The sequence below is a fragment of the Streptomyces diversicolor genome (genome assembly GCF_057537855.1).
In genome coordinates, this window is sequence record NZ_BAAJXA010000035.1 from 1 (window position 1) to 56272 (window position 56272).

Annotated in this window: 53 protein-coding genes, 2 tRNA genes, 1 pseudogene and 1 riboswitch (1 of these 57 cut by a window edge); of the genes and pseudogenes, 15 read left to right on the plus strand and 41 right to left on the minus strand. The window is 72.1% G+C overall.

The window, feature by feature from the left end; all coding sequences use genetic code 11:
• Positions 1–389 precede the first annotated feature (389 nt).
• A complete protein-coding gene (locus AC27LF_RS32855) occupies positions 390–956 on the minus strand; it encodes a MarR family winged helix-turn-helix transcriptional regulator (protein ID WP_479660124.1) in 567 nt (188 codons plus the stop codon).
• A gap of 142 nt (positions 957–1098) precedes the next feature.
• On the opposite strand from AC27LF_RS32855, the gene AC27LF_RS32860 reads away from it, so the two are divergent.
• Complete coding sequence (locus tag AC27LF_RS32860) at positions 1099–2397, plus strand: MFS transporter (RefSeq protein WP_479660125.1); 1299 nt, start codon at positions 1099–1101, stop codon at positions 2395–2397.
• A 54-nt stretch (positions 2398–2451) separates the two neighbouring features.
• Here AC27LF_RS32860 and AC27LF_RS32865 read toward each other — a convergent pair whose 3' ends face one another.
• The gene (locus AC27LF_RS32865) at positions 2452–4095 is read right to left on the minus strand and encodes an ATP-binding SpoIIE family protein phosphatase (protein WP_479660123.1); all 1644 of its coding nucleotides are present in this window, start codon (positions 4093–4095) and stop codon (positions 2452–2454) included.
• Between the two features lie 133 nt (positions 4096–4228).
• Positions 4229–5608: an NAD(P)/FAD-dependent oxidoreductase gene (locus AC27LF_RS32870; protein ID WP_479660122.1), complete on the minus strand. Its 1380-nt coding sequence runs from the start codon at positions 5606–5608 to the stop codon at positions 4229–4231.
• Positions 5609–5985: 377 nt separating this feature from the next.
• On the opposite strand from AC27LF_RS32870, the gene AC27LF_RS32875 reads away from it, so the two are divergent.
• The gene (locus tag AC27LF_RS32875; RefSeq protein ID WP_479660121.1) at positions 5986–6741 is read left to right on the plus strand and encodes a TetR/AcrR family transcriptional regulator; all 756 of its coding nucleotides are present in this window, start codon (positions 5986–5988) and stop codon (positions 6739–6741) included.
• Between the two features lie 238 nt (positions 6742–6979).
• Complete coding sequence (locus AC27LF_RS32880) at positions 6980–9100, plus strand: sigma-70 family RNA polymerase sigma factor (RefSeq protein ID WP_479660120.1); 2121 nt, start codon at positions 6980–6982, stop codon at positions 9098–9100.
• Here the strand turns inward: AC27LF_RS32880 and AC27LF_RS32885 are convergent.
• Positions 9087–12404, minus strand: a complete 3318-nt coding sequence (locus AC27LF_RS32885) for an AfsR/SARP family transcriptional regulator (protein ID WP_479660119.1) — start codon at positions 12402–12404, stop codon at positions 9087–9089. The two genes, AC27LF_RS32880 and AC27LF_RS32885, sit on opposite strands and share 14 nt — an antisense overlap.
• A gap of 697 nt (positions 12405–13101) precedes the next feature.
• On the minus strand, positions 13102–15183 hold the full coding sequence (locus AC27LF_RS32890; protein ID WP_479660118.1) for an asparagine synthase-related protein: 2082 nt from the start codon (positions 15181–15183) through the stop codon (positions 13102–13104).
• Positions 15184–15888: 705 nt separating this feature from the next.
• Here AC27LF_RS32890 and AC27LF_RS32895 point away from each other — a divergent pair.
• From AC27LF_RS32895 to AC27LF_RS32910, 4 genes are all read left to right on the plus strand, one after another.
• On the plus strand, positions 15889–17313 hold the full coding sequence (locus AC27LF_RS32895) for an NsdA family TPR-like regulatory protein (RefSeq protein ID WP_479660117.1): 1425 nt from the start codon (positions 15889–15891) through the stop codon (positions 17311–17313).
• A 118-nt stretch (positions 17314–17431) separates the two neighbouring features.
• The gene (gene lhgO, locus AC27LF_RS32900) at positions 17432–18673 is read left to right on the plus strand and encodes an L-2-hydroxyglutarate oxidase (protein WP_479660116.1); all 1242 of its coding nucleotides are present in this window, start codon (positions 17432–17434) and stop codon (positions 18671–18673) included.
• Positions 18674–18907: 234 nt separating this feature from the next.
• Positions 18908–19774: a tRNA (guanosine(46)-N7)-methyltransferase TrmB gene (trmB, locus tag AC27LF_RS32905; protein WP_479660115.1), complete on the plus strand. Its 867-nt coding sequence runs from the start codon at positions 18908–18910 to the stop codon at positions 19772–19774.
• Between the two features lie 51 nt (positions 19775–19825).
• Positions 19826–21145, plus strand: coding sequence for a PrsW family intramembrane metalloprotease (locus AC27LF_RS32910; protein ID WP_479660114.1), 1320 nt, complete (start codon positions 19826–19828; stop codon positions 21143–21145).
• A 367-nt stretch (positions 21146–21512) separates the two neighbouring features.
• On the opposite strand, the gene AC27LF_RS32915 is transcribed toward AC27LF_RS32910, so the two are convergent.
• The 5 genes from AC27LF_RS32915 to AC27LF_RS32935 all read right to left on the minus strand — a co-directional run bounded on the left by AC27LF_RS32915 (position 21513) and on the right by AC27LF_RS32935 (position 25868).
• A complete protein-coding gene (locus AC27LF_RS32915; RefSeq protein WP_479660113.1) occupies positions 21513–22457 on the minus strand; it encodes an aldo/keto reductase in 945 nt (314 codons plus the stop codon).
• 171 nt (positions 22458–22628) lie between these two features.
• Positions 22629–23672 carry a M23 family metallopeptidase gene (locus AC27LF_RS32920; protein ID WP_479660112.1) on the minus strand — a complete coding sequence of 348 codons (1044 nt, stop codon included), beginning with the start codon at positions 23670–23672 and terminating at the stop codon, positions 22629–22631.
• 9 nt (positions 23673–23681) lie between these two features.
• Positions 23682–23839: riboswitch (cyclic di-AMP (ydaO/yuaA leader) on the minus strand.
• 392 nt (positions 23840–24231) lie between these two features.
• Positions 24232–24305: transfer RNA gene (locus tag AC27LF_RS32925), tRNA-Met, on the minus strand.
• Between the two features lie 305 nt (positions 24306–24610).
• Complete coding sequence (locus AC27LF_RS32930; protein ID WP_479660111.1) at positions 24611–25423, minus strand: alpha/beta fold hydrolase; 813 nt, start codon at positions 25421–25423, stop codon at positions 24611–24613.
• An 82-nt stretch (positions 25424–25505) separates the two neighbouring features.
• Positions 25506–25868, minus strand: coding sequence for a MerR family transcriptional regulator (locus tag AC27LF_RS32935; RefSeq protein WP_479660110.1), 363 nt, complete (start codon positions 25866–25868; stop codon positions 25506–25508).
• A 76-nt stretch (positions 25869–25944) separates the two neighbouring features.
• Here AC27LF_RS32935 and AC27LF_RS32940 point away from each other — a divergent pair, with 76 nt between their 5' ends.
• A complete protein-coding gene (locus AC27LF_RS32940; protein WP_479660109.1) occupies positions 25945–27177 on the plus strand; it encodes an MFS transporter in 1233 nt (410 codons plus the stop codon).
• 103 nt (positions 27178–27280) lie between these two features.
• The gene (locus AC27LF_RS32945) at positions 27281–28075 is read left to right on the plus strand and encodes an MBL fold metallo-hydrolase (protein WP_479664608.1); all 795 of its coding nucleotides are present in this window, start codon (positions 27281–27283) and stop codon (positions 28073–28075) included.
• Positions 28076–28545: 470 nt separating this feature from the next.
• On the opposite strand, the gene AC27LF_RS32950 is transcribed toward AC27LF_RS32945, so the two are convergent.
• Positions 28546–29676 carry a dihydrofolate reductase family protein gene (locus AC27LF_RS32950; RefSeq protein ID WP_479660107.1) on the minus strand — a complete coding sequence of 377 codons (1131 nt, stop codon included), beginning with the start codon at positions 29674–29676 and terminating at the stop codon, positions 28546–28548.
• A 183-nt stretch (positions 29677–29859) separates the two neighbouring features.
• On the opposite strand from AC27LF_RS32950, the gene AC27LF_RS32955 reads away from it, so the two are divergent.
• Entirely contained in the window at positions 29860–30375 is a 516-nt protein-coding gene (locus AC27LF_RS32955; protein ID WP_479660106.1) for a MarR family winged helix-turn-helix transcriptional regulator, read from the plus strand.
• Between the two features lie 172 nt (positions 30376–30547).
• Positions 30548–31183: a GTP cyclohydrolase II gene (locus AC27LF_RS32960; protein ID WP_479660105.1), complete on the plus strand. Its 636-nt coding sequence runs from the start codon at positions 30548–30550 to the stop codon at positions 31181–31183.
• A gap of 232 nt (positions 31184–31415) precedes the next feature.
• Here the strand turns inward: AC27LF_RS32960 and AC27LF_RS32965 are convergent, their stop codons facing one another.
• Both AC27LF_RS32965 and AC27LF_RS32970 read right to left on the minus strand, forming a co-directional pair.
• Positions 31416–32843: a DHA2 family efflux MFS transporter permease subunit gene (locus AC27LF_RS32965; RefSeq protein ID WP_479660104.1), complete on the minus strand. Its 1428-nt coding sequence runs from the start codon at positions 32841–32843 to the stop codon at positions 31416–31418.
• A gap of 12 nt (positions 32844–32855) precedes the next feature.
• A complete protein-coding gene (locus tag AC27LF_RS32970; RefSeq protein ID WP_479660103.1) occupies positions 32856–33497 on the minus strand; it encodes an NADPH-dependent FMN reductase in 642 nt (213 codons plus the stop codon).
• 170 nt (positions 33498–33667) lie between these two features.
• On the opposite strand from AC27LF_RS32970, the gene AC27LF_RS32975 reads away from it, so the two are divergent.
• Entirely contained in the window at positions 33668–34354 is a 687-nt protein-coding gene (locus tag AC27LF_RS32975) for a TetR/AcrR family transcriptional regulator (RefSeq protein WP_479660102.1), read from the plus strand.
• 78 nt (positions 34355–34432) lie between these two features.
• Here the strand turns inward: AC27LF_RS32975 and AC27LF_RS32980 are convergent, their stop codons facing one another.
• On the minus strand, positions 34433–34798 hold the full coding sequence (locus AC27LF_RS32980) for a hypothetical protein (protein WP_479660101.1): 366 nt from the start codon (positions 34796–34798) through the stop codon (positions 34433–34435).
• 463 nt (positions 34799–35261) lie between these two features.
• On the opposite strand from AC27LF_RS32980, the gene AC27LF_RS32985 reads away from it, so the two are divergent.
• Both AC27LF_RS32985 and AC27LF_RS32990 read left to right on the plus strand, forming a co-directional pair.
• Positions 35262–35435 carry a hypothetical protein gene (locus AC27LF_RS32985; RefSeq protein WP_479660100.1) on the plus strand — a complete coding sequence of 58 codons (174 nt, stop codon included), beginning with the start codon at positions 35262–35264 and terminating at the stop codon, positions 35433–35435.
• A gap of 195 nt (positions 35436–35630) precedes the next feature.
• Positions 35631–36285: pseudogene (locus AC27LF_RS32990) on the plus strand (class I SAM-dependent methyltransferase).
• A gap of 160 nt (positions 36286–36445) precedes the next feature.
• On the opposite strand, the gene AC27LF_RS32995 reads toward AC27LF_RS32990, so the two are convergent.
• From AC27LF_RS32995 to AC27LF_RS33030, 8 genes are all read right to left on the minus strand, one after another.
• A tRNA-Lys gene (locus AC27LF_RS32995) sits at positions 36446–36510 on the minus strand.
• Positions 36511–36775: 265 nt separating this feature from the next.
• On the minus strand, positions 36776–37108 hold the full coding sequence (locus tag AC27LF_RS33000; RefSeq protein ID WP_479660099.1) for a DUF6087 family protein: 333 nt from the start codon (positions 37106–37108) through the stop codon (positions 36776–36778).
• A 48-nt stretch (positions 37109–37156) separates the two neighbouring features.
• On the minus strand, positions 37157–38287 hold the full coding sequence (locus AC27LF_RS33005; protein ID WP_479660098.1) for a methyltransferase domain-containing protein: 1131 nt from the start codon (positions 38285–38287) through the stop codon (positions 37157–37159).
• Positions 38287–39252 carry an ATP-grasp ribosomal peptide maturase gene (gene tgmB / locus AC27LF_RS33010; RefSeq protein WP_479660097.1) on the minus strand — a complete coding sequence of 322 codons (966 nt, stop codon included), beginning with the start codon at positions 39250–39252 and terminating at the stop codon, positions 38287–38289. The genes AC27LF_RS33005 and tgmB overlap by 1 nt, the downstream gene beginning before the upstream one ends.
• On the minus strand, positions 39252–39548 hold the full coding sequence (gene tgmA, locus AC27LF_RS33015) for a putative ATP-grasp-modified RiPP (RefSeq protein ID WP_479660096.1): 297 nt from the start codon (positions 39546–39548) through the stop codon (positions 39252–39254). Before tgmA ends, tgmB begins: the two co-directional genes overlap by 1 nt.
• A 204-nt stretch (positions 39549–39752) precedes the next feature.
• A complete protein-coding gene (locus AC27LF_RS33020) occupies positions 39753–39911 on the minus strand; it encodes a hypothetical protein (RefSeq protein WP_479660095.1) in 159 nt (52 codons plus the stop codon).
• On the minus strand, positions 39908–40138 hold the full coding sequence (locus AC27LF_RS33025) for a hypothetical protein (RefSeq protein ID WP_479660094.1): 231 nt from the start codon (positions 40136–40138) through the stop codon (positions 39908–39910). Before AC27LF_RS33025 ends, AC27LF_RS33020 begins: the two co-directional genes overlap by 4 nt.
• Positions 40138–40476 (minus strand): hypothetical protein, encoded by a 339-nt coding sequence (locus AC27LF_RS33030; protein ID WP_479660093.1) that lies wholly within the window; start codon positions 40474–40476, stop codon positions 40138–40140. The genes AC27LF_RS33025 and AC27LF_RS33030 overlap by 1 nt, the downstream gene beginning before the upstream one ends.
• Positions 40477–40620: 144 nt before the next feature.
• Between AC27LF_RS33030 and AC27LF_RS33035 the strand changes: the two genes are divergently transcribed.
• The gene (locus AC27LF_RS33035; protein WP_479660092.1) at positions 40621–41379 is read left to right on the plus strand and encodes a GntR family transcriptional regulator; all 759 of its coding nucleotides are present in this window, start codon (positions 40621–40623) and stop codon (positions 41377–41379) included.
• Positions 41380–41470: 91 nt separating this feature from the next.
• Here the strand turns inward: AC27LF_RS33035 and AC27LF_RS33040 are convergent, their stop codons facing one another.
• From AC27LF_RS33040 to AC27LF_RS33130, 19 genes are all read right to left on the minus strand, one after another.
• On the minus strand, positions 41471–41809 hold the full coding sequence (locus AC27LF_RS33040; protein ID WP_479660091.1) for a hypothetical protein: 339 nt from the start codon (positions 41807–41809) through the stop codon (positions 41471–41473).
• Positions 41806–42021, minus strand: a complete 216-nt coding sequence (locus AC27LF_RS33045) for a hypothetical protein (protein WP_479660090.1) — start codon at positions 42019–42021, stop codon at positions 41806–41808. The genes AC27LF_RS33040 and AC27LF_RS33045 overlap by 4 nt, the downstream gene beginning before the upstream one ends.
• Before the next feature lie 21 nt (positions 42022–42042).
• A complete protein-coding gene (locus AC27LF_RS33050; protein ID WP_479660089.1) occupies positions 42043–42945 on the minus strand; it encodes an N-acetylmuramoyl-L-alanine amidase in 903 nt (300 codons plus the stop codon).
• Between the two features lies 1 nt (position 42946).
• Positions 42947–43180, minus strand: coding sequence for a hypothetical protein (locus AC27LF_RS33055; RefSeq protein WP_479660088.1), 234 nt, complete (start codon positions 43178–43180; stop codon positions 42947–42949).
• Between the two features lie 65 nt (positions 43181–43245).
• On the minus strand, positions 43246–43755 hold the full coding sequence (locus AC27LF_RS33060; RefSeq protein ID WP_479660087.1) for a hypothetical protein: 510 nt from the start codon (positions 43753–43755) through the stop codon (positions 43246–43248).
• A 4-nt stretch (positions 43756–43759) separates the two neighbouring features.
• Complete coding sequence (locus tag AC27LF_RS33065; RefSeq protein ID WP_479660086.1) at positions 43760–44197, minus strand: hypothetical protein; 438 nt, start codon at positions 44195–44197, stop codon at positions 43760–43762.
• An 11-nt stretch (positions 44198–44208) separates the two neighbouring features.
• Positions 44209–46962 (minus strand): carbohydrate binding domain-containing protein, encoded by a 2754-nt coding sequence (locus tag AC27LF_RS33070; RefSeq protein ID WP_479660085.1) that lies wholly within the window; start codon positions 46960–46962, stop codon positions 44209–44211.
• 16 nt (positions 46963–46978) lie between these two features.
• A complete protein-coding gene (locus AC27LF_RS33075) occupies positions 46979–50119 on the minus strand; it encodes a hypothetical protein (RefSeq protein ID WP_479660084.1) in 3141 nt (1046 codons plus the stop codon).
• Positions 50119–50364 carry a hypothetical protein gene (locus tag AC27LF_RS33080; RefSeq protein ID WP_487231283.1) on the minus strand — a complete coding sequence of 82 codons (246 nt, stop codon included), beginning with the start codon at positions 50362–50364 and terminating at the stop codon, positions 50119–50121. The genes AC27LF_RS33075 and AC27LF_RS33080 overlap by 1 nt, the downstream gene beginning before the upstream one ends.
• Positions 50262–50726, minus strand: coding sequence for a hypothetical protein (locus AC27LF_RS33085; RefSeq protein WP_479660083.1), 465 nt, complete (start codon positions 50724–50726; stop codon positions 50262–50264). Before AC27LF_RS33085 ends, AC27LF_RS33080 begins: the two co-directional genes overlap by 103 nt.
• 10 nt (positions 50727–50736) lie before the next feature.
• On the minus strand, positions 50737–51243 hold the full coding sequence (locus AC27LF_RS33090; RefSeq protein ID WP_479660082.1) for a hypothetical protein: 507 nt from the start codon (positions 51241–51243) through the stop codon (positions 50737–50739).
• A 5-nt stretch (positions 51244–51248) separates the two neighbouring features.
• Positions 51249–52235 (minus strand): phage tail tube protein, encoded by a 987-nt coding sequence (locus tag AC27LF_RS33095; protein WP_479660081.1) that lies wholly within the window; start codon positions 52233–52235, stop codon positions 51249–51251.
• A 3-nt stretch (positions 52236–52238) separates the two neighbouring features.
• Positions 52239–52442 carry a hypothetical protein gene (locus AC27LF_RS33100; RefSeq protein WP_479660080.1) on the minus strand — a complete coding sequence of 68 codons (204 nt, stop codon included), beginning with the start codon at positions 52440–52442 and terminating at the stop codon, positions 52239–52241.
• A 29-nt stretch (positions 52443–52471) separates the two neighbouring features.
• Positions 52472–52936 carry a hypothetical protein gene (locus AC27LF_RS33105; RefSeq protein WP_479660079.1) on the minus strand — a complete coding sequence of 155 codons (465 nt, stop codon included), beginning with the start codon at positions 52934–52936 and terminating at the stop codon, positions 52472–52474.
• Entirely contained in the window at positions 52937–53497 is a 561-nt protein-coding gene (locus tag AC27LF_RS33110) for a head-tail connector protein (protein WP_479660078.1), read from the minus strand.
• 12 nt (positions 53498–53509) lie between these two features.
• A complete protein-coding gene (locus AC27LF_RS33115) occupies positions 53510–53728 on the minus strand; it encodes a hypothetical protein (RefSeq protein WP_479660077.1) in 219 nt (72 codons plus the stop codon).
• A 65-nt stretch (positions 53729–53793) separates the two neighbouring features.
• Complete coding sequence (locus AC27LF_RS33120; protein ID WP_479660076.1) at positions 53794–55035, minus strand: phage major capsid protein; 1242 nt, start codon at positions 55033–55035, stop codon at positions 53794–53796.
• Between the two features lie 69 nt (positions 55036–55104).
• Positions 55105–55872, minus strand: coding sequence for an HK97 family phage prohead protease (locus AC27LF_RS33125; protein WP_479660075.1), 768 nt, complete (start codon positions 55870–55872; stop codon positions 55105–55107).
• On the minus strand, positions 55850–56272 hold the end of the coding sequence (locus AC27LF_RS33130) for a phage portal protein (RefSeq protein ID WP_479660074.1). 897 nt of this gene lie beyond the right edge of the window; the window shows 423 of its 1320 coding nt (coding positions 898–1320); its start codon lies off the right edge, out of view; the stop codon is at positions 55850–55852. The genes AC27LF_RS33125 and AC27LF_RS33130 overlap by 23 nt, the downstream gene beginning before the upstream one ends.

Sequence of the window (56272 nt, forward strand, 5' to 3'; positions counted from 1 at the left end):
CGCTTCCTTCGTACTCACCCTCTCGGGCTTTCCTCTGGGCGCTTCCCTTCGGTGTTTCCGACTCTATCAGACCCTTTCGGAGCCTGATTCCCCGTCAGAGGGGGTTGTCTTCCCGGCCGTTGGGCCGTTCCGACGTCCCAAACCTTAGCGGATCCTCTCGGCGATTCCCAATCGGGCCTTCGGTCCGAGCGGTACCGCCGAGTCCCGGGAAACGAGTCGATAAGGAATTCGGGCACGCCGAAATCCACCCGTTCGGGAGATCGTGCTTGTGGTTTGGGTGCCGCTGCTGCGGCGGGAGGTGTCGTCGCAGGACCATGACGTCCCCGCGGCAACCCGAAGAACTTTACGGGGCGGGCAGGGGGCTGTCAACACCCCCCTGTCAAGATCTTTTAGTCCAGATCGCTGAGACGTCCGCCGGCGTCCGGCTGGGCGTGCTCCACCCTGCGCAGGAGCCGGGTCAGCACCTCGCCCAGCACCCCGCGTTCCTCCGTCGTCAGGTCCTGGAGCAGGTCCTCCTCGAAGACCGAGGCGAGGCGCATGGCCTCCAGCCACTTCCCGCGGCCCTCGGGGGTCAGCTCCACGATCACCCGGACGCGGTTCTGCTCGTCCCGCTCCCGGGTGACAAGGCCCTCCGTCACCATGCGGTCGATGCGGTGGGTCATCGCGGCCGGCGTCAGGCCGAGTCGCTTCGCGAGGTCGCTGGGACCCATCCGGTAGGGGGCGCCGGACAGGACGAGGGCCTTGAGGACTTCCCACTCGGCGTTGCTGATGCCGAGGGCGGCGGTCTGGCGGCCGTAGGCGACGTTCATCCGGCGGTTGAGGCGGGACAGGGCCGAGACGACCTTCTCGACCTGGGGGTCGAGGTCCTGGAACTCGCGCTGGTAGGCGGCGATCTGCTCTTCGAGGCTCGGCTCGCTGCCGATGGCCGCGCCGGTGGTGTCGGAGGTGTCGCCCATGGCCGCAGTATCGCACGACGGCGCTTGGGTCTGAAGTCCTTCAAGGTGTAGCCTTTAGCTTCGAAATTTATCTTCGAAGTCTTCAGTTGTAACGGCTGGGTGCTTCGGCTGATCGGCTCCTTACGACTTGAGAGAGGTGAACGTGACCAGGGCGATGGGCGCAGCGATGCGCCGGATCCACGTGGGCAACGCGCTCAGCGCGTTCGGACTCGGCTTCACCGTCCCCTATCTGTACGTCTATGTGGCGCAGGTCCGGGGGCTCGGTGCCGTGACGGCGGGGATGGTCCTCGCCGTCTTCGCCGTGGCCGCGCTGCTGGTGCTGCCGTTCGCCGGCCGGGCGATCGTGCGGCGCGGCCCGCTGCCGGTTCTGCTCGCCGCCCTGGTCACGGCCGCTTCGGGGGCGCTTGGCCTGGGGCTCGCGGCGAACGCGGCGGCCGTGCTGGTCGCGGCCACCGCGCTCGGGGCCGGGCAGGCCGTGATGCAGCCGTCGCTGGCGACGATGATCGTGGACTGCTCGACGTCCGAGACGCGGTCGCGGGCGTTCGCGACACAGTTCTTCCTGCAGAACCTGGGGCTCGGCGTCGGCGGTCTCATCGGAGGTCATCTCGTCGACACCACGCGCGTGTCTTCCTTCACGCTGCTGTTCGCGATCGAGGCGGCGATGTTCCTGCTGCTGGTCGTGGTGCTGTCGACGGTGCGGATGCCGCAGGCGCCTGAAGTCGGCGAGGCGCCTGAGGTGTCGGCGCGGGGCAGCTGGAAGCAGCTGCTGGGGAACCGGGCGATGGTGCAGTTGTGCGTGCTGGGCTTCGTCATGTTCTTCGCCTGCTACGGGCAGTTCGAGTCGGGGCTGAGCGCCTTCGGGGTGGAGGCCGCCGGGATCTCGACGTCCGCGCTGGGCACGGCGCTGGCCGCGAACACGGCGGTGATCGTGGTGGCGCAGTTCGCCGTGCTGCGGTTCGTGGAGCGGCGCAGGCGGTCCCGGGTGATCGCCGCGGTCGGGCTGATCTGGGCCGTGGCGTGGGTCGCGGCGGGGTACGCGGGACTGGGTCACGGCAGCCAGGAGATGGCCACGGCCGCCTTCGTGTCGACGTACGCCCTGTTCGGGCTGGGTGAGGCGATGCTGTCGCCGACCGTCGCGCCGCTGGTGGCCGATCTCGCCCCGGAGGGCATGGCCGGGCAGTACAACTCGGCCTTCGCCCTGGTGAAGCAGCTCGCGCTGGCGGTCGGGCCGGCGGTGGGCGGGCCGATGGGGGCCGCGCTGCACGCGCCGTACGTGGTGACTTTCCTGCTGTTCTCGCTGGGGGTCACGGTGCTCGCGGTGCGGCTCGGGCGGGGGCTCACGCAGGCGCAGGACCGGCCGTGGCTCGCCGCGCGGAGCCGGGTGGTGGCCCGGGGTGCCGGTCCGCGCGAATCGGCGTCCTCCAGCCCGTCCGGCGTCTGAGCACCGTGGCCGCCGCGGGACGGCGGTCACGGCGGTTCAAGGGCGCGGGCGGGTTCAGGGGCGGGGCAGTACGAACTCGCACCAGACCGCTTTTCCGCCGCCCGGGGTTCTGCGCGACCCCCAGGTGGAGGCGATCGTCGCCACGATGGCGATGCCCCGGCCCGACTCGTCCCCGGGTTCCGCGCGGCGGCGCCTGGGGAGGTGGTCGTCGCCGTCCGTGACCTCCACGATGAGGCGGCGGTCGGTGCGGCGCAGCCGCAGCCGCATGGGCGGGGTGCCGTGCTGGAGGGAGTTGGCGACCAGTTCGCTGGCCGCGAGGACGCCCAGGTCGTGCAGGTCGGCCGGGAAACGCCAGCTGGTGAGGACGCCGGAGGCGAAGGCACGCGCGCGTGGTGCCGCTTCCACGCCGCCGAGCAGTTCCAGGGCGGCGTTGCGGAAGAGTTCGCCGTCGGCGCCGGTGCGCGCGGGGTGCTGGAGGACCAGGACGGCGACGTCGTCGTCGTGGTCGGCGGTGAGGCCGGCCGAGCGGACCAGGCGGTCGCAGATCACCTGGGGGGTGCCGGTGGCGCCGGCCAGCGCGTGTTCGAGGGCCGCGATCCCTTCGTCCAGGTCCTCGTCCCGGCGCTCGACCAGCCCGTCCGTGTAGAGGACCGCCGTGGAGCCGGGGCCCAGCGGGACCGAGCCGGAGGCGTGGATCCAGCCGCCGGTGCCGAGCGGGGGGCCGGTCGGTTCGTCGGTGCGCAGGACCGTGCCGCTCTCGTCGCGGACCAGGATGGGCAGGTGTCCGGCCGAGGCGTACACCAGCCGGCCCTCGTTCGGGTCGTGGACGGCGTAGACGCATGTGGCGATCTGGTTGGCGTCGATCTCGGTGGCGAGGCCGTCGAGGAGTTGCAGGACCTCGTGCGGGGGCAGATCGAGGCGGGCGTAGGCGCGGACCGCCGTGCGCAGCTGGCCCATCACCGCCGCGGCCCGTACCCCTCGGCCCATCACGTCGCCGATCACCAGGGCGGTGCGGCCGCCGCCCAGGGTGATCACGTCGTACCAGTCGCCGCCGACGGCGGCCTCCGTGCCGCCGGGCTGGTAGGTGGCCGCGATGCGCAGGTCGTCGGGTTGCTCCAGTTCCTGCGGGAGCAGTGAGCGCTGCAGGGTCACCGCGGTCTCGCGCTGGCGGCGTTCGCTGGCGCGGAGGCGTTCGGCGGCCTCGGCGTGGTCGGTGACGTCGGTGGCGAACACGAGCACGCCCGCGCCGTCGCCGTGCTCGGCGGCGGGGGTGCAGGTGAAGGTGTAGGAGCGGCCGTCGACGGCCTTGCGGGACTTGAGGGTGCGGGGCTTGCCGCTGCGCAGGACCTGGTCGAGCAGGGGCAGCAGGCCCAGTTCGGCCAGTTCCGGGAGGGCTTCGCGGGCCGGTTCGCCCGGGGACCGTACCCCGAAGGCCGCTACGTAGGCGTCGTTGACGTAGGCGATGCGGTGGTCGCTGCCGTGCACCAGGGCGACGAGGGCCGGGACGCGGTCCAGGACCTCGCGTGCGACGAGTTCGTCGACGGCGGGCACGGGGATCGCACCGTCGGTCATCTGTTCGGCGCGGGCCGCGGGCACGGAGCCTTCCCCCCGCCGGTCCGGGGGGACCGCGTGCTCGGTCCGCGCTGCCGCGCGGCGCTGCGTTCCGGGGAGCCGGGCGCTCCAGCGCGTGAAGTTCACTTGGGAAGAAGCCTCGTGGGTGCTGAAGGACGGGCGGGTGCCCGTCCGAGGTCGTGGGGCAGTCTGGCAGTGTCTGCGGACCGCGGCGACATCCGTCAGACGCCGGGGCGGGCCGTGGAGTTCCTCGGTCCGGTCAGTTCGACCCCTTCGGGTCGTCCGCGGGGTCGGAATGAGGCTTTCCACCGGCCGCGAGTTCGAACTCCGCTCGGGGATGTTCGAGCGATCCGAGGGAGACGATCTCCCGTTTGAAGAGCCCGGAGAGGGTCCATTCGGCGAGCACCCGGGCCTTTCGGTTGACGGTGGGCACCCTGCTGAGGTGGTAGACGCGGTGCATGAACCAGGCAGGGTAGCCCTTCAGCCTGCGCCCGTAGATCTGGGCGACGCCCTTGTGCAGGCCGAGGGAGGCGACGGATCCGACGTATGTGTGGGCATACGTCTCCAGGGGTTCGCCGCGCAGGGTGTGGACGATGTTGTCGCCGATGAGCCTGGCCTGGCGGACCGCGTGCTGGGCGTTGGGGGCCGTCTCCGCGCCCGGGGCGGACGCGGTGACGTCGGGCACGGACGCCGCGTCGCCGGCGGCCCACGCGTGGTCGGCGCCGTCGATGCTCAGCTGGGCGGTGCACTTCAGCCGGCCGCGCCCGGTGAGCGGGAGATCGGTGGAGACGAGGAGCGGGTGGGGTTTGACGCCCGCGGTCCACACGACCGTGCGGGTCGTCAGGCGCTGGCCGTCACTCAGTGCGGCGACGCGGCCGGCGCAGGATTCGAGGCGGGTCTCCAGGAGCACCTGGATGTTGCGGCGGCGCAGTTCGGCGACGGTGTAGCGGCCCATCTCGGGGCCGACCTCGGGGAGGATGCGGTCGGATGCCTCCACGAGGATCCACTTCAGGTCCTCGGGCCGGAGGTTGTGGTAGTAACGCGCGGCGTAGCGGGCCATGTCCTCCAGTTCGGCGATGGCCTCCACGCCTGCGTAGCCGCCGCCTACGAAGACGAAGGTGAGGGCGGCGTCGCGGATGGCCGGATCGCGGGTGGAGGAGGCGATGTCCATCTGCTCGATGACGTGGTTGCGCAGGCCGATGGCCTCCTCGACGGTCTTGAAGCCGATGCCGTGCTCGGCGAGACCGGGGATGGGCAGGGTGCGGGAGACCGAGCCGGGGGCGAGGACGAGTTCGTCGTAGTCGAGGTGGCCGGGGCCGCCGCCCTCCTCTTCGGTGGCGAGGGTGGTGAGGGTCGCGGTGCGCTTGGTGTGGTCGATCGCGGTCACCTCGCCGACGATGACGTGGCACCGGTCCAGAACGCGGCGCAGCGGTACGACGACGTGCCGGGGGGAGATCGAACCGGCGGCCGCCTCGGGCAGGAACGGCTGGTACGTCATGTAGGGATCGGGCGTGACCACGGTGATCTCCACGTCACCCTGCCTGAGCTCCCGTTTCAGCTTCCGTTGCAGACGCAGGGCCGTGTACATCCCGACGTAGCCGCCGCCGACAACGAGAATGCGCGCACGTTCCTTCACCATCCCATGACGCACCCGGCGCTGGTGTTTGTCCACAGCCCCGGCAATTTGTGTGACCGGCCATCCTGTGCGCCCGCGCGCGGCCCATGCGCCGGCGCGGGGAACAAGCGGGCAGGTCAGCGGGGGCGGTCGGGAGGGCGCCGGGGTGCGCAATCGGGATGAATGCGCCCCGTACTCCGATCGGGGGGCGCTCCGTGCGGAACCTGCCCCTTCTGAATTGACTCTCGCTCAACTATGTTCGTGTCGACGGGGTGTAGGGGATGTGGTCGAGTTGGGCCGCGACGGGCGGTCGCGGTCGTGGCACGGCGCCCGTTCCGAACACTTCGGATTCAGTGGCGGGGAGTCTCCGGGGGGAGACGTCGTTAACCGGGGGAATGCTTATGCATATTCAGGACACGCATTGGTCGTCAGCGTCCGCCGTCGCGCCCGGTGCCGGGCCGGTCGGCGCCGCGACGGGTGACGGACGCGCCGAGGGGCCGCGGACGACGCCGCTGCGGGTGGACGCGCAGCGCAATCTGGAGCACGTGCTGCGTGCGGCCCGTGAGGTCTTCGGTGAGCTGGGGTACGGCGCGCCGATGGAGGACGTGGCGCGGCGGGCGCGGGTCGGTGTCGGCACGGTGTACCGGCGTTTCCCGAGCAAGGACGTCCTGGTCCGGCGGATAGCCGAGGAGGAAACGTCCCGGCTGACCGATCAGGCGCGGGCGGCGCTCGGGCAGGAGGACGAGCCGTGGTCGGCGCTGTCGCGCTTCCTGCGCACGTCCGTGGCCTCGGGCGCGGGACGGCTGCTGCCGCCGCAGGTGCTGCAGGTGGGGGTGCCGGCCGACACCGGCCTCGGGGCCGACGCCGCGCGGGTGCCGCAGCAGCGGATCCAGCCGGGCGCGGCCGAGCTGCGGCTGGTGCCGGAGGAGCAGACGGTCGCCGATGACGCGGGGGCGGCGGCGCTGCTCGACGTGGTGGGCCAGCTCGTGGAGCGGGCGCGCGCGGCGGGCGAGCTGCGGCCGGACGTGTCGGTGTCGGACGTGCTGCTGGTGATCGCCACGGCGGCGCCCTCGCTGCCGGACGCGGCCCAGCAGGCGGCGGCCTCGTCGCGGCTGCTGGACATCCTGCTGGAGGGGCTGCGGTCGCGACCCGTGTGAGGGCGGCACCCGCTGACGCCAGGGGGCAAGCGGTCCAGCGGGGTGCTTCATGGGTGGTCAAGTGCCGGTCGGAGCGGGCCAGTCGGGTCTTCTCCGGCCGGGCGAACGTCAGTACGGCCGGGCGGCAAGTCCGCTCGGACGAGTGGATGCCGCGCACCGGTGGGCCCGAACATGAACGAGTGTGGCACTCTGACCCGGTGATGGGGTCGGGCTGGGCCAGCTTCGGGGGCTTTCCACGATGAGCGTTGAGGGGCGGGACGAGCCGCGCGGTGCCAGGGGCACGGAGCCGGAGGGGCTGACCGCGCCGCAGGTGCCTAGCCAGGGCGGCCGGGCGGACGGCCCGCCGTCCAGGCCCGTCGGTCCGCCGCCCGGGCCCGCCGGCCCGGTGGACGGTGCTGTGCCGGCACAGCGCGAGGGCGGCGACCTGCCGCCGCGCGAGCTGCCGCCCGCCGACGGCGAACTCATCATGCGGATGCGCTCGGGTGACGACAACGCCTACGAGGAGCTGTACCGCAGGCACGCCGACGCGGTGCGCCGCTACGCCCGCACCTGCTGCCGCGACGCGCACACCGCGGAGGACCTGACCGCGGAGGTCTTCGCCCGCATGCTCCAGGCGGTGCGCGGCGGCTCGGGGCCCGAACACGCCGTACGCGCCTATCTGCTCACCTCCGTCCGGCGGGTCGCCGCGCACTGGACGAACTCCGCCCGGCGCGAGCAACTGGTCGACGACTTCGCGGTGTTCGCGGCCCAGGCGGCGCGGACCCCCGAGGTGACCGGCGACGGCACCGTGGACCTGGGCGCCGATGTGCGGGCTCTGCACGAGGCCGAGCAGTCCATGGCCATGCAGGCGTTCCGCTCGCTGCCGGAGCGATGGCAGGCCGTGCTGTGGCACACGGAGGTGGAGGACGAGTCGCCGAGCGATGTCGCCACCCTGTTCGGGCTGGACGCCAACGGCACGCGCGTGCTCGCCAGCCGCGCCCGTGAAGGACTCAAGCAGGCATACCTCCAGGCCCATGTCAGCGCCGCCCTCGCCGGCGACGAGGAGTGCGCCCGCTACGCCGACCAGCTCGGCACCTACGCCCGGCGCAAGCTGCGCCTGCGCGCCGAGCGGGGGATGCGCAGGCATCTGGAGCAGTGCGCCAAGTGCCGGCTGGCCGCCGCGCAGATCGAGGAGGTGGCGGGCGGCATCCCCGCCGTCGTCCCGATCGCGGTCATCGGCTGGTTCGGCGCAGCCGGGTACGGCAAGGCGCTCGGGCTCATCGCCGGTGGTGCCGGGGTGGGCGCGGCGGGCACGGCCGCGGCGGCGGGCGGCGGCTCGTCGAGCAGTGGCTCCTCAGGCAGTGGCTCCTCGGGCAGCGGCTCCTCAGGCAGTGGCTCCTCGGGCAGCGGCTCCTCAGGCAGTGGCTCCTCGGGCAGCGGCTCCTCAGGCAGTGGCTCCTCGGGCAGTGGCTCGGGCGGTGGCTCGGTGGCCTCGAAGACGGTGGGCGGAGCCATCAAGGCCGGTATCGCGGCGGGTGTGGTGGCGGTCGCCGTCGCCGTGGTGGCGCTCGCCCTGGTGAACGACAGCGAGCCGGCCAAGGACGTGGCCACGCCGCCGGCGTCGCCGTCCCCGTCCGTGGTGCGGCCGGACCCGCGGACGACGGCACCGGCACCACCCGTGGACAAGCCCGCGCCGAGTGACCCGGTCTCCGGTCTCGGGCGGACCCCGGCCCGGACGCCGACGCCGGCGCCGCCCGGTGCGCCCGCCCCGGGGTCCACCTCGTCGCCGACGCCCGATCCGAACCCCGCACCGGCTCAGCCCCCGCGGCCCACTCGCACCGCCGGACCGACGCCGACCTCCGCCCCGACGCCGACCCGCGCCCCGACGCCGACACCGACACCGACGCCCACTCCGACACCCCCGCCCCCTGCGCCGCCCGCGCCGACGGTCTACCAGTGGAGCGACCTGCGCTACGACATCACCGGCGACGGCACCGAACCGGAGATGCGGCTGGCCGGCAGCAGCTGGGTGTGGCAGCGGTCCGGACTGTCCATCGACCACCACTGGTACACGCACGGCGTCACCGTGCACGGCAGGTCCTCCGTGACCATCGACCTCAACCGCCCGTGCTCGGCCTACGACGCGATGGCCGGCGTGGACGACCTGACCCTGGGCCTTGGCAAGGTCTACTTCTCCGTGTACGCGGACGGGGTGCGGCTGTGGAAGTCCGGGCTGGTCAAGGGCGGTGACCCGGCCGTCCCCGTGCATGTGAACCTGACCGGGTACGAGACCGTGCGGCTGGTGGTCGAACCGCACAACGGCGCCCTGGACGGCCTGGCGCTGGCGGACTGGGCGGATTCCAAGTTCACCTGCCGGTAGGGGCGGGCGGCCCCGTGACGGGGGTCCCCGCCCGCAGCTGCTCCAGGACGTCGTCCACGGTCAGGGACGCGCCTCGGGCGCGCTCGGCCGCGCAGCGGCCCGGAGGCAGACCCGCCAGGGCGGCGGACTCGATCTGCTCGGCGCACCTGCGCTCCGGCACGGGGCGGGGACGGCCCGCCCGCCAGTGGTCGCCTGCGGCGAGCAGCCGGACCGCGCCCGGCAGATCACCGAGGGCGGCCAACAGCTGCGCACCGATGTCCGCGAGGCCCGCGGTGACCGTCTCTGCGCACCCCTGCGCGGCGGCGTCCCGTAGCGCGTCCGCCACGAGCGGCAGCGCGCGCCCAGGACCCCATTCCTGGGCGGTGACCTGGGCGTTGAGCCCGTCCAGCGCCGCGGTGAACTGCGGCGGCGGGGTGCCGCGGACCGCGCGGGCCGCGTCGCACAGCCGGCGGGCGCGGGCGGTGTCCTCGTCGTCCAGCGCGATGTACGCCCGCTGCATCAGAGCGAACGCTCGCGCGTCCGCCACCCCGTACCGTTCGGCGCCCTCCTCGGCCTCGTCCAGGGCGGCCAGGGCGCGCGCCCGGTCACCGGAGCGGTAGGCGACCTCGGCGAGCCGGGACACGAGGAACGGCGACTCGGCCCAGGCGCCCACCTCGTGGGCGAGCCGCAGCGCCTCCTCGTACTCGCTTCTGGCCTCCTCGAACCGGCCCCGGGCCAGGGCCGCCTCCCCGGCCACGCCGCACACCTGGGCGCGTATCCAGCGGTCGCCCACGCGACGGCTGAGGACCCGCAGCTCCGCCAGGTCGTCATCGACGCCGCGCAGGTTTCCCGGCGAGTCGACGACCATGTGGGTGCGCAGCATCAGGGCGACGCCCAGCTCCCAGTCGCCGCCGTACGCACGGCAGTTGGCCACCAGCGTGTCCATCGTGGTCCGCGCGTCTGCCGGGGCGTCCACGTGGGACGCGGTCAGCGGCCATGTGAGGCCCGGCATTCGGGCCGCCCTGGGGCCGCCGTGCCGGAAGGCGTCCTGCACCCGGGCGACATAGGCGGGGGTGCGGTCGTCCGCCGCGAGGTCCGGGGCGCCGGACTCGGCGACCAGGAACAGATACATCATCCGCAGGTCCATGCGCAGGGCGTACCGCGGATGCCGGGCCGCCCCGTCGGGGTCGGCGAGGAAGGCACCCACCGGGTCGGCACGCTCGACCAGCAGGGACAGTTCGGCGGCCGGAGCGCCGTCGGCGACGGCGTCCAGGGCAACCCCCAGCCGCAGCACCAGCAGCACCCAGTCCGCCGCCTCCAGGCGGTGGTTGCGCAGCCACCAGAACCAGCCGACGGCGAGGGCGATCGCCCCGGCGTCCTCCTCGCGGCCGTCGCGCACCGCACGGGCGAGCGCCGCGCGGATGTTGTCGTGCTCGCTCTCCAGGCGGTCGATCCACGGGAGTTGCCCGGCCGAGCGCAGCAGCGGCTCGGCCCGTTCGACCAGGGCGCGCACCCACGCGTGATGCCGCCGCTCGACCGCAGCGCGCCGCTCGGGGGACTCGGCGGCGCGCTCGGCGGCGTACTCGTGGATGGTCTCCAGCATGCGGTACCGCATGGGGCCGGTGCCGTCCGGGCCGGTGGGGGCCGCCACGATCAGGGACTTGTCGACGAGCGCCCCGACCAGATCGGCGGCGGGGCCCGTGCACACGGCCTCGGCCGCCGCGAGGTCCCAGCCGCCGGCGAACACCGACACCTCGCGCAGCGTGGTCCGCTCCCGCTCGTCCAGCAGATCCCAGGACCAGTCCACGACGGCCCGCAGGGTCTGCTGGCGGGGCAGGGCCGTGCGGCTTCCGGAGGTGAGCAGGCGGAAGCGGTCGTCGAGGCGGTCGGCGATCTGGCGGGGCGTCAGCAGCCGCAGCCGGGCGGCGGCCAGCTCGATGGCGAGGGGCAGGCCGTCGAGGCGCCGGCAGATCTCGGCGACCGCCGCCTCGTCCCGGAGCGCGTCGGCCGCGTCGGGACGGACGGCGGTCGCGCGCTCCGCGAAGAGCCGGCGCGCCTGGTCGGGGGCGAGGGGCTCGACCGGGCGCACCGACTCACCGGGGACGCCCAGGGGTTCACGGCTGGTGGCGAGGATCGTGAGCCCCGGGCAGCGGGTGAGCAGCGTCTCGGCGAGGGCGGCGGCCGCGCCGATGACGTGTTCGCAGTTGTCAAGGATCAGGAGTTCGCTGCGCGGGGCGCAGTACTCGACGAGCAGGGCTACAGGGTCGCCCTGCGGGGCCGCCAGCTCGTTGGTCATGAGCACGGTCTCGCGCAGACCGAGCGCGCTGACCACCGCGCCTGGCACCGCCTCCGGCCGGTCGAGCGGGGCCAGCTCGACCAGCCATGCCTGCGGGAGCCCGGCGGCGGCTTCCTCGGCGAGACGGGTCTTTCCCGAGCCGCCCGGTCCGGTGAGGGTGACGAGGCGGGCCCTGTGCAATTCGGAACGAACGGCATCCAGTTCGGGTTCCCGGCCGACGAAGGAATTCAGACGGGGGCGGATGTTGCCGACGCGCTCGGGTGGTCGGGGCAGGGCGGTGGACGCGGGCCGGGCCGGGGAGTTTGTGGGGGTGTTCTGGGTCAGCAACGTCCGGTGCAGCTCGCGGAGTTCCCGGCCGGGGTCGGTGCCGAGGCCGTCGGCGAGGGTGCGGCGGGCCGTCTCGTACGCGGCGAGGGCGTCGGCGCCGCGGCCGGTGTCGCGCAGGGCGCGGATCACAAGGGCGTGCAGGGACTCGTCGTACGGGTGGGCCGCGGTCAGTTCGCGCAGTTCGGGTAGCACGTCGTGGGCGCGGCCGAGCCGCAGCGCCGCATCGGCCCGGGTCCGGACCGCCTCCAGGTGGCGGGCCTCGGCACGGGTCGCGGCGGTGCGGTCGGGAAGGTCGGCGAGGGCGGGGCCGCGCCAGAGGGCGAGGGCCTTGGTGAGGGTGCGCTCCGCGGCGGCCGGGTCACCCGATTCCAGGGCGGTGGTGCCGTCGCGCACCAGTCGTTCGAAGACGAAGAGGTCGATGTCGTCGCGGGTCGCTTCGAGGCGGTAGCCGCCCGGGACCGCGGCGACGGTGTCCCTGCCGAGGGCGCGGCGGAGGCGGCCGACGAGGGCCTGGAGCGCGGCCGGGGCGTCCTGCGGCGGGTCGTCCGCCCAGACGTCGGCGATCAGGGTCTCGGAGGTGGCGGCACGGCCGGGGCGCAGGGCGAGCGCGGTGAGAAGCGCGCGGAGGCGGGGGCCGCCGACGGGTACGGTGCCGCCCGCCTCGTCCGTCGCTTGGGCCACGCCCAGAATTCCGTACCGCACCGGGCCATTGTCCCCGGGCCCCACGACGGCGGCACGCGAGTTTCACCGACGCCGGCGGGGCGGTCCCGGCCGGCACCGGGATTCCGGAACGGTACGCCGACCGGTACACCGGCCCGGACGAACACGCGCCGCTCCGTCCCCGGAGCCCGCCGGACGCATGAAGCTCAGCCGCGATCGACGTACGGACACGCGCGGCTCCCCAGGCCACACGCCGGTACGCACGCGTGCGGCTCCGCCGCCGCGGGTGGCGGCGGCCCATCTGGCAAGGGCGGGGCACCCGGCAGGGCAGCCCGCACGCGCGTATGGCCCGCCAGGCACGTACGGTGCGGCCGGGCCGCGGGAGGCGGGGGCGGACCGCGGCGCGGTCCCGACGGCGTCCACGCATCCGACTCCGCACAGCGCCGCTCGCCCATGCGTCGAAGTCAGCTCAGTGCCGCGCGACCGACGCCGCACGGGGTGCGCGTACGCGCCCACGGGCCCGGAGGGAACCGGAGTCAGCCCCACGCACCCGGCAGCAACAGGTGCCGGCGCCCGCCGCCCGGGGCAACCAACGCGCGCACCCCACACCCGGCGGGAACCTGTGCCCGTGTCACCCACCCGGCGGGAACCTGTGCTCGTGTCACCCACCCGGCGGGAACCGGTGTCGGTGTCACCTGGCGGAAGCGGGAGCGTGCGTACCCGGCGTAGGGGGCCGGGGTCAGGTGCCGGGGGTCAGGGCTCCTCGTCTGGGGGCTATGCCTGAGGGGACGGCGCGGGCGCGGGCGGGGGTGCCGGTCCAGCATGTGCCGCGGCGGGCCAGCAGGCGGCGCAGCCACAGTTCCAGGGAGACCAGGTCGGCGAGGCCGTCCAGGGGCAGTGGTTCGCCCGCCGCCGCGCCCCGCAGCGCCTTGCGGACCACGCGGGCCTCGATCAGGCCGGCCTCCGCGAGCAGCGGCGTCGTGAACAGGGAGATCAGCGAGTCGGCGGCGACGCGCAGGCCGGTGCGGGCCGCGGCGGCGGAGGCGTGGGTGGGGGCGCCCCAGCCGGGCGGGAGTCCGGTGACGCCAGCGCCTTCCAGGACCGTACGAAGGATCTCGGCGCGGGCGCCGGGCTGGACGCGCAGGGCCTCGGGGAGGGCGCGGCAGGCGCGGACGACCTGGTTGTCGAGGAAGGGGGCGTGCAGGCGCTGGGAGCGGACCTCGGCGGCCTGTTCCAGGACGCGCAGGTCGGCGGCGTGCCGGGCCAGGGCGGCACGCGCGCGGTAGTCGCCGGGACGCTGCCCGGGGCCGACTCCGGAGCGGTTCGCCGCCCCCTGGAGCAGAACCGATACTTCAGCCAGTGCCTCCCCGGTGAGCCAGCGCGCCGCCGGCCCCGGTCTGGCCCAGGTGAGCGCGGCCAGGGACGCGCCGACCGCACCTCCGGGGTCCTCGAAACGGCGGCGCAGCAGCCGGTCGGCAAGCGTCTCCAGGCCGGCTCGGTACGGCGTCCGCGCCAGCCGCCGTGCCGCGCCGTACACGCGCGCGGGGACCAGCACCGAGCCGTCCGCCTTGGCCAGCGCGGCGACCGGGCGCACCAGGTGGCGCCGCTTGCGGTCCATGAGCAGGTCCGCGAGGCGCGCCGGGTGCGCGTCGAGGACCTGGCGGGCGCCGTACCCGGTGAAGTGGTCGGCGCTGCCCGCGGCCAGCCGCACGCGGTGGCGGGCCGCCGACACCAGGGACGGCCCCGGTTCGTCGGTGAGCGGGCCGTCCAGGTCGGCGTACGGGAGCAGTTCCTCCCCGCCGGTCACCACCACGTGGTGCAGGCGCGGGTTGGCCGCGAGCGTACCGGCCCGTTCCAGTTCGGCCTCCCGGCCGCCGACGGCGAGGTCGTTGAAGGTGACGGCCAGCAGGCGCTCGCCCGCGCCCGTGCCGTGGCCGAGGAGCGTGCCGGGCCTGCCCGGGAGGCCGGCCGCCAGCAGCGCGAGGGTGCCCGAGGCGGGGCCGCCCGACAGGTCGGCGCCGATGCCCGGTACGGGCATCCCGCGCGCGGCGCGCCGTTCGGCGGGCCCCATGCCGGGCACCGGGCCGGGATCGAGGTCGATGCCGGGTACGTGTCGGGGCGCGGCGAGACGGGTGCGTACGGCCTCCACGAGCGCGTCGCGCACGGCGCCCACGGCGCTGTCCGGGTCGGCGGGGGGCGCCGCCACCGCGAGGGAGGCGACCGGCTCGTATCCGGCGATCTCGCGCGCACCGGCGCGCAGGATCAGCGCATGCCCCGGCGGAACGCGTCGCACGCCCTCGTACGGGGTCGAGTCGTGCAGCGCCGCGGGTACGTCGGGGGCGGCGAGCAGGGCCGCGAGGTGGCCGAAGTCGAGGTTGGCCTCGATGAGATCGGCGAGGGGCAGGGCGGCGGTGGCGTAGGCGGTGCCGCCCGCCCACGGGGTGTGGAAGACCGGGCGGGCGCCCGCCAGATCGCCGCAGACGGTGATGCGCCGGCCGACCTGGACGACGGCCGTGTAGCTGCCCGGCCACGCGGTCAGATGGCGCAGTGCGCCCCCGCGCGCGGTGAACAGGCCGAGCCGCAGCTCTTCGTCGGAGGCTCCGCAGGTGCCCAGGACGGCGATGCGGTTCTGCGCGTCGGCCCTCACCACGCGCACCTCGTCGGGCCGCCAGTCGCCGACCGCCCACAGCGGATCGGGGTCGCCCCACAGGAGTTGGGAGCCGATCGGGTGCACGGTCTCGCCGTCGTATCCGGTGGCGCCTGCGGAGCCGGGACCGACGGCACCCGCGGTGGTGCTGCTCCATCCCACCAACCACCGCATCGCCGCCTCCACAGGCTGTGGACAAACAGTGCACCGTACGAACCGGTTCACCATGCTGCCATGAACAACGCGGCCCGGAGGGCGGGTGGCACCGCCTTCGATCGGGGGAACGCGATCACGCGCGTGTGCCTATGAAGAGGTGAACCCCTGGAGGGCGCACGGAGGTTGCGACGCGAATGCGCCCCCAAACGCTCCCCAAAAAACGCCCTTCGCGCCCTCAACTCCCATGGTGGGAGGGGTAATCACCCGCGGGAGGCAGGGTCGATTTCCGGCCAATTCACCGGAGCGGGGACAGGCGCGCACACGCTCCGTACAGGCCCTGCGCAACGCAACGGGCGACACGGTGAAGCGTACGGTCCGGGAGGCGGGCATCGCCCCCCGGACCGGTCCGCCACCCGCGGGGATGTAGGTGGCGGTATCCCCCAGCCCACTGGATCCAGTACAGCGGGCCGACCCACGCACCGCCCATGGAACCGCTCTCCGGGTGGCCGGAGAAGAGCGCACGGACGGGCGCACGGCCACACGGCGGGGGCACGACGCGGCACACCGTGCACGGTGCGTACAGGGCCCGCACTCCCGTACGGACCACAATCCCGCCATCCGGAACAATGCCCCTTAACGCTTGGGATGCGGCGAACTACGCTGGGTTTACGAATGCCGCGTGGTTATGCCAGCGCGGCAGCCGTCTGTGTCGAGGGGTGGCGCATGTCCAGGGAGCAACGCGGGCCGAACGAAAAGCTCGGCGCCGTTCTCGCCCTCGCGGGAATCAGCAACGCAGGACTCGCGCGACGCGTCAACGACCTTGGCGCCCAACGCGGGTTGACTCTTCGCTACGACAAGACGTCGGTGGCGCGCTGGGTGTCGAAGGGGATGGTGCCGCAAGGAGCCGCCCCGCACCTGATCGCGGCCGCCATCGGCCAGAAGCTCGGCCGCCCCGTGCCGCTCCACGAGATCGGCCTGGCGGACGCGGATCCCGCCCCCGAAGTGGGCCTCGCCTTCCCCAGGGACGTCGCCCAGGCGGTGAAGTCGGCGACGGAACTGTACCGTCTCGACCTCGCCGGGCGCCGGGCCGGCTCCGGCGGCATCTGGCAGTCGCTGGCCGGGTCCTTCGCGGTGAGCGCCTACGCGACGCCCGCCTCACGCTGGCTGATAACCCCCGCCGACAGTTCGGTGGCGCGTGAGGCGAACCCGTCCGAGGGCTCCGGGGCACCGATCAAAGTCGGCCATAGTGATGTGCAGAAGCTGCGGGAGGCCGCGGAGGACGCCAGGCGCTGGGACTCCAAGTACGGAGGCGGCGACTGGCGTTCGTCCATGGTGCCGGAATGCTTGCGGGTGGAGGCGGCTCCGCTGCTGCTCGGCTCGTACTCCGACGAGGTCGGCCGCGCCCTGTTCGGCGCCTCCGCCGAACTGACCCGGCTCGCGGGCTGGATGGCGTTCGACACCGGGCAACAGGAGGCCGCGCAGCGCTACTACATCCAGGCGCTGCGGCTCGCGCGCGCGGCGGCCGACGTCCCCCTCGGGGGGTACGTGCTGGCCTCCATGTCCCTCCAGGCGACCTACCGGGGCTTCGGCGACGAGGGCGTCGACCTCGCGCAGGCCGCCCTGGAGCGCAACCGGGGCCTGGCCACCGCCCGCACCATGAGCTTCTTCCGTCTGGTCGAGGCACGCGCGCACGCGCGCGCCGGTGACGCGCAGGCCGCCGGCGCGGCCCTGAAGGCGGCCGAGGGCTGGCTGGAGCGGTCCCGGGAGGGCGACAACGACCCGTCCTGGCTCGGCTTCTACTCCTACGACCGGTTCGCCGCCGACGCCGCCGAGTGCTACCGCGACCTGAAGGCACCGCGCCAGGTCCGCCGCTTCACCGAGCAGGCGCTGTCGAGGCCGACGGAGGAGTTCGTGCGCTCGCACGGCCTCAGGCTCGTGGTCTCCGCGGTCGCCGAACTGGAATCGGGCAATCTGGACGCGGCGTGCGAGCAGGGGGTGCGGGCGGTCGAGGTCGCCGGGCGGATCTCCTCCGCGCGCACGACGGAGTACGTGAAGGACCTGTTGCACCGCCTGGAGCCGTACGGGGACGAGCCACGGGTCGTCGAGCTGCGGGAGAGGGCGCGGCCGTTGCTGATGGCTCCCGCGTAGGGACCGCCGAATGCGCCGGCCGGGGCTGGGGCGCCGCCCGTGAGCGGTTCTCGCGCGGGTCTCCGGGGCCGTCGGGTCTCCTGTCCGACCCGCGTTTGAAGTCACTGACAGTGGCGCAGTGCACTATCGGAAGCGGGAGGTGGTGCGGGTGCGGGCGGCAAGCGCGTACGACTGCGACGTGCTGGTGATCGGCGGCGGCATCGTCGGTCTGTCGACGGCGTATGCGATCACGCGTGCCGCGCCCGGCACCCGGGTGACGGTGCTGGAGAAGGAGCCGGGACCGGCCCGGCACCAGACGGGCCGCAACAGCGGGGTCATCCACAGCGGGATCTACTACCGCCCCGGCTCGCTCAAGGCGCGGTACGCGGTGCGGGGCGCGGCCGAGCTGGTGAAGTTCTGCGCGGAGTACGGCATCGCCCACGCCGTCACCGGCAAGCTGATCGTCGCCACGGAGCGGGCCGAGCTGCCCCGGCTGCACGCGCTGGTGCAGCGCGGCCGGGAGAACGGCATCCCGGTGCGGGAGCTGGGCCCCGCGCAGATCGCGGAGTACGAGCCGGAGGTGCGGGGGCTCGCGGCCATACACGTCGGGACCACGGGGGTGTGCGACTTCGTCGGGGTCGCCCGGCAGCTGGCCCGGGCGTCGGGGGCGGAGATCCGGTACGGGGCGCGGGTCGTGCGGGTGGACCGCCGCCCGGAGCGCGGTGTCGCGGTGCTGACAGCCGCCGGGAGCGTCGTACGGGGGCGGGTGCTGGTGAACTGCGCCGGGCTGCACTGCGACGAGGTGGCGCGGCTGACCGGGGACGAGCCCGGGATGCGGATCGTACCGTTCCGGGGGGAGTACTACGAGCTGGCGCGGCCCGAGCTGGTGCGTGGTCTGGTGTATCCGGTGCCGAACCCGGCGTTCCCGTTCCTCGGGGTGCATCTCACCCGCGGGATCGACTCCGGCGTCCACATCGGCCCCAACGCGGTCCCGGCGCTGGCCCGGGAGGGGTACGGCTGGGGGACCGTACGGCCGCGCGAGGTGGCCGGGACGCTGGCCTGGCCCGGCACCTGGCACATGGCCCGCAGACACTGGCGGTACGGGGCCGGGGAGTTCCGCCGCTCCCTGTCGAAGCGGGCGTTCGCCACGGAGGTGCGCAGACTGCTGCCGGCCGTGACGCGGGACGACCTGGTGCGGGCCGCCGCGGGGGTGCGGGCGCAGGCGCTGCTGCGGGACGGGACGCTGGCGGACGACTTCCTGCTCCGCGAGGGGCCGCGGGCGATCCATGTGCTGAACGCGCCCTCGCCCGCCGCCACGGCCTGCCTGCCGATCGGAAGAGAGGTGGCCCGCAGAGCGCTGACCGCGCTCGACGCCCTGTGAAACCCCGGGCCACCCCTCCACCGCGACACCGGACGACCGAGGAAACCCCGAACCCCCCAGCCCGCCCGGGAAGGCCCCGGCGACCGAGAAGGCCCGGGGCAGCCAGGACGGACGGAGAGCGGTCGAGGAAGCCCCGGAGCAACCAGGGAAGCGGTTTTGTGAGGGGCTGTGTGGGGCGGTGTCGGGGTCGGGGGGCCGTTTGGTTTGTTGGGGAGCGCTTAAAATCTAGTCACTGTGGCTGACTCCGTGAACACACCCGAGACCCCCGGCGTCCACCCGGCCACCCCGGGTGAGCTGCCGCACCCGCATGCCCCAGGCGTCTCCATCCGGCACACCCGGGCCAAGGGTGAGCCGCGGTTCCCGGACGGCCCCCGGGCCGACCCCGCCGGCTCGCACTTCGAGCGGCGGATCCGGAGCTTCCAGCCGCGCCGCAGCCGGGTGACCACGGGGCAGGCGGACGCGTTGCAGCGGCTGTGGCCCAAGTGGGGCCTGGACATCGACGGACAGCGGACCGTCGACCTTCAGGAGCTGTTCGGCAACGAACGGCCCGTCGTGCTGGAGATCGGCTTCGGCATGGGCGAGGCCACCGCGCAGATGGCCGCCGCGGACCCCGAGGTCAACATCCTCGCCGTCGACGTGCACACCCCGGGACAGGGCAACCTGCTCAATCTCGCCGACCGCATGGGGCTGTCCAACCTCCGGGTGGCGAACGGGGACGCCATCATCCTGCTCCGCGAGATGCTGCGCCCCGACTCGCTCGACGGGCTGCGCGTCTATTTCCCCGACCCCTGGCCCAAGAAGCGGCACCACAAGCGCCGGCTGATCCAGCCGGAGTTCCTCACGCTGGCCGCCTCCCGGCTCAGGCCCGGTGCGCTCGTGCACTGCGCGACGGACTGGGAGCCGTACGCCGGGCAGATGCTGGACGTGCTGACCGCGCACCCCGACTTCGAGAACACCCGGCCGGACGGCGGTTTCGCGCCGCGTCCCGGGTTCCGGCCGCTGACCCGTTTCGAGGCCCAGGGACTGGACAAGGGTCATGTCGTGAACGATCTGCTCTTTCGCCGCGTACCGCACCGGGGGCAGCAGCGAGAACGGCGATGACAGCGGTTCCCCCACCGGATCCATCGTCAGGTGATCGTTAGGGTCGATGCCGTGGCCACCTCCTCCCCGTACCCGACGTACCCCGCCGACGCGGGTGACCGCCCGTTTCGGGCCGTGCGCTGGTGGCAGCGCGGATGGGTGCGCTACGGAGCGCTGATCATCCTGCTCGCGGTCTCCGGGCTGGTCATCCTGGCGCTGGTGCGCGAGCAGACCGGCACGGAGGGGTTCCTGGTCGGCCTGGGGCTCGCCGTGCTGCCGGTGCCGCTGCTCCTGGCCGCCTTCCGGTGGCTCGACCGGGTCGAGCCCGGACCATGGCGCAATCTGCTGTTCGCGTTCGCCTGGGGTGCGTGCGCGGCCGCGCTGATAGCCATCGTCGCCAACAGCTTCGCCACGCGCTGGATAGCCACGGCGACGGCGGATCCGACCAGCGCGGACACCCTCGGCGCGACGGTGATAGCGCCCGTCGTGGAGGAGACCGCCAAGGCCGCGGCGGTCCTCCTGGTCTTCCTCTTCCGCCGGCGGGACTTCACCGGGATCGTCGACGGGGTGGTGATAGCGGGGGTCACCGCCACCGGGTTCGCCTTCACCGAGAACATCCTCTACCTCGGTACGGCCTTCGGCACGGACCAGCTCACCGGCGACCGCGGCATCGCCTCCGTCACCGCCGCCACCTTCTTCGTGCGCGTCATCATGTCCCCGTTCGCGCACCCCCTCTTCACCGTTCTGACCGGCATCGGCTTCGGTATCGCCGCGCGCGCCGCGGACCGCGGGCCCGCGCGGCGGGTCCTGCTGCCGCTGTGCGGGCTGCTGCTGGCGATGGGCATGCACGCGTTCTGGAACGGCTCGTCCACCTTCGGCGAGTACGGGTTCTTCGCGGTGTACGGGGCGTTCATGGTGCCCGCGTTCGGGCTGCTGACCTGGCTGGCGATCTGGACGCGGCAGCGTGAGCTGCGGATGGTGCGCGAGGAGTTGCCGGCGTATGTGTTCGCGGGCTGGCTGGGGCCCGCGGAGCCGTTCGCGCTGGGCTCGATGGGGGCACGGCGGCTGGCCCGGGACTACGCCGGTCACCACCTCGGCAAGCGGGCGGCGCGGGCGGTGGCCCAGTACGAGGCGTACGCGACGTCGCTTGCGTTCCTGCGGCAGCGCGGCCGGCGGGGGCGGGCGGGCGCGGACTTCGTCGTACGGGAGCGGGAGTTGCTGGCCGAATTGTGGCAGCGGCGGGAGGTGGCCCGGCCGGCCCTGGAGTACGCGGCCCGGTCGAACGCGCCGACATGGCCGGGTCCCGGCGCACCGACGCCGTACGGCTACTCGGTGCCGCACCCTGCCCATCCGACGGTGCCGTACCCGACGTACAACCCTTACCGGTCATGACCCTGGACGCGGACCTGAGCCACCCCACCGCGAAGCCCCCGGAACGCCGCCAGGGGGCGCACACGGGGCCCCCGAGCACCCCCCTGCGCATCCCAGGGGCCCAGGGTCCGAGCCCGGTGCGGGGAACTGCGCGAACAACCACGACGCTCCCGCACACCACCACCGGCCTGCCACCCGCACAGACAAACCGCGGGCGCCGCATGCCGCTCCGCGGGAGCGGCAGGTTGTCGGTCGGGTGCGGGAGCGTGGTGGCCGGTCGCGCAGTTCCCCGCGCCCCTGGCGGGTGCCGTCCCGGGGGTCGATGAGGCGCCGCAATGACGGCAGGCCCGGGTAGCGTCGGACCAGAGATCCGGCGGGGGGCGTGGAGTCAGGTCGATGCCTGGGTGAGGCGGTCGGTTTCCTCTTGCGTCAGGGTGAGGTCGGCCGCGGCGAGCAGGGCCGGGAGTTGGTCCACCGTGCGCGCCGAGGCGATGGGGGCGACCACCGTCGGCTGGGCCGCGAGCCACGCCAGCGCCACGCTGGGCACGGCGGCACCGTGGGCGGCGGCGATCTCGTCCAGGGCCGTGAGGACCTTCTGGCCGCGCTCGCTCCGCAGGTGCTTGGCCGCGCCCCCGGCCCGCACGCTGTCCACGGTCGTACCGGGGCGGTACTTGCCGGTGAGGAAGCCGGCGGCCAGAGAGTAGTACGGGAGGGCGGCGAGGCCGGCGCGGGCGGCGACGTCCTGGAGCGGGCCCTCGTAGGTGTCGCGCGAGACCAGGTTGTAGTGCGGCTGGAGCGCCACGTACCGGGCCAGGCCCTCGCGGTCGGAGAAGTCCAGGGACGCCTGAAGCCGCTCCGCGCTGATGTTGGACGCGGCGATGTGCCGCACCTTGCCGGCCCGTACCAGTGCGTCGAGCGCGCCGATGATCTCCTCGACCGGCACGTCCGGCTTGTCGAAGTGCGTGTAGTAGAGGTCGATGTGGTCGGTGTCGAGCCGGCGCAGCGAGGCGTCCGCCGCGGCCCTGATGTTGGCGGCGGACAGTCCCGGGTAGTCGGGGTGCTGGCTGACCTTGGTGGCGATCAGGACGTCCGAGCGGTTGCCGCGCGCCTTGACCCACTTGCCGATGATCGTCTCGGACTCGCCGCCCTTGTTGCCCTCGACCCACGCCGAGTAGGAGTCGGCGGTGTCGATGAGGTTGCCGCCGGCGGCCGTGTAGGCGTCGAGGACGGCGAAGGACGTCGGCTGGTCGGCGCTCCAGCCGAAGACGTTGCCGCCGAGGGCGAGCGGGAAGACCTCAAGATCGGAGGGACCGAGTTTTCGAAGGGAAGTCATACTCGGGTTCAACGCGCCCGCCTGAATCCTCGATTCCGCCGCCGTGCGCAAAGACCGTGCAAACACCGGACCGGCAGCCCTGACGTCGGGGGGATGGGCGCCAGGACCGCCGGGGAACGGGGGGTGCGGGGATGTGCCGGGTGGGTCAGGGTCGAGGCCCTTGCCGCAGGGTCAGGGGGTGAGGCCCTTGCCGCGCAGCCAGGCCATCGGGTCGATGCCGCCGGCCTCGCCGCCGGGGTGGACCTCCAGGTGGAGGTGGGGTCCGGTGACGTTGCCCGTGGCGCCCACGCGGCCGATGACGTCCCCGGTGTTGACCTTCTGCCCGACGCTGACGCTGATCGACGACTGGTGGCAGAACCACAGCTCGGTGCCGTCGTCCAGGGTGAGGATCGTGCGGTAACCGTAGGAGCCGGCCCAGCCCGCCTCGGTGATCGTGCCGGTGTGGACGGCCTTGATCAGCGTGCCCGTGGGGGCGGCGAAGTCGAGGCCGGTGTGGTAGCCGGAGGACCACATGGAGCCGGCCTGGCCGAAGGTGCCGGTGATCGTGTACGAGGAGGTCGGCAGGGTGTACTGCTTGGCCAGCGCGGCCAGCCGCGCCTCCTCGGCCTTCTTCTTGGCGGCGGCCTCCGCCTTCTCCTTGGCGGCGGCGGCCCGGGCCGCGGCCTCCTTCTCCGCCTTGGCCGCCGCGTCGGCGACCTCCTGGTCGGCGGCGGACACGGCCGCGGCGACGGCCCTGGTCTCGGCCTGGCCCTGCTGCTGCTCGGCCTGGGCCATGATGCGGTTGCGCAGCGCCTCACCGGCGTCGGTGGTGCCCTCGGCGCTGTCGGCCTCGGTCACGCCGACGCTGCTCAGGGCGGTCGCGGAGCCCTTGGTGGCCTGGGCGCCGGCGCCGTCGCCGAGCAGGGAGCCGACGGAGGGCAGGTCGGGCATGGAGATGGACACCGGCGGCTTGCCGGTGTTGGCGCTGGCCATGCCGCCCGCGCCGACGGCGGCTATCACGCCGACGCCGAGGACCGTGGAGCTGCGGGCGAGTCCGCCGCCGCCCCGCTGCTTGGCGACGCGGTGCCGGCCGCGTAGCGGGCGGATGGACTCCTCGGTGGGGTTCCACTCCTCCCAGGGGCCCTCGTCGGTGCGGTAGGTGCCGTAGCCGAAGGTCTCGGTGCCGTACTGGCTCGGCGCGAACGGGGCTTGTGGGGCGGGCCGGTTGGACGCCACTCGGGCGTACTCCTTTCCTTCCTCCGCCTACCGGGTTAGCTGACGGGTTCGGAGCAGGAAGGTCTCCTACGCGCGTATACCGGCCGTGTCTCCACGGCGGTGTCCGCGTGATTCACCCCAAGGTGGTGGTTCCCCGGTTCCCTTGCGGGATTCGGCGCGTGAGCACGGAGCCGCCTCTTGTGACGGCTGGGACGACCGCGCTGCGTTATCGAACGTTAATAGACCCGGCGGGCAGATTCCAAGCCGTTCCGCTTGATCGTTAACGCTTTCGGGCGGGAATTTACCGCCCATGACCGGCGAAAACCGGGCGAGTTGGCCCCTGGCGCACGGAAACTCGGACAACCCATAGTGTTTGACGGTGTGTCAGTTGTTATGCGGAGGGCGGTCGTCCGATCACCGCTCGTGACGGCGGGCTCGTGACCGTGGGCGAGCCGCGCCATCGTGAGCGAGTCGCGTTGCCGTGAGCGGGCCGCGCCGCCATAGCCGGGCCGCGCCGCGGTGGGTGGAAAAACACTCAGGGCCGGAATCCATGCCTTGGATTCCGGCCCTGAGCCTTCAGTAGCGGGGACAGGATTTGAACCTGCGACCTCTGGGTTATGAGCCCAGCGAGCTACCGAGCTGCTCCACCCCGCGTCGGTTCCACCAGTGTACGCCATGCGCAGGACGGCGAGCACACGGATAACCCCGGCTGATCCACGGCGTATCGCGATCAACCGTTGCCCGGCGCTGATCGGCTTCCTGCTCCCCGAGGAGGTCGAGGATCCGCGGGACCCGCAGGAGCCGCCGGCCCCCAAGGCGATCACCGCGCTGGAAACGGCACCCGCTGTCCACGCTGACGCCTGGGAGACGGATCACTGGACCACGGTGTCGAGGGGGAGGCGGCCTTGGCCGTGGAAGGACGCCCGGGAGCGGTGGATCACGGCAGAACGCCTACGGCGTCACGGCCTTCGGTTCGGCCTCGGAAGCGTGTCGAGCCAGCCTCCGATCAGCTCGCGGACCGCCGGTGCGCTCTCGACCTGCGGGTTGTGACCGGCACCGTCGAGGACCACAGCGGTCATGCGGGGGTAGTGGTCGAGCAGGGCGAGCTGGTCACGCCAGCCCACGAGGGCGTCCTGACGTGTGGTGAGCAGAAGATGCCGGCCGTGGTGGACCTCGCCGGGGCGCTCCGGCCACTGCGGCAGCAGGAAGTCAGCGTCGAGTTCGGCGGCGGCATGGCGGTCGTGCACCCGCCAGCCGGGGAGGATGTGCTCCTCGAAGAGAGCCCAGCTCTCCTCGGTGTGGCGGGTCATCACGGCGCGGAACAGCGGAAGGTCCTCTTCGGCGGCGAGGCGGGCAAGGAGTGCGTCGTCGCGCTCCACCACGGTGCTGTCGGGCAGGGTACGTTCGGCGCCCCAGCGGACGACGGGAACGAGCAGCGCGGAACCGAGGACCTGCTCGCCGAAGCGCGCCGTCACGGCGCGGGCGATCTGCCCGCCGAAGGACTGCCCGACAACGGCGAAGGGTCGGTCGCCGACGGTGGCGCGGATCCAGTCGATGACGGCGTCGGCCATCGTCGTCGCCGAAGTCGGGCCGGACAGCCGCGGACTGTTGCCGTGCCCGGGCAGGTCGGGGTACAGCCTGCGCCAGCCGGGCCGACCGGTGAAGGCGGGCTCCAGCGGCAGGAGCAGCCGGTGATCGATGGTGTAGCCGTGGATCAGGACGATCGGTGTGCCGTCGCCGCATTCGGTGTGCCAGAGGGCGGAGTCGTTCATGGCGCAAGGCTGCAACCTTGACGTACGTGTCAAGGTCAAGCCGAGCCGCACGGCACGCTTCCGTCCGGTGTCGAGTGAGAGGTCAGGCGAGGCTCTTGACCACCGCGAGGTACTCGTGGATGGCATCGCGGTTGCGGGTCAGGCAGTCGATGCGGCGGGTCATCCTCTCGCCCTCGCATTCGAGCGTGGCGATCATCTCCGGTGTGGCGTCCGTGAAGTGGATCCTCCGCGGGGCATCGAGGCACGGAAGTATCTGCTTGATGATCCGTGTGGGCAGTCCGGCGTCGAGCAGACCGCGGATCTGGAGCACGCGGTCGACGAGGTAGTCGTCGTAGTCGCGGTACCCGTTGTCCTGGCGGCGCGGGGTGATCAGCCCCTCACGCTCGTAGTACCGCAGTGATCTGGCGGAGGTCTCCGTCAGCCGGGCAAGTTCACCGATGCGCATGTGAGCAGCCTCACGTCCGGTCGGGGCAGGGTCGGATGGACCTTGACGTTGATGTCAACCCTAGACGATGAGGCCCATGGATCAACTGAACATCCGCCCCGGCCTCCACCCCCGCACGCCGGCGGACCGGCTGCCGCTCTCGGGCCTGCTCGCGCTCGGCACGGCGGGTTTCGTCACCGTCATGACCGAAGCCCTCCCGGCGGGCATCCTCCCGGCCATGAGCGCGGACCTCGGCGTGAGCCAGTCACGTGCCGGACAGACGGTGACGCTCTACGCGCTCGGTTCCGTCCTGGCGGCGGTCCCCCTCACCACCGCCACCGGCTCATGGCCGCGCAGACGCCTGCTGCTCACGGCGATCTGCGGCTTCGCTGTGGCCAACGCGGTCACGGCGTTCTCGACCAGTTATCCGCTCACCATGGCCGCCCGTTTTCTCGCCGGTCTGGTCGCGGGGCTGCTCTGGACCCTGCTCGCCGGGTACGCACGCGGCATCGTCGCCCCGGAGCGACGCGGCCGAGCGATGGCCGTCGCCATGGCGGGCACACCCGTCGCGCTGTCCGCCGGGGTACCGGCGGGGACGTTCCTGGCCCAACTGATCGGCTGGCGTTCCACGTTCGGGCTGATGAGTGTGCTCGCCCTGGTGCTGGTCGGCTGGATTCTGCGGGAGCTTCCGGACCTGCCGGGGCAGCGTGGGCACGCCCGGGCCACGCCGGTCGGCAGGGTGCTGAGAATCCCGGGCGTGGCTCCCGTTCTGCTGGTGACGGGCGCGTTCGTTCTCGCGCACAACATCCTCTACACCTACATCGCGGCTCTCGCGGCGGCGGCGCGGATCGAGGACCGCGTGGATGCGGTGCTGCTGGTCTTCGGAGCATGCTCGCTCGCCAGTATCTGGATCACGGGAATGCTGATCGATCGGCATCTGCGACCGTTGATGATCACGGCGGTCGCGCTGTTCGGCACCGCGGCGCTCGGTTTCGGCGTGTTCCTCCCCATACCCTGGCTGCTCATCGCCTGCTCAGCCTTGTGGGGTCTGTCCTTCGGCGGCGCGGCGACTCTCCTGCAGACGGCTGTCGCCGACGCGGCGGCCCACGCCTCGGACATCGCTCAGTCGCTCCTCGTGACCTGCTGGAACGCCGGTATCGCCGGCGCGGGCGTGGCCGGCGGAATGCTGCTGGACCGTGAGGGGCCCGAGGCGCTGCCCTGGACGGCACTGGCCCTGCTCGCAGTCGGCCTGACCGTGACCGTTGCCGCGAACCGGCACGGGTTTCCCGGCCGCTCCCCGCAGGGCACGAGGCCGATGGCCGGCCGGTGAACTCTGGGATGCGCACCCGGCCCAGTCGGACATGCCGACCGAGATCACCATCGACTCGGCACGCGCCCAGGGGCGCGGTGACCGACCGCAGTACGCTGACTCGGTGAGAATAGGGGACTTCACGGTTGACGCTGTTCACGACGGCACGGGGGTGGAGACGGCAGGAGAGATCCTGTCGCGGCCCGGCCATCCGGACGCTCTGAGCTGTCACCGCCACCACTTCGGCGAGAACGGCCGCTGGGAGTTCCCCGTCGGCGGGTTCCTCATCCGCGGCGCGGACAAGACCATTCTCGTGGATGCGGGGGTCGGCCCGCAGGACGACGGGGCTTACGCCGGAGGCGGTCTTCTGTCCGGCCTGCGCAACCTGGGCGTAGAGCCCGGTGACATCACCGACGTGGTATTCACCCACCTGCACTTCGACCACATAGGCTGGGCGTCCGTCGACGGTTCGGTTCCCTTCGCCAACGCGCGCTACCACCTGCACCAAGACGACTGGAAGCACTTCGCCGAAGGGCCGCACCGACTCGATGTGGCCGTGGAGAAGTTCGCTCCGGCGCACGATCGCATCGAAACCTTCACGAGTGACTTCTCGCTGACACCCGGTGTCGAAGTGCAGCATGTGCCAGGGCACACACCCGGTTCCAGCATCGTCGACATCACGTCAAACGGTCGGCGGGCGCTCCTCATCGGCGACGTGGCCCACTCCACCCTCCAGTTCGAAGAGCGCGACTGGACCGTCGTCTGGGACGTCGACCCCGTCTCCGCCTCCGCCGTGCGCAACCGGATCGCCGATGCCGCGGCGAACACCGACGACCTCGTCGTCGCCGCACACTTCCCGGGAATGCGTTTCGGCCATGTGGTCGTGCGGGACGGCGCTCGGCGGTTCGTCGCGGTCTGACATCCGACACCAGAGCACACACGCGCTCGCCCCGGGCGCTGACACCTTGTCGGACCCGGCGTTCGCGTTGGTTCATGCCCCCGGCCCCCTTGGCGCGTCCGCGCGACCCGGCGGGCGTGTTCCCCGGTCCGCCGCGGGTTGTGTTCCCCGGGCCGGTGGGGCGCGACCCGGCGGGCGTGTTTCCCCGGCCCGGCGGGACGTCCACGCGACCCTGCCGTCGCGGCCCCCAGGCCGAGCGGACGCGGAGAACCCGGCCGAGCGGACACGGAGCCCCGGTCCGGCGGAGCGTCCACGCGACCCGGCCGTCACGGCCCCCAGGCCGAGCGGACGCGGAGAACCCGGCCGAGCGGACACGGAGCCCCGGGCCGGCGGAGCGTCCACGCGACCCGGCCGTCACGGCCCCCAGGCCGAGCGGACGCGGAGAACCCGGCCGAGCGGACACGGAGCCCCGGGCCGGGCGGGCGCGGCGGTCAGTCGAGCAGGTGGCGGTTCGGCTTCCTGGCCGCGGCCTCGTACTCGGGCAGGACGACGACGTCGACGCCCGCGGCCGTCAGCAGCCCGCTCCCGTCGGCGCCCGCGACGAACGTGTCCGGCTCCCGCCAGGCCGTCACCACCCGTCGCACCCCCGCGTCCAGGATCAGCCGCGCGCAGGGCGCGGGCCGCGAGGCCCGCCGGGCGCACGGCTCAAGGCTGCTGTAGACCGTGGCACCGGCCAGCCGCGGATCCGCCGGGTCGGTCTTGGCGAGCGCGGCCTCCTCCGCGTGGACCACGGGGTCGCCCGCCTCCCGGGAGAAGCCGCGGGCCAGCTCCGTGCCGTCCGCGGCCACCACGACCGCGCCCACGCTGAACGCCGTCCGCGAGGGCGGGCACCGCTCCGCCAGCTCGCAGGCGATCCGCAGCCAGTGCCGGTCCGCGGCGACGGCCGCCGTACCGCTTCCGGGGGCGGTCGGCTCGTACCGCATCAGGACCACGTCCTCGATCCGCCGGGTCTCCAGGAGCCGCAGCCGCCCGCGCTGGTACTCCCCCGGCCCGAACAGCCGGGGCGCCGCCGGATCGCCGACGAGCAACGGGGCGACGACCAGCTGGAGTTCGTCGGCGAGGCCCTGCCGGAGCAGCTGGGTGTGGACGGTCCCGCCGCCCTCCACCATCAGGCGCCGCACCCCGCGCGCCGCGTACAGGTGGGAGAGCAGGGCCGGCCAGTCGAGGCGGGGGCCCAGCGGGACGACGTCGGCCGCGATGCCGGCCCGTCGCGCCCGCTCCGCGCCCTCGTCCGTGGCGTACAGGACCTTCTCGCCGCCCGTGTGCCAGAACCGCGCGTCCGGGTCCAGGTCGCCCGAGCCGCTGACGGCGACCTTGAGCGGGTACTCCGGCCGGCCGGCGGCGAGCCGGGCCGCGCGCCGCCCGGGCGCGTTGACCAGCAGCCTCGGGTTGTCGGCGCGGATCGTGCCCGCGCCGATCAGGATCGCGTCGACGGACGCCCGCACCGCGTCGACCCGGTCGAAGTCGGCCGGGCCGGACAGGAGCAGCCGCTCGGGGCCGGTGTCGTCCAGGAAGCCGTCGAGGGAGACGGCGGCGGACAGCAGGACGTACGGGAAGGGCATCGGCGTGCTCCAGCGTGGAGACGGACGGGCTGGCATCGGGCGGGCCGGGTTCGGCGGCTCTGGATCGGGCGGCGCCGGTTCTGGCGGCCGCGGATCGGGCGGGGCCGGGTTCGGCTGCGGGTCGGGTTCGGCTGCGGATCGGGCGGGCTTGGTTCAAGTTTGAAACAAACTTACACTGGCGGCATGACGACCCGCTGGCTCACCCCCGAGGAGCAGCGCGCCTGGCGCGCGTACATCGCGGCCTCCCTGCTGCTGGAAGACGCGATCGACCGGCAGCTCCAGCAGGACGCCGGCATGCCTCACCTGTACTACTCCATCCTGGCCAACCTCTCCGATGCGCCGGAGCACCGGCTGCGGATGACCGATCTGGCCGAGCGGTCGAAGATCACCCGCAGCCGGCTGACGTACGCGGTGAGCCGGCTGGAGAAGGACGGCCTGGTCCGGCGCGAGGGGTGCCCGTCGGACCGGCGCGGCAGCATCGCCGCGCTGACGGAGGCGGGGGTGGCGGCCCTTGAGCGCACGGCGCCCGGGCATGTCGAGACGGTGCGCGCCGCCGTCTTCGACCACCTCAGCGCGGAGCAGGTGGGGCAGTTGGAGGAGATCTGTACGGCGATCGCGCGGGGGCTGCACGGGGAGGGCGCGCGCCCCACGCCCGAGGACCTGCCCTGGCGCCGCCGTTCGACGCCCTCCTGTTCCTGAACCCTGCTCCTGAGCCCTGTTCGAGCCCTGTTCGAGCCCTGTTCCTGAGCGCGCCCGGCCGCTGTCGCGGGCCCGAATTCGGTTGCTTCAAATTTAAAACATGGAGTAGGCTCCCGCCGTAGCTCTGCTTCAAAACTGAAGCAGATTCAGCCTTCGGACCCGGAGAACCCGCATGCCCGACACCCCTGTCGCCACACCGCGCGCCCGCGTCCGGGTACCGCTGCGCTTCCAGGACGGATACGCCGTCGACGCCGACCTCGTCACCTTCCACGGCCTCGCGGACGGGAGGGAACACCTTGCCGTCGTCCTCGGCGACCCCGGCCCCGTCCCCCTGGTCCGGCTGCACTCCGAGTGCCTGACCGGCGACGTCTTCGGCTCGGCTCGCTGCGACTGCGGGCCCCAGCTGCGCGAGGCGGTCGAGCGCATCGCCGACCGCGGTGGCGTCCTGCTCTACCTCCGCCAGGAGGGCCGCGGCATCGGCCTCTACAACAAGCTCGACGCGTACGCCCTCCAGGACCAGGGCCTGGACACGTACGAGGCCAACGCCGCGCTCGGCCTGCCCGAGGACGCCCGCGACTACACGCCCGCCGCCCAGATGCTGCGCGCCCTCGGCATCGAGGAGCTGGACCTGCTGTCCAACAACCCTGACAAGGCGGAGCAGTTGAGGACGCTGGGCGTCGGCGTCCGCGAGCGGGTGCCGACCGGGGTGTTCCGCACCGCCCACAACGTCCGCTATCTGCGGGCGAAGGTGCTGCAGACCCAGCACACGCTGCCGCTGGGCGAACTGACGGACCGCAACGCCGGCTGACCCGACCCCGCCGCCCCGACCGCGGCGGCCGACCCCGCGAACACCGCCGGGACAGCGGACCCGGCCCCACGGTCATCACCGGGACAGCGGGCCCGAACCCGCGGACACCGCCAGGACGGCCGACTCGACCCCACGGACACCACCCGGAGGGCGCACCCAGCCCCAGGGTCACCATCGGGACAGCCCATCCGGCGCCGCCGTCACCGCCCCGCCGTCACCGCCGTCACCGCCGTCACCGCCGGGACGGACGGGTCGGGAGGAGTGATGCGGGCAGCAGGGACAGGGCGAGCAGGCCCGCTGCGACGGCGTACGCGACGCGGAAGCCCGCCGGGTCCGGTTCCGGGCCCGTGGCCCCCAGCACCACCGTGAGCAGCGCCGTCCCCACGGACGCCCACAGCTGCCCGTTGATGCTCAGCGCCGTACTCGCCGAGGCCACCCGGTGCTTCGGCAGATCACGGGTCGCCGTCGTCATCGTCGGCATCAGCACCATGCCGGCCCCGACGCCCATCACCGTGGCCGCGCCGACCATCCGCCAGGGCGCCACGCCGTCCTCGCCGACCTGGAGTGCCGTCAGCGCCATGCCGAGCGCGCCCACCGCCGTCCCCGCGCCGACCAGGCCCCGGGGCGACACCCGGTCGACGAGCCGGGACGCCACCTGCATCGTCGTACCGACCGCGAGCCCGACCGGCGCGCCCAGCAGTCCGGCGGCCGTCGCGGTGGCGCCGCGCTGCTGCTGCCAGTAGAGCGGCCCGAGCAGCATGGAGCCGAAGTAGCCGCAGGTGAACAGGGCGAGCGTGACGATGCCCGCGGCGAAGGTGCGCTCGCGCAGCAGCCGCAGGTCGAGCAGCGGCTCCCGGGCGGTCAGCGCCCGGCGCGCGAAGGCGGCGGCCAGCAGCACGCCGGCGAGGGCGGGGACGAGCGTCCCGGGCGCACCGAAGTCGCCGCGCTCACCGCCCCGCGCGAGCCCGAACAGCAGCAGGGCCAGGCCCGGGGCGAGCATCAGCAGGCCGGGCACGTCCAGGGCGGGCACCACCGCCCGGCGGGGAACGTCGGCCGGCAGCAGCTTGGCGGCGAGCGCCAGGGCGAGCGCCCCGACGGGCAGATTGACGAGGAAGATCCAGTGCCAGGACGCGAGGTCGATCAGCCGGCCGCCGAGCACCGGACCGGCCACCGGGCCGACCAGGACCGGCAGCCCGAGCAGGCCCATCGCCCGCCCCAGCCGGCCGCGGTCCGCGACCCGCATCACCATCGCCATGCCGACCGGCATCAGCAGCCCGCCGCCCAGCCCCTGCACCGCGCGGAAGGCGATCAGGCTGCCCGCGTCCCAGGCGCAGGCCGCGAGCAGCGAGCCGAGCGTGAACAGCACGAGCGCGGTCAGATAGGTGCGCCGGGCGCCGATGCGGTCCATGGCCCAGGCGGCGGTCGGGATGACCGCGGCGAGTGCCAGGGTGTACGCGGTGGCCGTCCACTGGATCGTCTCCCGCGGGGCGCCGAACGACTTCGAGAGGCTGCGCATCGCGACGTTGACGATGGTCATGTCGAGCACCGACATCACGGACCCGGTGATCACGACGGCGAGGACGCGGTACAGCCCGGTGGCGTCGAACGCGTCGGCCCGTGCCGCCCGGCCTGCCGCGGCACCGGCCTTCGGGGCGGTCATGCCGGGCCGCCCTCAGCCCGCGTACGGCCGGTCCGCGCGGGCCGCCCGCAACGCCCGCCCCCACCAGGCGAGTTGGCCGAGCATGCCCTTGGCGGCGCCCGCGCACACGGCGGCGTCGCGCGGCGCGCCGTCCTCGCCGAGGCCCGACCACGGCCCGTGCAGGCTGACCGAGTCGCGCACCGTCACGGCGTGCAGCTCGGCGAAGACCAGCCGCAGTTGCTCGACCGCGCGCAGGCCGCCGCCGAGACCGCCGTACGACACGAAGCCGACCGGCTTGGCCTGCCACTGCGCGTGGTGCCAGTCGATGAAGTTCTTCAGGGCGGCCGGGAAGCTGTGGTTGTACTCGGGGGTGACGACGACGAAGGCGTCGGCGTCGGCGAGGCGCGGTGAGACGTCCGCCAGCGCGGCGACGGCCGCCTCGCTCGGCGTTCCGCCCCAACCGGGCATGACCAGCGGCAGCCGTACGTCGGCGAGGTCGATGACGTCGAGGTCGAACCCGGCGTCCGCGGCGGCGGCACCGGTGAACCAGTCGGCGACGGCCCGGCCCTGACGTCCCTCGCGGACGCTGCCGACGAGCACGGCGAGGCGGAGCGGCGGGTCGTCGGCGGCGGACCCGCGGGCGGCGGGCGCGGCTTCGGTGACGGATGTGGGCATGGGGGTCCCCCTCTGCATGACCGGCCGGTGGCCCGCATGGCCCACCGGTGGCCCGGTACGGGCCTCGTTCCGGTAAAGTACAACGAGCGTTGTAAAACTACAACGCTCGTTGTACTTCGGTGGCCGCACCCCCGTCCGCCGTACCGCACATCCACCCCGAGGAGGCGCGCGTGGGCAGCAGCAACGAGGCCCGGATGGCACAGGCGCGGCGCGAGGTCCCGCCGCGACGGCTGGCGAAGCAGATCGCCATCGCGAGCGCGTCCTGCACGGTGTTCGGCCGCGAGGGCTACACCCGCGCCTCCATCGACGCGCTCGCGGCGGCGGCCGGGGTCTCCACGCGGACGCTCTACAACCACTTCCCCGGCGGCAAGGCGGCCCTGTTCCGCACCGTCGTCACCTGGACCTCGACCGAGGTACGGGACGCCCAACTCCGCTGTATCGAACCCCTGTTGAACCCCGAGCGGCCACCACGCCCGGCGGACCTGGAACCCGGCCTGGTGGCCCTGGCCCGCGGCTTCGTCGACCTCATGACCGAGTACCCCAACCACTTCGCCCTGGTCCGCCACATCCACGCCGAGGCCGACCACGTACCCCCCGAGGTCCTGGCGGCCTGGCAGGAGGCGGGCCCGGTACCGGTCGGCCGCGCCCTGGCCGACGCGATGACGGCACTCGCCGAGGCGGGCCTGATCGACGTACACGGAGACGCGGATCTGGCGGGCGCCCACTTCATGGCCCTGATCTCCCACACCATCGTCCAGCTCTCCCACTACGGCGTACGCCCCCTGCCGCCAGAGCAGAAGGAGCGGCTGATCAGGGGCGGGGTGGGGGCGTTCCTGCGGGCGTACGCGGTGGGTTGAGGGTGGAGTGGTGCCGGCGTACGCGGTGCGCCGACCGGTGGGTTCATGCCGACGTACGCCGTGAGGCGACGGTGGGGATCATGCGACGTGCACGGTTGCACTGGCCGGGTGGTTCACGCCGGCGTACGCGGTGTGCTGACGGGGTGGTGGGGGGCGGGCCGGCCGGCGTACGCGGTGCTGCCGAACCGAACGCGCGCCCTCACCGGGACGTGTCCGGCCGCAGGTCTCCTCAGCGCGACCGGACCGGCGGGCCCCGCGCCGCGCGTCACGGCTGAGCCCCCGCAGGCCGTCACGGAGGTTCACATACTCCAGGGCGGCGGCCACCCCGGAGCCGAGCCGGCGCAGCACACGGTAGGCGGCGGGTCGGTCGCCCGCGAGGACCCGCACCCGGTCACCGACGCCGACCCCGGCCGCCGCAAGCGCCACACCCGCCGTATCGTGCACGGCTTTTCCCTCCCCGAGGACCGCTGTCCCGGCCGCAGCTACCCAACACCAGACGCACGGCCGTCACCCGGATGTCCCGCCCGGCTCGACGGCCCGGTGCGCCGGCACCAGCATGAGCCTGGGTACCACCGGCGGACCTCTGGCGCCTCTCAGGCCCGCCGCGGCAGGTCCCCCACAGGGTGTGCCCCTCGCAGACGCCGATGCCATGCGGGGGGCACACTCACTCCTTCCCCTTCTCCTTACGGCCCGGCCCGGGAACCCGGCTCCGCAACCGGCCCGCCGTTCACAAGGAGACAAGGGTGCATCATGCGCACGTTCTTCCCGTCGGCATGCGGTCTCATGAACAGCGCCCACTCCCACGGTCGTGCCCCGCTGATGGGCCGCGGACCCGGCCCGCGCGTACGGTGCCGGCCGCGTCCGGCGGCGCGCCAAGCGCACCGCGCGCACCGTTCTCCAGACCACGGTGGGTGTCGCCGTGGCGCTGCCGGGGATCGTCGACGCCTCCGGTATCCCAGCCTCGCTGCCGTGGGCGGCCGGGGCCCCGGCGGTCGCCGACGGTCTCGCCCGGGTGATGGCGCTGCCGTCCGTGCAGCTGCTGCCGTCGTGGCTGCGCACCGACGACGGGGGACGCGAGTGACCCCGCCGGAGTCCACTGCGGTCGCGGTCGAACTGGCCGAGCTGAGAGGGGAGATCCGCACGGGTCTGACCGAGATCAAGGGACCACGCCCCCCGGCATCACCGTCAGCGTCGACCGACCCCGCTACAGTCGCCCCCGCCCTCACAGCGCGCCGAGGGCGGGGCTCCCGCATCCTGACGACCGAAGGAACACGCTGTGCCCGTGCCGCACGACATCGCCGCCGAGATCGAACTGTGGGACGCCTTCGCCGAGTCGGCGTTCAAGGACGACGCCGAGCCGTCGTTCTGCTGGACCCAGTACGCCGGCCACGGCCCCGGCCCGGAACTCCTGGACACCCCGGAGTCCGTGCTGGAGGTCGGCTGCGGCACCGGCCGCGCGCTGGCCCACCTTGCGCAGCAGGGCGTGAAGGCGACCGGTGTGGACCTGTCGCCGCGCATGGCGCAGCGCGCGGGCGAGAAGTGGGCGCCGCTCGGCGTGCGGATCGAGCAGGGGGAGATCCTGGACTGGCTCGCCACCCACGAGGGCCGCTACGACGCGGTCTACTCGATCTTCGGCGCGGCCTGGTTCACCGACCCGTCCCGCCTCTTCCCGCTCGTCCGCGAGCACCTGGCGCCGGGCGGCGTCTTCGTCTTCTCCCAGCCGCCGGCCATCCCCGGCGCCTACGGCCCCCAGGGCATGTACAAGGGCGGCTTCGCCCGGGAAGGCCATGTTCACCTACCGGTACAGCTACCGGCCCACGGTGTGGGAGCGGCTGCTGCTCAGGGCCGGATTCGCCACCGCCGAGGCGACCGAGGTGGATGCCCCGAAGCCCGGGCACATCGGCACCCTCATCGTCCGGGCCCGCGCCTGACCCCTCGACGGCCCCGGCCGGACGCCGATCCGGTCGGGGCCGCTCCATGCCATGATCGCCTGCGCCTCGGGCGAGCAAGGGGCGAGCTAACGATCACCGAGGCCCCGAAAACGCCGTGAGCCCCAGTCCAGACCCACTCCGAACTGGGGCTCATCCGTAGGCCCTGTGGGACTCGAACCCACAACCAATGGATTAAAAGTCCGCGAGTTTCACTCCGGGACACTCTGGGGCGCTCTGGCTGCTCCGTAAATCCCCTGGTCGACCGGCTCAATCCTCTGGCTGACTCCGGGAATTCCGGCCCCCTACGGGACGTCCGTTCACGCACCGCTCACGCAGAGGGGGGTTCCCAGACGCGCCCTGAACTGGGCTTACCCATTGTCCCGCAGACCGCGTGAGCGACGCAACGACCCAAACATGAAGCGGCCCCGGCCGGATCGGCGTCCGGCCGGGGCCTGGTGCCGCGCGCCCCGCGGCTGGACCAGAGCGTCGGTTACTCGCGGGCTCCCCCGGGACGGTGGAAGGGGATTGTCGGCCGGTACGGCTCCGGCATCAGCGGAAGCTTGCCGAACCGGGGGAGAGGCGCCCGCTGGGCACGCTCGGCCGTGCTACCGCCGGCCTCGCCCGCTGCGGTCTCCAGATCCTCCGCCACACCGACGATCACCCACTGGTGCCCGTCCCACTCCTGGACGACCCGAGGAGCGTCCGGATCGATGTGCGCGCCTGCCTCCGGCCGGCCACTGAGCGAGGCGGTACGTCGCTCACCTACCGCTGGGCGTCGCTCATCTCGGCGTGCCGCCCACTCGTGCAACGAGTCGTCGTCCATGCCGTCAGTCTCTCGTCCGGGCGTGGAGTCTGGAACCCCGCATCAGGGTCACAGCTTCGCTGCCCAGCCACCACGCGTGAGCCTGGTCTCGCCGTCGGGACTGATGGTGACCCTCGCTCCGTACACCGGCAGCTCGCCGTGCTCCAGCCACCGCCACCGGATCTCCTCCAGGAGGTCGTACAGGCGGCGCGGGCCGCCCTGGTGGACGGTCGTGGTGCGTTCGCCCGGCTCGGTGCGGGCGCGGGCCCAGGAGCCGTCCGGGTGGAGCATCCACGTCATGCGGCTGCCGTCGTCGCCGGTTCCGGTGCGGTGCTCGATGCCGGGCGCGGTCAGGGAGAGCATGGACCACACCTCCCATGCCTGCATGACGTCGAGGACGGGGAAGGGGGAGACGGTGACCTCGCCCTCGTCCGTACTCGCTGTGGTGAACAGGTCGTGGAGTGCGGGCGGGTAGTCGTCTCCGGTACGGGTGGCCATGAAGGAGGCCCGGTCCCACTCGACGCGCCCGGCCGCGCCTCCGTCGCTGGTCTTGTCCGCGGTGATGATCAGGCCGGTGCCTGCGATGGTCGTGACCAGTCGCCCACCAGGCGCGAGCGCGGCGAGCCACGAGACGGGGACGCGTGGCACGGACACCATGGACACGATGCGGTCGAAGGTGCCAGGCAGATCGCTGCCGCCGTCGGCGGTGATGACAGCGGGATGCCAGCCGATCCGTTCGAGACGGTCGGCGGCGGCCTGGGTCAGGTACGGGTCCACGTCCATCGTGGTCACGAGGTTGTCGCCGAGGCGGTGGCAGGCAAGGGCGGCGCTGTAGCCCGAGCCTGTAGCCAGGTCCAGCAGCCGTACCCCCGGGGTGAGACGACCGAGACGCAGCATCGTCACCACCAGGCTCGGCAGCGTCGAGGATGACGTGGGCAGCCCGGTGACCGGCCGACCGCTTTCGGTGCGGTCGGCGTGCACGGGGCCGACCCGCGTGACCAGTGTGCGGTCCGAGTAGGCGGCCGTCGCCCACAGCTCCTCATCGGAGGGGCCGTCGGTGACCGTCCAGCCCTGGGCACCCGGCGTGAACCAGCGTTCCACCAGGACATGCCGCGGTGTCTCCCGGATCGGTGCCCACCAGTCCGAGCCTGGATGCGCGGTCTCGGCGGCAAGAGCAGCCGCGTGCGGCTTCCAGTCCATCAGCTGACTCCTTGCAGTTCATCGGCGATGGCTTCCATGATCGGAAGGCCGGTCGCGCCTTGGATCCAGTCCCACTGACCGCACGGGTTGACCTCCAGGAAGGTCCACTGCCCGTCCGGGCGCACGATGAAGTCTGCCGCGCCGTAGGACAGTTGCAGCCGCTGCATCAGGCGCCGCATGCCGGCGGCGACCTGCTCGGGGACCGTGGTGATGGTGTAGGTCAGCGCTCCGTAGTCGCTGCGCCAGTCCTCGTGCGCGGCTCGGCTCCCGGCGTGGATGGCGGCTGCGAGCATCCGCTCGCCGACGACGGTCAGGCGCACCTCGTGCTCCTTGCTGACCCAGGCTTGGAAGAGGTGCGCGGTGACCTCGATGCCGTCCAGGTCCTCCAGGTCGGCAGGGCTCAGGCGCCGGGTGTACACCGACTTGAGCTGACCGTCTTCGATCAGCACGGGAGATGCCACCGGTTTGCACACCACCGGCCCGCCGACTTCAGCGGCGAAGGCTCGAACGTCTTCGGGCCGGTTGGTGATCAAGGTGGCTGGGACGGTCAGTCCGCACGCACGTGCAGCGGCCAGTTGCACGGGTTTGTACTCGGCGCGCGCCATGGCGGTGGGGTGGTTCACCCACCGGCACTCCAGCGCGGACAGGACACCGCCGAGCCCTGCGCGCGCCTGGGAAGCAGCGAACCTCTCCTCCGGGCCGGACATCCCCTCGGGGAACTGGAACGCCCCGGGGGCGCGGTAGTAGACCGCGCCGACCCGGGACAGGTCCACCGTCCGGTGCTCGGTGGTGAGATCGCCCGTCCACGCGGACTCCTGGTCGATTCTTCCGGCCAGGGCGAGCCGCTGCGGGAAGTCGGCGGTGTCCATGCGGAACACGTCGACTCCACGTCGCTCCAGTTCGACGACGACCCGATCGGTGGGCCAGTCGTCGGAAGTGGCGATGATCAGGACGGGCGCGGTCATCAGTCCTTCGGCCCCTCGTCCAACGGCGGCGGGTTGGTCGTCGAGCCGTCCGGCACGGTCGGAGTGTGCGTGTTCGCCATGCAGGTCAGCACGCCGCCGTCGTCAGAGAGGTTGACCTGACGGCTGTGGTCGTAGGCGTGGGCGGGGACGCGGGCGGCTCCGGTGGAGTCCGGGACGCGAGCGAATCGCAGCGCCCACGGCCGGGTCTGCGGACCCGAGGGTGCCTCCGCGCTGAACGGGGTGCGGCCTTCGGGCGGGGTGAGGGGGAACGCCTCGCGGTCCAGGGCTGTCGTCATCTCTGTCTCCAATCAGTTCGAATCGGTGGGTGACTTTCTGTGGGACCTGGAGCGGGGCGCGCCTTCGCCGTGGGGGGCACGATCCAGTGCGGTTCTCCGCTCCGGGGGTCTGAGCTGCCCAACGGCCGCATCCGGACGTCATCCGGGCCACCGGGCAGGGAGCGCCCGGCCCGTGTGATCACGGGCCGGGGGGCGGGCGGCGGTCTACGGGGTGCGCTGGACCGGTGCGGTCTGCTGTGGGACCTTCGGGCACCGGCCGCCCGGGTGCGTGTAGACGGCCGTGGTGGCGCCGGTCGGGCGCAGCGGGGACACCTCGTCAGCCGGGCCGTGGATGGGCTTGTCGCAGCGGCGGCAGATCTTCACGGGGTACCTCCGTGGCGGTTGAGTTCCGGGGGTCGACTGGAGCTGCGGGCGGCGCAGTCGGGGCAGGCGTAGACCTCGACGTCGAGGACGTGCACACCCTCCCGGCCGCGCGCGATGCCGGCGGACACGGCGCCGATCACGTTGAGCAGGCTCTTGGCGCACCAGCAGCAGGCCCAGCCCGAGTACTGGGCGTAGGTCAGCGACGCGACGGGCGGCAGTTCGGGCATCACCGGTTCGCTCCCAGCTGTGCCCACAGTCCGCACTCGTCGGTGGTGAGTCCGGCGAGATGAGACAGGCCGGTGATGATGGACCAGCCGGGGCCGTGGCTGTTGATGAGCGGGAGCGGGTCGGGGCCCTGCGCGGTGATGCGGATGCGGGCGCCGGCGGTGGACAGGGTCATTTCCACGACGGGGGCGCCGGATCCGAGGACGGCGATGTACAGCTCGTTCGCTACCTGCGGGGCGTCCGGGTGTTTCACTCGGCCTGCGGTCCAGAAGCGGACGTGGGCTGCCTCGATCGGCTCGGCCTTGAAGGCTTTCTGCCAGGAGCGTCCCGTTTCAGGCATGCCTGTCCCTCGGTAACGGCGGTTATCTGAGTACGGATAGTGCTTATCTGTACTCAGATTGTCGCGGGGATTGGCGCTGGTCAAGGGGATCGGGAGAGTATGTGTACTCAGATTGACTTGATCGCTAGAAGTGGGGGTGCCGTCGTGGCGCAGCCTGAATACCTGCGGATCGCCACCGACCTGCGACGACGCATCTCCTCAGGCGAGTACGGGCCCGGCGACCAGATCCCCACACTCCCAGCCCTCTGCCGCGAGTACGGCGGCGTCTCCGAGACCACGATCCGCAACGCCCTGCGCCTGCTCGCCAACGAGGGTCTGATCGAGACGCGGGCCCGCGCCGGGACACGCGTCCGTCCACGGCCGCCCGTACACCGGATGGCCGCCGACCGGTACCGGTCGACGCCTGGCGCCCGGTCGACGCCGTACACCAGGGATCAGGGCATCGGATGGTCGGAGTATCGCCTGGATAAGCGCTTCGAGAAGGTGCAGGCGGACGCGGAGTTGGCCACCCTGTTCGAGTGCGAGGCAGGCGAGCGCCTGCTGGCCCGGCACTTCGTGTTCCACGACAACGACGTGCCGACCCAGATGTCCACCAGCTACGTGCGGTGGGCGGACGTCGCTGGCACGCCGGTGGCGGACCCGATCAACGAGCCGTGGCCGGGCGGGACCCGCGCCCAGCTGGCCAGCCTCGGCATCCGGGTGACCGCGATCACGGAGTCGTTCACCGCTGGCATGCCGACCGAGGTTGAGGCGGCCACGCTGCGGATCGGGTCGGGCGTGCCGGTGCTGCGGTACACGCGCAAGCACATCGCGGACACCGGCCGGATCGTCGAGGTTGCCCACCCGATCGTGCGGCGGGGCGACACGACCATCGTTGACTTCCGCATCGAGCTGGAGGACTGAAGGGTGGGCACTACTGCCCACCCCTGAACGCGCGAAAGCGGCCCCGCCCCTGCCGAAGCAGGAGCGAGGCCGCTCAGGTGTGTACAGGGCCTCAGCGGAGGAACAGCGCAGCGGCAGCTGTCGCAACACCAGCCACCCCGACCAGGGCGCCGATCTGGCCGAGCGGCCAACGCCCTTGCTTCAACGCCTCGATGTCGGCACGCTGAGCCTTGGCGTCCTCGTCCCGCTTCTTCAGCTCGGTCTCGGTCTCTTCGCGGAGCTGCTTGACCGCCTGGTCCGTGTCCGCGCGCAGCTGCTTCACCGCCTCGTCCGTGCGGGCCGTCCGCTCGACCAGCACCGCCAGCGAACCCTTCACCTCCGCGAACCCGGTCGTGACCGTGCCGCGCAGCCGCTCCAGTTCGACCGCCACGTCGGCGGCCGGGACAGTCATCCCTGCCCCTTCGGCAGGGCCGCCGCGGTGGACGACGAACCGACGAGCGACGAGATGGCGCCCTTCACGACGGCCAGGCCGGCCGGTATCGCGGCGACCGCGGCGGCCTTGGCCGTGGACAGGTCGATGACGCTGGACGCGAGGAGCAGGCCGAGGAACGCCTCCAGGTAGGTGGCGATGGTGCGCTCGGCGAGATCGGTGAAGAACTTCATGGGGGGTAACTCGCTTTCAGTTCAGACGTTGGGGACCTGGAGCTTGTTCCAGGTGGTGGGGCCGGGCGGCCACTTCGCCGCCGCGCCCGTGTAGCCGCACTTGCGCTGCCACGCCTCGTAGGAGTCGACGTCGGCCTTCCCGAGGACCGGGCCGGGGCCGACCTTGTACCGGCCGCAGCCGACCGCGACGAGCCGCTTCCCCATCGCGGTGAAGATCGGCGACGTCTTGCCGAGCGCGGGCTTCCCGTTCTTCATGAAGAAGGCTTCGCCCGGGTACGGCTCGTACTTCGGCTTGGCCGGGGTGGACGGAGTCGAGGGCTTGGCCGGGGCGCCGGCCTTGAGCCGGGAGGCGATCCGGGCCCGCATGCTGGTCATGGTGAAGCCGCGCGGGTCCACCTTCCCGGGCTGCCACTCCAGGTGGCCGATGATGCTGCGCTCGTTCCACCCGTGCGCCCGGCAGATCGCCGCGGCCACCCGCTCGATCGCGTCCAGCTGCGCGGCGGGCCACGGGTCCTTGCCGTCGCCCAGGTTCTCGCACTCGAAGCCGTAGAAGTGCCGGTTCCCGTCGGTGTTGGCCTCGTTGTCGGCGGGCAGCGCGCGCTCGGCGACGACCGCGGCCAGGACGTCCGGGTCACCCAGCCCGGCGTGGTTGGCGCGGCCGTAGCCGACCAGGTGCACCCGCCCGTCCTTGGCGATGACGCCGTGGCACAGCGGGCCGGGCAGGTCGCTGTGCCCGTCGCGGCAGAGCGCCACCGTGGCCGCAGTGCCGGAGGTGACAGTGTGGTGAATCATCACGCCGTGCACCGGACCCCATGGGCCCTTGTGGTTGCGGTTGTGGGTGCGCCAGTTGCCGACCTCGACGACGGTGACGTCCTCGGCGCGCAGCGCGGCCAGGAACGCGGCGGCGGACATGGGAGAGGCCATCTCAGGCATCCCCCTGCTCGTCCGCCCACACGAAGCGGGTCGAGCCCTGGTGGCCATGGACGGCGAGCGCGTCGTCGATGGTGTTCCAGAAGACGACCGACGGGCGGTCGCCGCGCCAGCGGATGGATACGGTGCCGTCGGGCCATAGGACGCCGTCAGCGACAGTTCCGGTGCCGGACACGCCAGTGATGTCGGTGTCGCGTTCGAGAGTGAACAGGCGAGGCGGGTTGTCCATGAGGACGACCTCCAGACATGCATAAGGCCCCGGCCGGGCGGCGCGGGGCGTGAGAGAGGGGTGGGTCAGGGGGCGGACTGGTAGCTGCCCCAGATGCGGACGACGTCCCCGGCCGCGAGGGTCCATGGGGTGGAGGCGGTCCAGGCGTCCCAGTCGCCGGCGACGCTGGGCGAGGCGAACCAGATCGTTCCGGTGGTGGTGCCGTTGTTGCTCAGCGGCGCGGCCCCCGCGATGAAGTTCGGGGTGCCCGCCTTGCTCACGCTGCCGTTGAGGACTGCTCCGGTCGCGGCGGACGCTACGGCTGCGGGCAGGCTGAAGTTCAGGTTGCCGCTGCCGAAGACGGTGGTGGAGCCGACGGTGAGCACGAGGGACATGTGGACGGTCCGGCCGATCCGCATGTACTGGCCGTTCAGGGTGGCGTTGCCCAGGACGGGTGCGGTGCCGGCGGATCCGAGGGTCGGTGTGTAGGTGGTCCAGGCGCCGAGGACGCTGTTCCACTGGTCGCGGATCTCCTGGTTCATGATCGCGGCGGAGACGACTTCGCCGACGACCCAGGTACGTGGTGCGAAGGTCACCGGGTCACCTCTCGCTGCTCATGGGCCCGGGGTCCGGCAGGGGGTCCGGCTGCCGGTTCGGGTTGGCCGGGTCGTCGTCGTTCCACCAGTTCCTGAAGCCAGGCTTCAGACCCATCAGGCCGGCCTCGACGGCGGCGACGTCGGCGGGGAAGACGAGCGCGCACCATCCCCACGCGCATTCGGTGCACGCGTACCGCGGATCCGTCGGGGAGACCACCGCGGCGGAGCCGCAGGAGGTGCAGTCGGCGATCCACCGGTTCTGGTTGATCCGTGCGAAGTAGACGTCTGCGACGGTGTCTTCGGGCGGGGTGGCGCGACGGCCCATCCGGTACTCGATCCACTTCCACACCAGTTCGGCGGCGGGCACGTCGGCCCACGCATCGGCGGGCTGCGGGTACGGCGGCTGGTAGAACGTCTCGGCGCACACCACGGCAATGGGCACGGCGTCCCCTTTCAGTAGGCGAGGCGAGTGCTGGTGTCCAGCACCGAGTAGATGAGGTCGTCGAGGACCCACACGGAGTCCGTGAGGGACGCCGAACAGTGGAACTGGATCAGGTGCGATGCCTCTTTGATCGTCTCCGTGTAGCCCTCGACCGTGACGCGCATCGCTGGTGCCGGCGACTGCGGCGGCATGTTGAACACCGTGAAGTAGTTGCTGATCTCGGCGTCGAGGATGTCCGGGTACTGGGGCATCGTGTACGCCTCGATCGGCACCTCGCGCAGTTCCGGCGGCGGGTCGGCGTAGCGGGAGACCCGCCAGTTCGCGGCGTCCAGGACCTTGTTGTCGGAGGTCTTGAGGATGGACAGGACGCCGGGGTCGTAGATGCCGTTGTTCCGGATCGATTCCGGCGAGGTGACCCGTTGTGTGGCGCCGCCGGGGCGGGAGGCGTCGAGGCTGTTGATCAGCTTCTGGTCGTCGTCGGCCAGCTCGACACGCCGGGTTTCCAGGTCGGCGTAGTCGATGGTGAAGATTTCGCTGGTCGGGTCGGGGTTGTAGCGGATGTCCCGGGACTGGAAGGCGAGCCCGTACCAGTCCCGCTCAGCGAACAGCCTGGCGGATTCGGTGGATTCGACCTCCCGCATCCGGGCCACCACTCCGGAGCCGCCGGGGCCCTGGGAGGCGATCGGGTCGAACGTGCTGCCCCAGAGCGTCACCGAGGGGATACCGGTGTAGCTGGCCAGCCGCTGGATCCGCACGTCGGCACTCTCGCCGGCGTGGCCGGTCATGCCCGCGTCGTAGTGGGTGGCGGCCGTCGGTCCGGCCGACGTGGTGTCGGTCTGGTACACCACCGTGTGCGCGATGCTGCCGCTGAACAGGCGGGTGCCCCGGTAGCCGCCCACGTGCAGCACGCGCTGGTTGAAGCCGCGGGGAACGGCCAGCGTGGAGTCGGCCAGTACGCCGTCGATCCACACCTTCCCCTCGCGCTGGTCGTACACGACGTGGTGCCAGTTGCCGTCGGCGAGCGTGGTGGGCCCGCTGACCGTCTCCGTGGTCATCGTCGTGGTCTGGTCGGACGTCCATTCGATCTGCAGGTTTCCGCCCGGCCCGATGGACAGCAGGTGCTGGTAGACCAGGTCGGTGGAGTGGATGCCCAGGATGCAGCGGCCGGTGGTCGTGGTCTGGAACCATGCCTCGTAGCAGCGGTAGAAGGTGCCTTCGTACTGCGGGCCCAGATCGGCGGACAGCCACTTGCCCGCGGTCGCCGTCGACGGCGTGAACACCGGCGCCTGCTCGCCGGTCTCCGGCGGGCCGGCCGCGGTGGCGAGGGTGAGCGTCCCGCCCGCGCCGGCCTGGGCGATGGCGAGCGAGGGGGCGCCGCTGCCGCCGATGTCACCGGCGCTGGCCGATGTGCTGTCCTCGCTGAGCGGGTAGTACACCATCGGCGCCTGGACGAGAATCTCCTCGGCGAGCATGGATCGCAGGGCGGGCAGTTTGTTGAGGCGTTTGAACAGGTCCGTGCACGTGATCTGCACGGTGGACACCAGGCCCTCCCAGCCCACCGGCCACTCGTTGACCATGCCCCAGAACCGGTCATGGACCCTGGGGCCACGGCCGTCGAATGCTGTGGCCGTGCCACCTTCTTCGACCTGCACGGCGTCCAGCCAGACCTGCCTGCCGAACTGCGGATTCCCTGTCGGGATGAGTTGCAGGGTCTGTGAGGTCGATGTCGCGGTGAAGGTGTAGGTGATCCGCTGCCAGGCGTCCACCGTGGTGGAGGCGTTCCCGGCGCTGTCGATGCCGACGACGAACAGGCACACCGGGCGTGAGCCGGTGGGTACCCACACGTAGGCCGACGCGGTGTACTGCCGGCCGATGGTGAGCCCGCGCAGCGTCGTACCGACAGCGGGGAACTCGTTGCCGGGCGAGGCCAGGAACCGCACGTCATCGACGAACATCAGGTCCGTGACCGGTGGGGTGTCGTGCACGGACGGGGCCAGCTGCCCGAACGCGGCCCCGGCCGGCGGGGTGAACGTTCCGCTGTAGAACGTCCACGTGTTCGCGGCGACGGTCTGGATGTTGAAGCTGGTCGACATGAAGGTGCCGCTGGCGTCGTACCAGTTGACGTTCAGTCCGAGCCGCCGGGACGAGACGCACCGCAGCCAGCCCTGCGCCCGGTAGGTGCCGCCGGACGCCACCGGGAACTTCTCGGACTCCGCGCGCGGTGTCGGGCTGGTGCCGTTCGGGGTGACCTGCAGCGACCACGATCCGGAGTGCGCCTGCGTGTTGACCCGGGCAATGGTCCCCGTGTTCCCGGCCCACGACGACGCATCCGCCTCGAAGGTCGGGTTGTTGTTGAAGGTTCCGCCCCAGGTGACCAGCAGGGACTGGGTGCCAAACTGCGCCCGCACCGTCGACAGGGCGAACGAGGTCGACGCGTCACTGCCCAGCTCCCAGCCCGCGGTGTCGGCGAAGTTCGGGTTGGTGACGAAGTTCTTCGCCGTCGTGACCACCTGGATCCGGATCGGCGCGTTGCGCCGCACGAACGGGTAGTAGGGGCTGGAGGCGTTGCCCGCCGTGAACCGCCCGTCCTCGTTGTCGAGAACGAGCGTGGCCGTGCCGGGCTGCGTCTCGGCCAGCTCGTCGGCCGCGCCCCGAGTGATCGTCACCCCCTGCGCCACGTTGACGTAGGGGGTGATGTCCGTCCACGTGATGGTCTCGGGAGCCTGCACCAGACCGCCCCAGCCCATCTCCACCACCAGCGGCATGTCTACCTCCCTGGGTCTACGCGAAGCTGTAGGAGGCGCCGCCGCGGCCACGCCGGTACTTGGCCAGGATCTTCTCCAGCTCGCGGGCTGTGGAGTACGGGTCGACAGCCCCCTGGATCGTGATGTTGATCTGCGCTCCCGCACCGCCCCCGGCCATGACGGCGGGCCGCCCCACCACGGGCCGCGTGGCGGCCACCCGGCCGGTGATCCGGCCGGCCACCGTGTCCATGGCCTTGTCGATGAAGGGCAGCCCGGCAAGGACGCCCTTGGCCACACCGCGGGTGGTGTTGATCCCGTCGGGCACGACCTTGGTCGCCGGCGACCGGATGCCGAGGGCCTTGCGGAGGGACTTCTGCATGGATTTGGCCAGCTTCTCCATGGTCTTCTCCAGCTCCTTCTCCTGGGAGAGAAGACCCGTGAGGAAGCCCTTCGACGCGTTCTTGCCGCTGTCGTAGAGGATGTCGGCGCCCTTGCGGCCGAGGATTCCGGTCTGGTCCGTGATCTGCTTCTGGGTGCTGTTGATGGACGCGAAGGTGGCCTTGTCCGCACCGGCGAGCGCGGACGCGTAGGCGTAACCGTCGACCGGCCCCATGTCGAGGACCTGCCGCAGCAGTCCCTTGTTCAGGCCCCGCTTGGCGAGTGTCGCGATGTACTTCGTGAACTGCTTGATCTGTGAGAGCTTCTGCGCGAGCCCCGCCTTGATGCCGCCGGCCGTGACCTCCTCCGGGGCCATCCCCAGGCTGGACAGGCCCGCCTGCTGGCGAGCGGTCGCCGTCGTCGCCGACGCGTACTTCCGCGCCTCGGCGATCTTCTTCTCCAGAGCGTCGCGCTTCTTCGCCGCCTCCAGCAGCTTGTCCGTCTGCTGGTTGACGTACTTGATCAGTGACGATTCCTTCTTGCCGGAGAACGCGGTCTTGATGTCCTTGACCAGGTCCTTCGCCGTGGCCTTGATCTTGTCCCGGGTGCCCGTGAGCCCGACGATCAGCCCCTTGCCGATGTCCGCGGCGAGCGCCTTCGTCTTCTTCGACGGCGAGCGGATCTCCATCTCGTCCCGGATACCGGCCGTGACCGCGCTGGCCATCACCCGTGCCGCCGCGTACACGCCGCTCGTCGACCCGAGCCCCGCGGCCAGCCCCTGCCCGGCGGCCCGGCCCGCGCCGGCCGTGCCGCTCAGGAGCGACTTCGTGGTCTTGGCGTCGAAGACGCGGGCGGCCTGGCCGAACACGACCAGCTCGGGCCCCTCCTCGCCGACCATGGCCAGCTCGCCCCGTTCGGGCGTGCCGCCGCTGGCGTACTTCGACACACCGCCCTCGCCCTTGCTGGGGCGGCCCACGGTGTTGTAGACGGCGCGGGTCTCCCGGATGGTGAGGATGTGGGTGGTGGCCGTCTTGCCGTCGATGTTGTCCAGCTGCCGCCGGGCCTCGGCGACCTTGGCTTGCAGGTCCTTGATGGTCGCCTTCAGCGCGGCCTGCTTCGACGGCGGGACGGTCTTCAGCTTCGCTTTGGCCGTCTCGATCTGCTGCTGCCAGTTGGCGATGTTCAGCTTCAGCTTGCCCGCCGACAGCTTCGGGACGGTCGCCAGGGCGAAGTCGTTCGCTGCCTTGACGGCGCTGCCCAGGCTCTGGGTGTAGCCCTTCTTGAAGTCCTCGAACGCCTTGTTCGCAGCCTTCAACTTGCCGCCGATGCCGGGCACCCAGCCGAAGAGCTTCGCGCTCCCGTTCACCGCGACACCGATCGCGTTCAGGATGCCGATGGACACGACGGTGAACGCCTTGAGGAGTGGGGGCGCTGCCGCGACGCCGGCACCCACCATGTCGAGCATCGCGGCACTGAACGCGCGGGCGCCCTCCAGGATGCCGATCTTGTTGTCGGCGATCGCCTGGTTCAGGCGTTGCAGCGGCCCGGCCGCATCGTTGACGGACTTCCCCACGGGCAGAAACGCCGTGACGATCGAGCTGCCCAGGTCCGCGAGCGTAGGGCCGACGATCCTCGCGAAGTCGTTGATGCTCTTGAAGCCGTAGGCGATGTCCTGGAACACCGGCCGCAGCAGGATCATGGCGCCGCGGATTGTGTCCATGGCCCCGGCGATCAGGCCACCGGTCGTCTTGAACGCGTCCCCGAAGACCGGCCCGAGGGTGCGGCCGAACTCGCCGGACAGACGGCCGAGCCCGCCGAGCAGGTTGTTGATCAGGGAGAACAGGCCGTCCAGCATCTTGGCCGTTCCGGGGATGCCGGTCTTCAGCCCGTCGAACATGGCGGGCAGGCCCTTGCCGAGCAGCCCGGACAGCCCCGACGACAGGGCCTTGAGGGTCGGGCCCGAGGCGGCGCCGAAGTCGAGCAGGCTCCGGGTGAGCCGGCCGACCCCGGTGACCATGTCGTCCACGAACACGGCACCCAGACGGAGATTGGTCTGCAGGGTGTCCTGGAACCCGGAGTCTTTGAGGAGCCGGCCGACGCCCTCGGCGGCCTTCCCGAACTGGCCGCCCATCTCGGTCATGGCGTTGCCGAGGATCTTCACGACCGGCGCGGCGTCCTTCACCGCTTTGGTGAAGCCCGGGAGCATCGCCTTCTGGATGTCCTTGCCGATCCCGGAGAACTCCTTCTTCACCCCGACCAGGGCTTTCGTGAAGTCCTGGGCAGGCTTGGGGAGTTTCTTCAGGGCCTCGGCGTACTCCTTCTGCCCCTTGGTCTGCGCCTGAAGCGCGTCCCCGATCCCGGAGAAGCCGAGCTTCAGCGTGCCCGCGGCGACGCCGGCACCCAGCAGGGCGGGGACCAGGGCGCCGAGCATGGGCAGCAGCGACAGGCCCGCGGCTGCGGCGACGCCGAGCATGACGCCGCCGAGGCCGCCGCCGGACTGGCCGAGCGACGCGGCGGCGCCGCTGCCAGCCCCGGCCACGTCATCGAGGCGCCGGCGGACGTCGGGCATCCCATTGGCCATCAGCCGGGAGGCGTCGGCCACCGACAGGAACCGGCCGCGCAGGTCACGCAGTCGGCCGTCGGTGGACTGGAAGAAGCCGTTGACGGCGCGGCTGTTGCCGTCCATGTCGTCGTTGAGACGGCGGTGCAGGCGGGCGCTGCTGTCACCGGCGTGGTTGAGGACGCGCGAGAGCCGGTCGTCGCCGTCGAGGATGAACCGCAGACGCTGGGAGCCGGCCATTACTCACCTCCCGAGGACTGGGCCCGCAGCTGGGCCTCGTGGTTGTCGATCCAGGTGGTGAGCAGGTCGAACTCGTCCTCGGTGAGGGCGTCGACGTCCCGCGCGGTGTAGTGCAGGTAGAGGCCGAACAGCGGCAGGTAGGTCAGCCTGCGCTCGGTGAAGGTTCCGCCTCCGGCATCGGCTCCGGCTCCGCGGCGGGCGCCGGGTCTTTTGGGGCCGTCACGTCGGCGATGGCCTGCTCGCACGCCTCACGGTCGGCGGCCACGTCGCGCAGCTCGTCGAACGCCTCGGCCAGGTCCTCCGGACTGGCTCCGTACCTGGCGACGATGCCCTCGGCGTAGCCGCGGACCTCGCGCGCATCGAGCAGCACCCGCAGCTCGTCCTCGAACGGGTCGAAGTCAGCGAACCTCAGAGCAGGTTCGTTGCGCTTCTTGATGGCCCACGCGACCGTGCGCATGGCGTTGATCTCGCCATCCGCGAGCAGAGTCTTGATGTCGCTCCAGCGGCCGTCGGCGGTCCGCTCGATGACCTGGATCTCGGAGGCGCGCAGGCGGCCGGCGTCGAAACGCTGCGGCTCGCCGCCGTCATGGGTGTACTCGATGATCACGGGGGTGCTCCTATTCGAGGCGGCGGCGCACGTCGTCGAGGACCCGGGCGACCTCGGACTCCATGCGCTGGCGGTGCTGGCGGACGGTGGTGTCCCACCACGGCGGGGAGGCGTACTGGTTGACCCAGCGCCGGCGGTTGCCGAACACCGGATGCCGCAGGCGGCCGGTGTTCAGGTGGGCCGGGATGTTCTTCATGTCGGGCGGCATACGGCCCTTGTCGATCCACACCGTGGCGCCCGGGCTGTTTCCGGTGCGGACGCTGATGCGGATGGCGTCGGCGATCGTCTCCCGCAGGGGCCGGCTGTTCGGCGACGGTCCGCCGGGCCGGGCGCCGCGGCCCTGGCTGCGAATGTCCAGGCCGCGGATCGTGTCCTTGAGGTCGTCGCGCAGCGGCTCGGCGGCGCGCCGGATCCGGCGGTGCATCGACTGGCGGATGTTCTCCCCACCGGCAGCGCGCAGGCGCCGCGAGAGTTCCAGCAGGCTGCCGGTGTTGAGGAGCCGCACGTCACGGGTCATGGCCGTTACACCGTGGTGTCGGTGCTCATGTACTCGATCTTCGGCTGGTTGGTGCCGTCGAACAGGCCGGTGAAGGTGAAGCTGGGCTTCACCACGCCGAACCCGTCGACCACCGGCGGGCCCTCGTCGAGCTTCACGGCGGGCAGGGTGACCCGGAACGTCTCGTCGTAGGTCGACGCGATGTTCGCCCCCTTGAACTCCCAGACAAGGCTGGTCGCTCCGTCGGTGGTGTGCAGGTCGTCCAGGGTCGTGGCGACGTAGTCCGTCTCCAGCGTGCCCGTGATCTTGACCTGGTCGTTCTCGACCGGTTCCTTCTTCAGAGCCGACTGGTTCGCGTAGAACCGCTCCACATCCTGCGGGCGCTCGATCTTCACCGTCACCTTGCGGATGCCGTCCAGCGCCGTCTCGCTGCCGAACACGCCGGTCTTCAGCGCCATCTGCCCGAAGTGGAACGGCGACATGTTCGAGTACGAGGCCGCGGCGAGAGTCTGGCCCTCGTCGCAGTCCTTGGCGTCGAACTCGAACGTGCCGGTGAGCATTTCGCCCACACCGCACGACAGCTCACCCGAGGTGACCTTGCAGCCCACGAACGTCTTGTCCGTGACGACACCGGTGGTGAGCGGCACGCCCTTCTGGATCGTGAGGCTCTTTCCGGCGACGCTGGCCAGAGTGTGGGTCTGCAGGTAGGCGGTCGTCGTCGCCTGCTGCACCGGCGTGACGGTCGTGCCCATCCACGCCTGGAGCAGCAGCCCCATGCCCTTGTTGGCGATCTCCAGGTCGATGGACCCCGAGCCCTCCCGCCGGGTGACCACGCGCCGCGACGACAGCGGCAGCAGCCGGCCGGCCGCGATCCCCGCGCTCTGGGCGGTGGTCTTCTTCAGGACGAGCGATTCCTTGGTGAACTCGATGAACCTGCTCGGCGCGACGAACGTGCCGTAGGTCGTCTCGGCCGCGATGCCCATCTGGGCGCCGAGTCCGGATCCGATCGCCATCGCTCAGCCCTCCTTCTGCAGCTGCTTGGCCGCGGTCTTCTTCTTCGCCGCGCCGGGCTCCTCGATGGGCTCCCAGTTCGTCGGCTGGCAGACGTAGCCCTCGTAGCGTTCGTCGGGGACTTCGACGATCTCGTCGGGCTCGACAGTCCGGCCGCCCAGCTCCGGGACGGTCACCTGCTCGGGCCCCAGGTAGCGCACGCGCGCCATGGCAGTACTCCTCAAGGGGTGGGGTGGGGTCAGATGCGGGCCTGGCAGGTCACCGTGAACGCGAGCCCCGCGAGGCTGCCCTCGGTCTGTGCCTGCGTGAGGTCCCCTGCGGCCAGCTCCGCCCACAGGACGGTGCCGTTCAGGGTCGGCGCCTCGGGCGCCTCAGGCGTGGCGCGCAGGGCCTGCTCGACCGCGGCGACGATCTCGAAGACCTTCGCGCGGCGGACGGACATGTCCTTGTCGCCCGACCGGGACTCGGCGTAGCAGGCGATCGAGAACACTTCGTCGCGGGTGCGGGCGCCGGCCGCGTTCCAGGACTGCTCCAGGGACACGGCTGCGCTGTCGGTGGGCTGCCAGCCCACGTGGATCCGGTGCTTGTCGGTGAGGTTCACGGCCTCCGGGCCGTCGACGATCCGGATCCCCTCCAGCGCAGGGGATGCGCGGAGGATCGCCAGCAGCGCGTCGACGGCGGCCGGGACACGGGACGTCTGCAACTACGCCACCCCCGGCGGTGCCTTGTACGGCTCCAGCAGCTCAAGCACCCGGTTGGGGATCGCATAGCCGTAGCCCGGGATGGGCTCGGTGACGTTGAAGTCGTCGGCGCCACCGACCCCGGCCAGCCCACGGGATGCCCCGTACTGGGTGCGCCACAGATGTTGCAGCAGGATCCGCGCGGCCAGGTTGATCGTGGCCAGCTCGGTGTCCCCCCGACCGGCGACGTAGGCGAACGTCCACGGGCCGCCGCGGAAGCAGCCGCCGTCCAGGCGGCGCACGATGCCGGTGGCGCCGTCCAGGTGCAGCCCGGACACGTTCAGGACTGTGCCGAGCGTCAGCACCGGCGTGACGGACGTCAGCGACACGGCAGGGACCTGGAGCAGGCACAGCACGGGCCCGCTGCCGTCGACGACCTCGGTCACGGTCCGGTTCGCGACCGGTCCCACGATGCCCTCAATGACAGCGTCCAGTGCGTTCACGTACACCGTCAGCTCGGCGTCGCTGGCATCGGACTCGATGTCGAGCTGCTGCTTGGCCTCTTCCAGCGAGATCAGCGACATGGCATCCGCCCGTCAGGCTTCGCGGGTCTCGGCCCGCTTGCCGCGGCCGCCGCCACGGGAGCGGACTGCGGCCTTCTCGGTGCCGGCGGACGGCTTGGGCTCGTCGGCCAGCACGGCGCGCTCACCGTCGGCCCACGCCTCGGCCGTGGCGGCGTCGACCTCCACGACCTGTCCGGCCTTCCAGGAGAAGTCCAGGCCGCCGACGGACTGCAGGACTCGGATGTACGGCATCCGCTCCTCCTTCCAAGCGGGCGGCCCCCTGGCGTGAGTGCCGGGGGGCCGCGGGGTCGGGCGGGTCAGGTCGCGGGGTGCTTGTACACGCGGAACGCGGCGCCGTCGTCGGGGGTGCCGTCGAAGCGCAGGAAGCCGAGGAAGCCGACCTGGAGGTAGTCGGCGTACCGCTCCTCCAGCCGCATCATCTGACCGCCGGCGACCTGCCGGGCGACGTAGGCCGCACGCAGGTCACCGAAGCCGACCGAGGCGGCGCCGGCCGCCGGGGCGGCGATCCCGTTGTCGACGACGACCGGGGCACCCAGCAGCGTGGACGGGAGACCGGCCTGCAGCGACGGCTCCCACAGCGGGCGGCCCTGGTCGTCCTTCAGCTTCCGGATCACTTTCAGCCCGGAGTCCGAGGTCGCCCACCGGCCGGTGCCGCGGTAGGCGGGGTCGACGGAGTGCTGAAGGTCGATCAGGTCGTCGTAGACGATCGACGTGGTCTGCCCGGCGGCGCCGGTCTTGCCCGCGGTGGCGTTGGTGAACAGCCCCTCCGGCTGGTTGGTGCCCGTGCCGGTGGCCAGGTGCGCGGCGACGGCACGGCCGATCCGCTCACCCAGCTTGCGGGCGATGAAGCCCTCCGTGTCGAACGCCGAGTCCTGGAGCAGGGCGAGCGAGGCGCGGATCATCTTCGACGTGTAGGTGTACGCGCCGAGGTCCTTCTGCCCCAGGGTGATGTCCTGCTCGGTGACCTGGCTGTTCTCCGTGAGGATCGCGCCGACGTTCGCGGTGTCGTCGTTGGTCGGCCAGTTCAGCGTGTTGCCGGACGCCGTGGTGATGACGTTGACCTCGGAGAGCAGACCGCCGTACACCTTCATCGTCTCGGTGATCTTGTTGAGGGTGTCGGTCGGGATGAAGTACCCGCCCGCGCTGCCCGGCGACGTGGCCGCCGCGCGGATCTCCGAGTGGTTGGCGAGCATCAGCTCGCGCTGCTCGTTGGACAGGGCGGACATGCCCCGGCGGACGAACCGGCCGAACGCGTCGCGGTAGGCGGCCTCCTGGTCCCCTTCGCGGTCCTCGGTGTTGCCGCCGGTGGTGACGATGGCCTGGTCGCGCTGGACAGCGTCCATGCGCGCCGAACGCTCCATGCGCTCGATGTCCGAGGACACCTCGGTCAGCTCGGCCTCGGCGCGGTCCCACTTCTCCCGCTCCTCAGCGGTCAGCGCGTCGCGGTTCTCGGCCTCGGCGCGGGACTGGATCTCCTGCATCTGGGACCAGATGTTGGCCCTGCGCTCCAGGGCCCGGGTGAGCAGAGTGCTCGTCATGGCGTCTGTGTCCTTTCACGGCACGCCAGACAGCCCCGACGCTGCGGGGCTGGCGGATGGTTGGGTGGGTCAGCGCGGAAGCCCGTAGCGGGCGGCCAGCGCGTTCATGCGCATCGACAGGGGCAGACCCGGCTGAGTGGACACCGCCGGCTCAGCAGGCTTGCCAGCGCCGCGAGTGGACTCACCCGGCTCGCGGTCGATGTGCACCAGGTCCAGCAGCTCGGGCCGGTACCGGGCGCGGGCCTCGACAGCGGCGTACTCGCCGCGCCGGTCCAGCGCCCGGGCCACTGCCTTCAGCTCGGCCTCGGTCTCGGGATAGGCGGGGAAGGTGACGGCGCTGACCTCGACGAGGCGCACCTCGCGGATGATGCGGACGTCGACCTCCACCGGGTCGGCGCCCTCCACCTCGATCGTCTCGGTGTTCCATTCGTCCTTGATGACGTAGAACCCGAAGCTCATGCCGGTGATGTTGCCATTGCGCAGGTTCGCCTTCAGGTCCCGCACATACGACAGCTCACCGTCCAGCGCCGAGTCGACGGACAGACCCTTGTCGTCCTCGGCGAGGTCGAGGGTGCCGGCCGATGTCCGCGACACGACGTAGTACGAGTCGTGGTCGATGAGCATCCGCGCGTCGCCCTCGGACAGCGTCTTGGTGAACGCGCCCGGCGCGATCTCCTCGTAGAAGCCCCACCGCAGCGGGTTGCCGATCGCCGTGCGGGAGTTGAACACGGACGCGTACCCGCCGAAGCGCTCGCCTGCGTCGGTCGCGCGGATCGCCACGTCAGCGGCGGACAGGGCCAGGCGGCGCCGCTCCTCAGCGCCGGTCATCGTCGGCATCGTGATTGCCTCCTTGGTCGGCATGCTGGGCCAGCAGGCGGCGCGCCTCGGCCATCAGAGCGGCCGCACGGGCGGGCAGAGCCCCGCCGTCGTCGGCCAGAGGGTTGGACCCCAGCGGGGCCATGTACGTCGGCTGCAGGTAGGTGTCGCCCTCGGGCCCCGGGATCGGAGGCAGTTCCTCCAGGGCGCGGATGTCGTTGGCGGACATGACGCCCGTGTCGCGCATCGCCCGGTAGAACGTCGCCCGCGCCGAGCTGTCACCGCGCAGCAGGCCCTGCACCGCGTAGTGCGCGTACTGGCCGGCGGGCAGCAGCTCCTTGGTGATGCGCTGCTCGGCCGGGGCGAGCCACGCCGGGGTGAGGTCGAACGTGATCCAGCCCTGCGCCTGCTGCTCCAGGCC

Coding starts and splice junctions, on each gene's coding strand:
- AC27LF_RS32870 (WP_479660122.1), bottom strand. CDS start 5,608: ATGGTGAAGGAACGTGCGCGCATTCTCGTTGTCGGCGGCGGCTACGTC.
- AC27LF_RS32895 (WP_479660117.1), top strand. CDS start 15,889: ATGTCCAGGGAGCAACGCGGGCCGAACGAAAAGCTCGGCGCCGTTCTC.
- AC27LF_RS33095 (WP_479660081.1), bottom strand. CDS start 52,235: ATGGCGATCGGATCCGGACTCGGCGCCCAGATGGGCATCGCGGCCGAG.
- AC27LF_RS33040 (WP_479660091.1), bottom strand. CDS start 41,809: ATGACTGTCCCGGCCGCCGACGTGGCGGTCGAACTGGAGCGGCTGCGC.
- AC27LF_RS32880 (WP_479660120.1), top strand. CDS start 6,980: ATGAGCGTTGAGGGGCGGGACGAGCCGCGCGGTGCCAGGGGCACGGAG.
- AC27LF_RS33100 (WP_479660080.1), bottom strand. CDS start 52,442: ATGGCGCGCGTGCGCTACCTGGGGCCCGAGCAGGTGACCGTCCCGGAG.
- AC27LF_RS33005 (WP_479660098.1), bottom strand. CDS start 38,287: ATGGACTGGAAGCCGCACGCGGCTGCTCTTGCCGCCGAGACCGCGCAT.
- tgmB (WP_479660097.1), bottom strand. CDS start 39,252: ATGACCGCGCCCGTCCTGATCATCGCCACTTCCGACGACTGGCCCACC.
- AC27LF_RS32935 (WP_479660110.1), bottom strand. CDS start 25,868: ATGCGCATCGGTGAACTTGCCCGGCTGACGGAGACCTCCGCCAGATCA.
- AC27LF_RS33050 (WP_479660089.1), bottom strand. CDS start 42,945: ATGGCCTCTCCCATGTCCGCCGCCGCGTTCCTGGCCGCGCTGCGCGCC.
- AC27LF_RS33120 (WP_479660076.1), bottom strand. CDS start 55,035: ATGACGAGCACTCTGCTCACCCGGGCCCTGGAGCGCAGGGCCAACATC.
- AC27LF_RS33090 (WP_479660082.1), bottom strand. CDS start 51,243: ATGACCCGTGACGTGCGGCTCCTCAACACCGGCAGCCTGCTGGAACTC.
- AC27LF_RS33030 (WP_479660093.1), bottom strand. CDS start 40,476: ATGCCTGAAACGGGACGCTCCTGGCAGAAAGCCTTCAAGGCCGAGCCG.
- AC27LF_RS33110 (WP_479660078.1), bottom strand. CDS start 53,497: ATGTCGCTGATCTCGCTGGAAGAGGCCAAGCAGCAGCTCGACATCGAG.
- AC27LF_RS32940 (WP_479660109.1), top strand. CDS start 25,945: ATGGATCAACTGAACATCCGCCCCGGCCTCCACCCCCGCACGCCGGCG.
- AC27LF_RS33055 (WP_479660088.1), bottom strand. CDS start 43,180: ATGGACAACCCGCCTCGCCTGTTCACTCTCGAACGCGACACCGACATC.
- AC27LF_RS32970 (WP_479660103.1), bottom strand. CDS start 33,497: ATGCCCACATCCGTCACCGAAGCCGCGCCCGCCGCCCGCGGGTCCGCC.
- AC27LF_RS33125 (WP_479660075.1), bottom strand. CDS start 55,872: ATGCCGACGATGACCGGCGCTGAGGAGCGGCGCCGCCTGGCCCTGTCC.
- AC27LF_RS32965 (WP_479660104.1), bottom strand. CDS start 32,843: ATGACCGCCCCGAAGGCCGGTGCCGCGGCAGGCCGGGCGGCACGGGCC.
- AC27LF_RS33070 (WP_479660085.1), bottom strand. CDS start 46,962: ATGCCGCTGGTGGTGGAGATGGGCTGGGGCGGTCTGGTGCAGGCTCCC.
- AC27LF_RS33045 (WP_479660090.1), bottom strand. CDS start 42,021: ATGAAGTTCTTCACCGATCTCGCCGAGCGCACCATCGCCACCTACCTG.
- AC27LF_RS32915 (WP_479660113.1), bottom strand. CDS start 22,457: ATGACTTCCCTTCGAAAACTCGGTCCCTCCGATCTTGAGGTCTTCCCG.
- AC27LF_RS32960 (WP_479660105.1), top strand. CDS start 30,548: ATGCCCGACACCCCTGTCGCCACACCGCGCGCCCGCGTCCGGGTACCG.
- AC27LF_RS32955 (WP_479660106.1), top strand. CDS start 29,860: ATGACGACCCGCTGGCTCACCCCCGAGGAGCAGCGCGCCTGGCGCGCG.
- AC27LF_RS32855 (WP_479660124.1), bottom strand. CDS start 956: ATGGGCGACACCTCCGACACCACCGGCGCGGCCATCGGCAGCGAGCCG.
- AC27LF_RS33000 (WP_479660099.1), bottom strand. CDS start 37,108: ATGGACGACGACTCGTTGCACGAGTGGGCGGCACGCCGAGATGAGCGA.
- tgmA (WP_479660096.1), bottom strand. CDS start 39,548: ATGACGACAGCCCTGGACCGCGAGGCGTTCCCCCTCACCCCGCCCGAA.
- AC27LF_RS32890 (WP_479660118.1), bottom strand. CDS start 15,183: ATGCGGTGGTTGGTGGGATGGAGCAGCACCACCGCGGGTGCCGTCGGT.
- AC27LF_RS33115 (WP_479660077.1), bottom strand. CDS start 53,728: ATGCCGTACATCCGAGTCCTGCAGTCCGTCGGCGGCCTGGACTTCTCC.
- AC27LF_RS33025 (WP_479660094.1), bottom strand. CDS start 40,138: ATGCCCGAACTGCCGCCCGTCGCGTCGCTGACCTACGCCCAGTACTCG.
- AC27LF_RS33075 (WP_479660084.1), bottom strand. CDS start 50,119: ATGGCCGGCTCCCAGCGTCTGCGGTTCATCCTCGACGGCGACGACCGG.
- AC27LF_RS32875 (WP_479660121.1), top strand. CDS start 5,986: ATGCATATTCAGGACACGCATTGGTCGTCAGCGTCCGCCGTCGCGCCC.
- AC27LF_RS32950 (WP_479660107.1), bottom strand. CDS start 29,676: ATGCCCTTCCCGTACGTCCTGCTGTCCGCCGCCGTCTCCCTCGACGGC.
- AC27LF_RS32930 (WP_479660111.1), bottom strand. CDS start 25,423: ATGAACGACTCCGCCCTCTGGCACACCGAATGCGGCGACGGCACACCG.